Origin of the sequence: Methylosinus sp. Ce-a6, assembly GCF_009811655.1 — a bacterium.
In the GTDB taxonomy this organism is placed as follows: Bacteria; Pseudomonadota; Alphaproteobacteria; order Rhizobiales; family Beijerinckiaceae; genus Methylosinus.
Map to the genome: position 1 here is coordinate 114,997 of NZ_BGJX01000006.1, position 57,671 is coordinate 172,667.

General features: G+C 65.8%; 46 protein-coding genes (2 of these 46 only partly in view). 31 read left to right on the forward strand and 15 right to left on the reverse strand.

The genetic code is table 11. The features are described from left to right. Positions 1-1,132 carry the 5' portion of a SagB/ThcOx family dehydrogenase gene (locus Mspo_RS06125; protein WP_244613187.1) on the reverse strand. 485 nt of this gene lie to the left of the window's left edge, so the window shows 1,132 of its 1,617 coding nt (coding positions 1-1,132); its start codon is at positions 1,130-1,132; its stop codon lies beyond the left edge, outside the window. 210 nt (positions 1,133-1,342) lie between these two features. On the opposite strand from Mspo_RS06125, the gene Mspo_RS06130 reads away from it, so the two are divergent. The 5 genes from Mspo_RS06130 (at position 1,343) to acnA (ending at position 7,641) form a co-directional block, all read left to right on the forward strand. Continuing rightward, positions 1,343-1,660 (forward strand): hypothetical protein, encoded by a 318-nt coding sequence (locus tag Mspo_RS06130; RefSeq protein ID WP_159727875.1) that lies wholly within the window; start codon positions 1,343-1,345, stop codon positions 1,658-1,660. A gap of 86 nt (positions 1,661-1,746) precedes the next feature. Continuing rightward, complete coding sequence (locus Mspo_RS06135) at positions 1,747-2,163, forward strand: ester cyclase (protein ID WP_159727877.1); 417 nt, start codon at positions 1,747-1,749, stop codon at positions 2,161-2,163. Further along, positions 2,160-2,780 (forward strand): TetR/AcrR family transcriptional regulator, encoded by a 621-nt coding sequence (locus Mspo_RS06140; RefSeq protein WP_244613188.1) that lies wholly within the window; start codon positions 2,160-2,162, stop codon positions 2,778-2,780. The genes Mspo_RS06135 and Mspo_RS06140 overlap by 4 nt, the downstream gene beginning before the upstream one ends. Positions 2,781-3,103: 323 nt before the next feature. After that, positions 3,104-4,681, forward strand: a complete 1,578-nt coding sequence (locus Mspo_RS06145) for a 2-isopropylmalate synthase (RefSeq protein WP_159727879.1) — start codon at positions 3,104-3,106, stop codon at positions 4,679-4,681. Between the two features lie 233 nt (positions 4,682-4,914). Next, positions 4,915-7,641 carry an aconitate hydratase AcnA gene (gene acnA, locus Mspo_RS06150; protein WP_159727881.1) on the forward strand — a complete coding sequence of 909 codons (2,727 nt, stop codon included), beginning with the start codon at positions 4,915-4,917 and terminating at the stop codon, positions 7,639-7,641. 515 nt (positions 7,642-8,156) lie between these two features. Here the strand turns inward: acnA and Mspo_RS06155 are convergent. Further along, on the reverse strand, positions 8,157-9,719 hold the full coding sequence (locus Mspo_RS06155) for an NAD(P)/FAD-dependent oxidoreductase (protein WP_159727883.1): 1,563 nt from the start codon (positions 9,717-9,719) through the stop codon (positions 8,157-8,159). A gap of 217 nt (positions 9,720-9,936) precedes the next feature. Here Mspo_RS06155 and Mspo_RS06160 point away from each other — a divergent pair, with 217 nt between their 5' ends. The 21 genes from Mspo_RS06160 to Mspo_RS06250 all read left to right on the forward strand — a co-directional run bounded on the left by Mspo_RS06160 (position 9,937) and on the right by Mspo_RS06250 (position 30,633). Continuing rightward, on the forward strand, positions 9,937-10,869 hold the full coding sequence (locus tag Mspo_RS06160) for a hypothetical protein (RefSeq protein WP_159727885.1): 933 nt from the start codon (positions 9,937-9,939) through the stop codon (positions 10,867-10,869). Between the two features lie 147 nt (positions 10,870-11,016). Then, entirely contained in the window at positions 11,017-11,433 is a 417-nt protein-coding gene (msrB, locus tag Mspo_RS06165; protein ID WP_159727887.1) for a peptide-methionine (R)-S-oxide reductase MsrB, read from the forward strand. 661 nt (positions 11,434-12,094) lie between these two features. Continuing rightward, positions 12,095-13,819: a formate--tetrahydrofolate ligase gene (locus Mspo_RS06170; protein ID WP_159727889.1), complete on the forward strand. Its 1,725-nt coding sequence runs from the start codon at positions 12,095-12,097 to the stop codon at positions 13,817-13,819. A gap of 189 nt (positions 13,820-14,008) precedes the next feature. Continuing rightward, positions 14,009-15,202 carry an aminotransferase class V-fold PLP-dependent enzyme gene (locus Mspo_RS06175; protein ID WP_159727891.1) on the forward strand — a complete coding sequence of 398 codons (1,194 nt, stop codon included), beginning with the start codon at positions 14,009-14,011 and terminating at the stop codon, positions 15,200-15,202. A 119-nt stretch (positions 15,203-15,321) separates the two neighbouring features. After that, positions 15,322-16,263 carry a D-2-hydroxyacid dehydrogenase gene (locus Mspo_RS06180; RefSeq protein WP_159727893.1) on the forward strand — a complete coding sequence of 314 codons (942 nt, stop codon included), beginning with the start codon at positions 15,322-15,324 and terminating at the stop codon, positions 16,261-16,263. A gap of 81 nt (positions 16,264-16,344) precedes the next feature. Continuing rightward, positions 16,345-16,479, forward strand: coding sequence for a hypothetical protein (locus Mspo_RS20075; protein WP_256366347.1), 135 nt, complete (start codon positions 16,345-16,347; stop codon positions 16,477-16,479). After that, on the forward strand, positions 16,476-17,336 hold the full coding sequence (locus Mspo_RS06185) for an NADP-dependent methylenetetrahydromethanopterin/methylenetetrahydrofolate dehydrogenase (RefSeq protein ID WP_159727895.1): 861 nt from the start codon (positions 16,476-16,478) through the stop codon (positions 17,334-17,336). Before Mspo_RS20075 ends, Mspo_RS06185 begins: the two co-directional genes overlap by 4 nt. A 19-nt stretch (positions 17,337-17,355) precedes the next feature. Beyond that, positions 17,356-17,985, forward strand: a complete 630-nt coding sequence (gene fchA / locus Mspo_RS06190; protein WP_159727897.1) for a methenyltetrahydrofolate cyclohydrolase — start codon at positions 17,356-17,358, stop codon at positions 17,983-17,985. A gap of 48 nt (positions 17,986-18,033) precedes the next feature. Then, positions 18,034-19,203 (forward strand): malate--CoA ligase subunit beta, encoded by a 1,170-nt coding sequence (locus Mspo_RS06195; RefSeq protein ID WP_159727899.1) that lies wholly within the window; start codon positions 18,034-18,036, stop codon positions 19,201-19,203. 22 nt (positions 19,204-19,225) lie between these two features. Further along, positions 19,226-20,113: a succinate--CoA ligase subunit alpha gene (gene sucD, locus Mspo_RS06200; RefSeq protein WP_159727901.1), complete on the forward strand. Its 888-nt coding sequence runs from the start codon at positions 19,226-19,228 to the stop codon at positions 20,111-20,113. Positions 20,114-20,201: 88 nt separating this feature from the next. Next, positions 20,202-22,952, forward strand: a complete 2,751-nt coding sequence (locus Mspo_RS06205) for a phosphoenolpyruvate carboxylase (protein ID WP_159727903.1) — start codon at positions 20,202-20,204, stop codon at positions 22,950-22,952. Between the two features lie 27 nt (positions 22,953-22,979). Beyond that, on the forward strand, positions 22,980-23,954 hold the full coding sequence (locus Mspo_RS06210; RefSeq protein WP_159727905.1) for a CoA ester lyase: 975 nt from the start codon (positions 22,980-22,982) through the stop codon (positions 23,952-23,954). A gap of 189 nt (positions 23,955-24,143) precedes the next feature. After that, positions 24,144-24,587 carry an endonuclease domain-containing protein gene (locus Mspo_RS06215; protein WP_159727907.1) on the forward strand — a complete coding sequence of 148 codons (444 nt, stop codon included), beginning with the start codon at positions 24,144-24,146 and terminating at the stop codon, positions 24,585-24,587. A gap of 235 nt (positions 24,588-24,822) precedes the next feature. Next, on the forward strand, positions 24,823-26,100 hold the full coding sequence (locus Mspo_RS06220) for a glycerate kinase (protein ID WP_159727909.1): 1,278 nt from the start codon (positions 24,823-24,825) through the stop codon (positions 26,098-26,100). Between the two features lie 49 nt (positions 26,101-26,149). Continuing rightward, a complete protein-coding gene (locus Mspo_RS06225; protein WP_159727911.1) occupies positions 26,150-26,323 on the forward strand; it encodes a hypothetical protein in 174 nt (57 codons plus the stop codon). A 10-nt stretch (positions 26,324-26,333) separates the two neighbouring features. Continuing rightward, a complete protein-coding gene (locus Mspo_RS06230; protein WP_159727913.1) occupies positions 26,334-27,092 on the forward strand; it encodes a metal ABC transporter ATP-binding protein in 759 nt (252 codons plus the stop codon). Continuing rightward, the gene (locus tag Mspo_RS06235) at positions 27,082-27,951 is read left to right on the forward strand and encodes a metal ABC transporter permease (RefSeq protein WP_159727915.1); all 870 of its coding nucleotides are present in this window, start codon (positions 27,082-27,084) and stop codon (positions 27,949-27,951) included. Before Mspo_RS06230 ends, Mspo_RS06235 begins: the two co-directional genes overlap by 11 nt. A gap of 3 nt (positions 27,952-27,954) precedes the next feature. Beyond that, the gene (locus tag Mspo_RS06240; protein WP_159727917.1) at positions 27,955-28,869 is read left to right on the forward strand and encodes a metal ABC transporter substrate-binding protein; all 915 of its coding nucleotides are present in this window, start codon (positions 27,955-27,957) and stop codon (positions 28,867-28,869) included. A gap of 207 nt (positions 28,870-29,076) precedes the next feature. Continuing rightward, a complete protein-coding gene (locus tag Mspo_RS19850; RefSeq protein ID WP_244613191.1) occupies positions 29,077-29,223 on the forward strand; it encodes a hypothetical protein in 147 nt (48 codons plus the stop codon). Beyond that, entirely contained in the window at positions 29,220-29,513 is a 294-nt protein-coding gene (locus Mspo_RS19855) for a hypothetical protein (protein ID WP_244613193.1), read from the forward strand. Before Mspo_RS19850 ends, Mspo_RS19855 begins: the two co-directional genes overlap by 4 nt. Before the next feature lie 10 nt (positions 29,514-29,523). Beyond that, entirely contained in the window at positions 29,524-30,633 is a 1,110-nt protein-coding gene (locus tag Mspo_RS06250) for a GTP-binding protein (RefSeq protein ID WP_159727919.1), read from the forward strand. A gap of 123 nt (positions 30,634-30,756) precedes the next feature. Here the strand turns inward: Mspo_RS06250 and Mspo_RS06255 are convergent, their stop codons facing one another. The 4 genes from Mspo_RS06255 to Mspo_RS06270 form a co-directional block, all read right to left on the reverse strand. Continuing rightward, positions 30,757-32,133: a class II 3-deoxy-7-phosphoheptulonate synthase gene (locus Mspo_RS06255; protein WP_201281641.1), complete on the reverse strand. Its 1,377-nt coding sequence runs from the start codon at positions 32,131-32,133 to the stop codon at positions 30,757-30,759. 152 nt (positions 32,134-32,285) lie between these two features. Beyond that, positions 32,286-33,542, reverse strand: a complete 1,257-nt coding sequence (locus Mspo_RS06260) for a polyhydroxyalkanoate depolymerase (RefSeq protein WP_159727923.1) — start codon at positions 33,540-33,542, stop codon at positions 32,286-32,288. Between the two features lie 146 nt (positions 33,543-33,688). Then, on the reverse strand, positions 33,689-34,663 hold the full coding sequence (gene cbiB / locus Mspo_RS06265; RefSeq protein ID WP_159727925.1) for an adenosylcobinamide-phosphate synthase CbiB: 975 nt from the start codon (positions 34,661-34,663) through the stop codon (positions 33,689-33,691). A gap of 3 nt (positions 34,664-34,666) precedes the next feature. Beyond that, entirely contained in the window at positions 34,667-35,215 is a 549-nt protein-coding gene (locus tag Mspo_RS06270) for a YbhB/YbcL family Raf kinase inhibitor-like protein (protein WP_159727927.1), read from the reverse strand. Between the two features lie 106 nt (positions 35,216-35,321). On the opposite strand from Mspo_RS06270, the gene Mspo_RS06275 reads away from it, so the two are divergent. Continuing rightward, a complete protein-coding gene (locus Mspo_RS06275) occupies positions 35,322-36,449 on the forward strand; it encodes a cobalt-precorrin-5B (C(1))-methyltransferase (RefSeq protein ID WP_159727995.1) in 1,128 nt (375 codons plus the stop codon). Between the two features lie 10 nt (positions 36,450-36,459). Then, complete coding sequence (locus Mspo_RS06280) at positions 36,460-37,905, forward strand: MDR family MFS transporter (RefSeq protein ID WP_159727929.1); 1,446 nt, start codon at positions 36,460-36,462, stop codon at positions 37,903-37,905. Positions 37,906-37,912: 7 nt separating this feature from the next. On the opposite strand, the gene Mspo_RS06285 is transcribed toward Mspo_RS06280, so the two are convergent. The 5 genes from Mspo_RS06285 to Mspo_RS06305 form a co-directional block, all read right to left on the reverse strand. Next, positions 37,913-38,542, reverse strand: coding sequence for a hypothetical protein (locus Mspo_RS06285; protein ID WP_159727931.1), 630 nt, complete (start codon positions 38,540-38,542; stop codon positions 37,913-37,915). 215 nt (positions 38,543-38,757) lie between these two features. Next, a complete protein-coding gene (locus Mspo_RS06290) occupies positions 38,758-39,591 on the reverse strand; it encodes a molybdenum storage protein subunit alpha (protein WP_159727933.1) in 834 nt (277 codons plus the stop codon). Between the two features lie 11 nt (positions 39,592-39,602). Beyond that, a complete protein-coding gene (locus Mspo_RS06295) occupies positions 39,603-40,415 on the reverse strand; it encodes a uridine kinase (protein ID WP_159727935.1) in 813 nt (270 codons plus the stop codon). 581 nt (positions 40,416-40,996) lie between these two features. Further along, the gene (locus Mspo_RS06300) at positions 40,997-41,380 is read right to left on the reverse strand and encodes a hypothetical protein (RefSeq protein WP_159727937.1); all 384 of its coding nucleotides are present in this window, start codon (positions 41,378-41,380) and stop codon (positions 40,997-40,999) included. Positions 41,381-41,574: 194 nt separating this feature from the next. Continuing rightward, a complete protein-coding gene (locus Mspo_RS06305; RefSeq protein ID WP_159727939.1) occupies positions 41,575-42,708 on the reverse strand; it encodes a DUF4424 family protein in 1,134 nt (377 codons plus the stop codon). A 170-nt stretch (positions 42,709-42,878) separates the two neighbouring features. Between Mspo_RS06305 and Mspo_RS06310 the strand changes: the two genes are divergently transcribed. Then, a complete protein-coding gene (locus Mspo_RS06310) occupies positions 42,879-43,376 on the forward strand; it encodes a PAAR domain-containing protein (protein ID WP_159727940.1) in 498 nt (165 codons plus the stop codon). 9 nt (positions 43,377-43,385) lie between these two features. Here the strand turns inward: Mspo_RS06310 and Mspo_RS06315 are convergent, their stop codons facing one another. Next, positions 43,386-44,042 (reverse strand): DUF4384 domain-containing protein, encoded by a 657-nt coding sequence (locus Mspo_RS06315; protein ID WP_159727942.1) that lies wholly within the window; start codon positions 44,040-44,042, stop codon positions 43,386-43,388. 16 nt (positions 44,043-44,058) lie between these two features. Further along, on the reverse strand, positions 44,059-44,979 hold the full coding sequence (locus Mspo_RS06320; protein ID WP_159727944.1) for a hypothetical protein: 921 nt from the start codon (positions 44,977-44,979) through the stop codon (positions 44,059-44,061). 409 nt (positions 44,980-45,388) lie between these two features. Here Mspo_RS06320 and Mspo_RS06325 point away from each other — a divergent pair, with 409 nt between their 5' ends. Both Mspo_RS06325 and Mspo_RS06330 read left to right on the forward strand, forming a co-directional pair. Next, complete coding sequence (locus Mspo_RS06325; protein ID WP_159727946.1) at positions 45,389-47,020, forward strand: FMN-binding glutamate synthase family protein; 1,632 nt, start codon at positions 45,389-45,391, stop codon at positions 47,018-47,020. A 421-nt stretch (positions 47,021-47,441) separates the two neighbouring features. Then, positions 47,442-48,905 (forward strand): methyltransferase domain-containing protein, encoded by a 1,464-nt coding sequence (locus Mspo_RS06330; protein ID WP_159727948.1) that lies wholly within the window; start codon positions 47,442-47,444, stop codon positions 48,903-48,905. A 292-nt stretch (positions 48,906-49,197) separates the two neighbouring features. Here the strand turns inward: Mspo_RS06330 and rpoC are convergent, their stop codons facing one another. Next, positions 49,198-53,388 (reverse strand): DNA-directed RNA polymerase subunit beta', encoded by a 4,191-nt coding sequence (gene rpoC, locus Mspo_RS06335; protein WP_159727950.1) that lies wholly within the window; start codon positions 53,386-53,388, stop codon positions 49,198-49,200. 232 nt (positions 53,389-53,620) lie between these two features. Continuing rightward, a protein-coding gene (gene rpoB / locus Mspo_RS06340; RefSeq protein WP_159727952.1) for a DNA-directed RNA polymerase subunit beta crosses the window boundary here: on the reverse strand, positions 53,621-57,671 show its 3' portion. 101 nt of this gene lie beyond the right edge of the window; 4,051 of the gene's 4,152 nt are visible here — the last part of the coding sequence; its start codon lies off the right edge, out of view; it ends in the stop codon at positions 53,621-53,623.

Consider the following 57,671-nt stretch of genomic DNA (forward strand, 5'->3'; position numbering starts at 1 on the left):
GCCCGGGCTCCAGTCCGTCGACGCGATGCACGAAGAGAATGAGCGTGACCGAGGTCGGCCAAGGGAAGGCCGAGAGCAGATTGGATTCGCCCGGCAGGGTGGAGGCGATGAGCGCCGCGAAAGCCTCGCGCGACATGGACGTCGTCCCGTCCATCTTCTGGGCGCTGCGGCGCTTGCGCACGGCGGCGCCGATGGAGACGCCTTCGAAGGACGGCGCCGGCCATTGCGCGCGCGTGGGCAGAGGCCGCGTCGGCTGGCGCGGCTTGCGGCAGAACTGGCCGGCGAGATCGATGACCGGCCAGCCGTCGTGATCCTCGCTCAGCCGATTGGCGCGGCCGCGAAACGCGCGCGGCGCGTCGATCAGCGGAAACAGGTCGATCTCGGGCGCGGGCGCGGCCGCGGCCGCGGTCGATATCCACATCAGAAGATCGGGATGCTCCGACTCGCGCCTGTGCCAGGCGTCGTCGCGATCGAGGCCGGCGAGCGCGGCGATTTCGGCGTCGGAGGGCTCGGCGAGCGCCTCTGCCCGCCAGCCGAGCGCGGCCGCGCCTTGAGCGACGGCGCCGATCGCATGGCCGGCGTCGAGCTGGCAATAGCGAAAGGCGCGCTCGCCATATTTCCACGCCTCGCGCCAGGCGATGGAGGAGAGCGCCAGAAGAAAGCCGCCCTCGGGGAGAATGCGCTCGGCCGTGTAGGCGGCCCGCTCCTCGAGCGCGTGCAGCATGGGCGCATAATGATAGAGACCGGCGCCTGTCCCGAGCCCCTCGACCGCGTCGAGCAGCACATAGCATTCGGTCGGGTGCAGATTGCCGGAGGAGGGATTGTTGCGCAGCGCCCAGGTCGAGCCCTCGTAGCTCTTCCAGGCGCTGACGCCGAAGGACAGCTCGAGAAACAGGCCCAGGGCCCGAAGATCGAGCGCCGCCGGCCGCGGCGCCGGGCCGGGGAAGGCCGGGGTCTCGTCGACGAGCGGCAGCGGCGTCTGCGTCACGCCCTCGAACAGGCGGAAAGGCGAGGGCTGCGAGGTCCAGTCGAGAAATCCCGGACCCATCGCATAGCGGTTCGGCGCATGTTTGGTGCGCCGATGATAGCCGCGAATATCCGTCGGCATCGTATCGCGATCGTCGGAACTCATCTCTTGCTCCCGCTCCCCGTCGCACGGCGGGGAAGGTATGGAATTTGATTGTCGGCCGCTCGGCCGGAGCCCGACCCGCGGTCCTTGGGATTCAAGGATCGTGCCTTGTTCGCTGCGCCGCAAAAAAATGATCGGCTCGCGCAAAATCAGTCTGATAGATAAATACAGCCGTATCGCTCTGGGAACGGCTCGGACAAAAGGAGCCTGCCAATGTCGCAAATCGTCGAAGTCGTCGCCGCCGAGCATCGGCATTTTGGCGCATTGGTGACGATTCGTGTGGGCGAGCAGCCGGCGCGCCGGCTGACGCCGAACGAGGCCGGCATCCTCTCCCGCGCGCTCGCGGCCGTGGCCAATGGCTCCAGCGCCGAGAAGCAGATTTTCATGAGCCCGATCGCCAGCGACCACGAGTTCGAGGCCAATGTGAGGGAAGGAGGCGTCAGCGTGTGCGCCCCGGGCGCGGCGGAGGTTTTTCTCGACTGGCCGCAAGTCCTGGCGCTCTCGCGCTCGCTCTCCGAGCTTGCGAGCTGAGGCCCCTTGATTCGAGATGTGAATAAAGTTATGAGATAAAAATCTCATAACAGATCAAAATTCGCATGACGACAAAGGAGGCGCCGATGACGCTCACCCGCGCGCAAATGGACCAGATGATCGACGCCCACTTCGGCTATGAGATGCGCGACGACGTCGAAGGCGTGCTCGCGACCCTCGCGCCGGACGTCGTTCATGACGTCGTCGGTTGGCCGGCCGGACCCAGCAATGGACGCGCCGCCGCACGCGCTTTCTACGAGAGCTTGTTCGCCGATTTGTCCGACGGCCAGGTCGAGAGCCGGCGTCGGCTCTATGGAGACGGCTTCGTCGTCGACGAATCGTTCTGGCGTGGACGCGCCGTCGGCCGGCCGTTCGGTTTGGACGGTCGTGGCCGGCCGCTGGAATTCCGCCTGCTGCATGTTCTCGAATTCACCGAGGCCGGCGCGATCGCGCGCGAGAATGTGTGGGTCGATCTCGCCGCGATTTTCGCCCAGCTCGCGTGAGCCCGCCATCGTCGAAGCCGGAAAAGGCCGAGCGCGCCAACCAGCGGCGTCGCGCCCGCAAGGATCTTCTGCAAGCGGCCGCCCGCCTCATGCGCCAGGGCCGCAAGCCGAGCTTCGAGGAGGTCGCCGAGGAGGCCTTGGTCTCGCGCGCCACCGCTTATCGCTATTTTCCCAACATCGAGTCCCTTTTGCTCGAGGCGGCGCTCGATCTGGCTGAGCCCGAGGCGACGGAGCTCTGCGGCGCGGACGCCCCCGAGGACGCCGTGGCGCGGCTCGAGCGGGTCGACGCCGCTTTGCACGAGATGATCCTCGCCAATGAGACGCCATTGCGGATCATGCTGGCGAATACTCTGGAGCGCGGCCCCGTCAACGCCGAGGACGGAACGCCGACACGCCAAAATCGGCGGACTCCGCTGATACAGGCGGCGCTCGCGCCAATGGCCGATCGGCTCGAGCCCGCGGCGCTCGAGCGTTTGACCCGGGCGCTCGCCCTCGTCATCGGCATAGAGGCGATGATCGTGTTCAAGGACGTGCTGCAGCTCCACGACGCCGAAGCTCGGGAGGTGAAGCGTTGGGCCATACGCGCGCTGGTGGAGGCAGCGCGCGCGGAGAAATGAGCGGGCCTCCGGGCCGCCCCCGGGCCGACGCGCCTTCGCGCCTTCTCGCGCTTGCAACCAGAGACGAAGGCGCGTATTTTCTCGGGCAGTTCAGCGAAGCGCCGACAGACCGAGGAACTGAGCTTTGGCGGCACTGGCCTCCATCACGAATGACGCGGCGCGCTCCTCGGCGCATGACGCCGCGCGTCTGCTTTCGAGCCTGCTGCTTCTTAGTCGCCCCTGAACGCCCCCAGGGCCGCCTGGCCCAGGCATTCAGGGGACTGCGACGAAAGACGACATGAGAGAGCCCGCGCGCCGGGCCGAGCAGTTCAGGACGACATATCATGACCGACAATAAGACAGACGCATCCGCCGCCCGCGACGCCGATCGCGTCGTCATTTTCGACACCACTCTGCGCGACGGCGAGCAGTCGCCCGGCGCCTCCATGACCTTCGAGGAGAAGCTCGAGGTCGCCGATATTCTGGACGAGCTCGGCGTCGATATCATCGAGGCCGGCTTTCCCATCGCCAGCCAAGGCGATTTCGATTCGGTTTTCGAGATCGCCAAGCGCGTGAAGAACGCCACCATCGCCGGCCTCGCCCGCGCGAGCGCCAAGGACATAGACCGTTGCGCCGAGGCGCTGCGCCACGCCCGCAACGCGCGCATCCACACCTTCATCTCCACCTCGCCCGTCCATATGAAATACAAGCTCCAGATGGAGCCGGACAAAGTGCTGGAGATGATCGCGTCTTCCGTCTCGCGGGCGCGCAATCATGTCGCCGACGTCGAATGGTCGGCCGAGGACGGCACGCGCACGGAGCATGATTTCCTCTGCCGCTGCGTCGAGACGGCGATCAATGCCGGCGCGACGACGATCAATATTCCGGACACGGTAGGCTATTCGACGCCGCAGGAATATGAGGCGCTGTTCCGCATGGTGCGCGAGCGCGTGCCCAATTCCGACAAGGCGATCTTCTCGGTCCATTGCCACGACGATCTCGGCCTCGCGGTCGCCAATTCGCTGGCCGGCGTGCGCGGCGGCGCGCGGCAGATCGAATGCACCATCAACGGCATAGGCGAGCGCGCCGGCAATGCCGCGCTGGAAGAGGTGGTGATGGCGATGCGCACGCGCCCCGACGCGCTGCCCTATCACACCAATATCGACGCCAAGCTGCTGACCCGCGCCTCGAAGCTCGTCTCGGCGGTGACCTCTTTCCCGGTGCAATACAATAAGGCGATCGTCGGCCGTAACGCCTTCGCGCATGAGAGCGGCATCCATCAGGACGGCATGCTCAAAAATGCGCATACCTATGAAATCATGACGCCGGAGAGCGTCGGCGTGTCCAAGACCTCGCTGGTCATGGGCAAGCACTCCGGCCGCCACGCTTTCAAGGAGAAGCTGAAGGAGCTGGGCTACGACCTCGGCGAGAATGCGCTGGAGGACGCCTTCAGGCGCTTCAAGGATTTGGCCGACCGAAAGAAGCTCGTCTATGACGAGGACATCGTCGCTCTGGTCGACGACGAGATCGTGACCGCCAATGACCATATCAAGGTCGCGGCGCTCACCGTCATCGCCGGCACGGGCGGACCGCAGACGGCGGCTCTGACTCTGGACATAGACGGCGAGAAGAAGACGCATCAGGCGACCGGCAACGGTCCCGTCGACGCCATCTTCAACGCCATAAAGGCGCTCGCCCCGCATGAGGCGGCGCTGGAGCTGTTTCAGGTCCATGCGGTGACGCAAGGCACCGACGCCCAAGCGGAAGTCTCCGTGCGCCTCTCGGAGAACGGCAAATCCGTCACCGGCCGCGGCGCCGATCCGGACACGCTGGTCGCCTCGGCGCGCGCCTATGTCGCGGCGCTCAACAGACTGATCGTCAAGCGCGCCAAGACCAAGCCCGAGGCGATGAAGGCGGGGTGAGGCCGCGCCCGTTCATCTTATTGGAGGGGCGCGGCGACGCGTCCCTCGTTTCGTTTTGCGGGCTAGCCCGAAACTCTCTACAAGATGCGCGGAAGGCGCGATGCGCCGTCATTGCGAGGAGCGAAGCGACGAAGCAATCCAGAGCCGCGGCTCCACGGCTCTGGATTGCTTCGCTTCGCTCGCAATGACGCCTCCTCTCGTCCCCGCCCGTCCCCAAGCGAAGGAAGCGCGAAATGCCGTCACTCGACAGTTTCAAAGCCCTCGAGACGCTGAAGGTCGGAGACGATACTTATCGTTATTTCTCGCTGAAGGCGGCCGAGGCCAATGGGCTCGAGGGCGTCTCGCGCCTGCCCTATTCGCTGCGCGTGCTGCTCGAAAATCTCCTGCGCAACGAGGACGGCCGCTCCGTCACGAAGGACCATATCGCGGGCTTCTCGAAATGGCTGACCGAGAAGGGCAAGGCCGAGCGTGAGATCGCCTTCCGCCCGGCGCGCGTCTTGATGCAGGATTTCACCGGCGTGCCGGCCGTCGTCGATCTCGCAGCCATGCGCGACGCCATGGTCGCATTGGGCGGCGATCCGCAGAAGATCAATCCGCTCGTGCCCGTCGATCTCGTCATCGACCATTCGGTCATCGTCGACGAATTCGGCACGAAGAAAGCGCTCGAGGCCAATGTCGAGCTCGAATATGAGCGCAATGGCGAGCGCTATCGCTTTTTGAAATGGGGCCAGTCCTCCTTCGACAATTTCCGCGTCGTGCCGCCGGGGACCGGCATCTGCCATCAGGTCAATCTCGAATATCTCGCCCAGACCGTCTGGACGAAGAAGGAGAAGACCAAGGCCAATGGCAAGAAGGAGACGATCGAATACGCTTATCCCGACACGCTCGTCGGCACCGATTCGCACACCACGATGGTGAACGGCCTCGCCGTGCTCGGCTGGGGCGTCGGCGGCATAGAAGCGGAAGCCGCCATGCTCGGCCAGCCGCTCTCCATGCTCATTCCCGAGGTCATCGGCTTCGAGCTGACGGCCGAGCCGAAACAGGGCGTCACCGCCACCGATATCGTGCTCACCGTCACGCAAATGCTGCGCAAAAAGGGCGTCGTCGGCAAATTCGTGGAGTTCTTCGGCAAGGGGCTCGAGCACTTGTCGCTCGCCGATCGCGCCACAATCGCCAATATGGCGCCCGAATATGGCGCGACCTGCGGCTTCTTCCCCGTCGACGCCGAGACGCTGGACTATTTGAAAATGTCCGGCCGCTCCAATTCGCGCATCGATCTCGTCGAGGCCTACGCCAAGGCGCAAGGCATTTTCCGCACGGCGGATGCGCCCGATCCGGAATTCACAGACACCATCTCGCTCGATCTTTCGACCGTCGTCCCCTCGCTCGCCGGGCCGAAGCGCCCCGAGGGCCGCGTCGCGCTCGAGGATGTGGGAACCGCTTTCGCGGGCGCGCTCGCGACCGAATATAAGAAGCCGGGCGATGTGACGCAGCGCTTCTCGGTCGAGGGCGCGAATTACGATCTCGGCCATGGCGACGTCGTCATCGCGGCGATCACCTCCTGCACCAACACCTCCAATCCGAGCGTGCTGATCGGGGCCGGCCTGCTCGCCGCCAACGCTTATGAGCGCGGCCTCAAGACCAAGCCCTGGGTGAAGACCTCGCTCGCGCCGGGAAGCCGCGTCGTCGCCGAATATCTCGACAAGGCCGGCCTGCAGAAGGATCTCGACAAGCTCGGCTTCAATCTGGTCGGCTTCGGCTGCACGACCTGCATCGGCAATTCCGGCCCGCTGCCGGCGCCCGTCTCCAAGACGATCAACGACAATGACATTGTCGCGGCGGCGGTGCTCTCGGGCAATCGCAATTTCGAGGGCCGCGTCAATCCGGATGTGCAGGCCAATTATCTCGCTTCGCCGCCGCTCGTCGTCGCATTCGCGCTGGCCGGCTCGGTGGCCAAGGATTTGACCACGGAGCCGCTCGGGACCGACAAGCAGGGCGAGCCGGTGTTCCTGCGCGACATCTGGCCGAGCAACGCCGATATCCAGAAATATATCCGCAAGAATGTCACGCGCTCGCTGTTCCGCGACACCTATGCGGATGTCTTCGAGGGCGACAAGCATTGGCGCAAGGTCGACGCCCCCTCGGGCGAGACCTATAAATGGACGGGCGGCTCCACCTATGTGCGCAATCCGCCCTATTTCGAGGGGCTGACGAAGGAGCCGAAGCCCGTCGCCGATATAATCGACGCGCGTATTCTCGCGCTCTTCGGCGACAAGATCACCACCGATCACATCTCGCCGGCGGGCTCGATCAAGGCGGCCTCCCCCGCCGGGCGCTGGCTGATGGAGCGCCAGGTGGCGCCCGCCGACTTCAACCAATATGGCACCCGGCGCGGCAATCACGAGGTGATGATGCGCGGGACTTTCGCCAATATCCGCATCAAGAACCACATATTGCGCGACGAGGCCGGCAATGCGCCGGAGGGCGGCAATACCAGGCATTTTCCCGACGGCGAGACGCTCTCCATCTTCGACGCCGCGGTGAAATATGCCGAGGAGGGCGCGCCGCTGGTCGTCCTCGCCGGGGCCGAATATGGCAATGGCTCCTCGCGCGACTGGGCGGCGAAGGGGACCATGCTGCTCGGCGTGCGCGCCGTCATCGCGCAGAGCTTCGAGCGCATCCATCGCTCCAATCTCGTCGGCATGGGGATTTTGCCGCTCACCTTCGAGGCGGGGACGAGCTGGGCTTCGCTCGGCCTCACCGGCGCGGAGACGGTGACGATCCGCGGCCTCGCCGGCGACACGCTGACGCCGCGCCAGACGCTTCACGCCGAGATCGCCTATCCGGACGGCAGGCTCGTGAGCGTCCCGCTGCTCGCGCGCATCGATACGCTCGACGAGCTCGAATATTTCAAGAACGGCGGCATTCTGCCTTACGTGCTGCGCCAGCTCGCCGACTGACGCGCTTTGTCCTAATGCGCTAGACCACTCTCCGACCCTTTTGGATCGGAGAGCCGTCTGATACGATTTCCGGCTGATTACGTCATAAACACGGGCGTCATCGCGAGCCGAAGGCGAAGTGATCCAGCGCCGTGGGGCGGCTCCTGGATCGCTTCGTCGCTGCGCTCCTCGCGATTGACGCGCGAACAGATCGACCGGAAATCGTATGATTTTCCTTTTGGAGCGAATTCTGCTCGCTCGAACGATTCCCGTTCGAGCGAGAAGCGCTCTAGAGCGTTTCCAGCCGAAGTGGACGCCGGTTCGGCGTCGGAAACGCGTGAAAACAAAAGCCTAGAGTCTTTCCGTGTTTCAATGAAACACGGAAAGACTCTAGTGGCCTGCGTCAATGAAAGTGAAGACGCTCGAGCCCCCTCCCCAACCCTCCCCCGCTGCGCGGGAGAGGGAGCAGATTCGGCGCTTCATCAAAGGTTTGCGAGACGTTTCCGCCCCATCTCCCGCGCAGCGAGGGAGGGGGCCTATTTCGCTCCCGCGAGATCGAGGGCCGCGAGCTTCGCCGCCTCGGCGCCCGAGAGCATGGCGCCGTTGAAGCCGTGCTCGCCGCCGAAAGCGGAGGAGAGATAGAGGCCGGGCAGCGGCGTTTTCGGCGTGCGCGGAAAACCCGCCTCTATGGGCGTCGTAGGCGGCGTGGCGGCGAAACCATAGACGGCGCCGGCCGGCGTGTTCAGATAGCCGCGCATGGAATTGGCGGTGAGCAGCGTGCGCTCCTGCACCAAAGCGGAGACGCCCGGATAATCGCGCTCGAGCCGCGCCAGCAGCGCATCGAGCCAGAGCTCGCGGCGCGCGCGCGCGGCGTCGCGCTCGACGCCCTCCCAATTGCCGACGCGGTCGAGGCCGAGCACGCTGAGCAGCACCGGCGGCGTCTCCCATAGCCCTGAATCGATCGCGCCGAAATTGGCGACGCCGAGCGGCGGCAGATCGCCCTCGGGGGCGCGGCCGAGCAGGCCGGCCGCGTCATACTGGTCGAAGCTCGTCATCCCGTCCGGCAGCAGAATGGACGAATAATCTTCGAAGCCGACCGCGGTCGGCGGCGCGCTCAATCCGTAGTGCGCGCAGAAGAGGGAGGTGGAGAGCGCGCGCGCGGCGAACGCCGCCTCGAAGGCCGAGCGCGCCGGGGCGGGCAGAAGATCGGCGACGACATCGGGACCGCAGCCGGCGAGAATGATTCGCGTCGCGACGCGCTCCTCGTCCTCCCCGCTCTTGCGGTTGACATGGCGCAGGGCGGTCGGGCGGCCATCGGCGTCGGTCTCGATCGCGCTCGCCGCGCGGCCGAGCCGCACCGAGCCGCCGGCCTTGGTGATCGCCTTGGCGAGCTTGAGGCTCAACTGCCGCGAGCCGCCTTTGATATAGGCGCCGCCGCAGCCGATGTTCGAGCCCTGGGCGAGCGCGTAATAGACGAACCACATGCGGCGCGGATCGTCGCCGTAATAGAAGAGATTGGCGCCGAGCGCGCATTTGATCGCCTCATCGTCGCGAAATTCGCGCGCGAGGACATCGGCGAGGGAGGAGGTCCAATCGGCCGCCGCCGGCGCGCAGGAGGCGAGCCGCTCCGCCGATTTGCCGATCGGGGCGCTTTCGCCGGAGAGGTTCCACAGCGCGTCCTGGATCGCGTCGAGCGATCCGAGAAAGCGCTCGATGGTTTTTCCATGGGCGGGGAAGCGCTCGGCGAGCGCGCTCGCGGCGGCGTCGAAACCCGCGGGCAGCGTGAAAGGCTCGCCGAGCGGGCCGCCGCGCGCCGTGTAGAGCGGGCCGGTCGAAATCCATTCGATTTCGTCCAGAATGCCGAGCTCGTCGAGAATACGGCGCTTCGGGTCGCGCGGATTGCGCGGGTCGGACGTCTGGTGGAGCGAGGCTTCGACGGTCAGTCCGCCGACCTTATAGACGGAGGCCGCCCCGCCGAGGCTGAAATTGCGCTCGAGCAGCAGCACGCCATAGCCTTGTTTCGCCAGCAAGGCGCCGGCGGTGAGGCCGCCGAGGCCGGAGCCGATCACCACTGCGTCGAACCGCTTTGCGTCGGACATGCGACGGTCCTTGGTAAGGTGGATCACGCTCTAATCAGGCAAAAAGCCGAATCTCAAGGCTTCTGCTCGCCTTCCGGGGTAGCCAGGAAGAAGCGGTCTAACGACGTGCTCCTAAACCAATCTCGGTGTTCGGCCATCTGCTTGACAAGCCTGTAAACCGTCCCCCATAAGCGACATTAGCTTCAAATAAGAAGGCAGCAATACGTCAAGGTGCAATATGGTCAAAATAATAGACTGTGCCATCGCCTTCAACGAGACCGACTTGTTCGAAATTAGGATTGAAGAACTACACGAAGTCGTCGACGCGTTTGTGGTAGTGGAAACAAATAAAACTCACCGTGGCGCTCAAAAACCGCTACTATTTAACGGCATTACGGATATGTTCCCGGCGCTGAGTGGTCGGGTACACAGCTATGCTGTAGATGATTTTCCGAACGTTTTTGGACAGCGCGGCGAGCTGTACTCGATACTCGAACACTTTCAACGCAACTGCATCATGCGTCCGTTATCGACGATGGACCTCGATCCAAATGACATAATTCTGATTTCAGATATCGACGAAATTCCAAGTGCGAGCGCAGTAACGAAACTTCGAAGTCTAATGCCGAGCAAGCGTGTTGTAATTTTCGAGCAGATCATGAAGAAGTTTTTCTTAAATAACGCGTCTCAGCGCCACGCCAACAATGTTCTTTGGCGGGGAACTGTAGCCTGCTTGTACGGCGATTTGAAAGCGGTGACTCCGCAGGCTGTCCGGCTTGGAGATCCCTATTGGGCGCGCTCCGCGTGCGTTTCGAATGAAAACTGTCCCGAACTCCGCCCATATGAGACGCTAATTCGCGAGGCCGGCTGGCATTTCTCCAGCACCGGCGGCCAGACAGCCCTAGACATCAAGCACGCCACTGTTGCCGAGGGAAGCGGCTCATCACGCTCTGGAGACTTTCACGATAGGTTTGGTCGCCACAATCACAAGCTCGAAAGAGAGCAGCGCTCTGAGCAATATCATGCGTTTTTGGCTGAGTATGCACCTGAGCTGATCGACATTGATTTCAGTGACCGGCGAGCTATTCAGAACCTTGACATCCCTAACTGTATCAAGACCGCTCCAGAAAAATATGAGCACCTCTTTTATGCGAAGCATCCTTGCTTCTGATCGGTGATCCGCTTGAGATAAGTCGATTTCCCCGTATGAAAACCTATCGCGGAGCTGTCGCTTGCGTCGGCTCCAGTGAGCCTCCCGCTGCGTTGGCTTCATGTTACATTGTGATTCCCACGACGCCAGTCGCCGAGGAGAACAACCATGGCCGACCCCCGTCCGAATTTCGATCAATTCCCCGTCACCCGCACCGAAGAAGAATGGCGCGCGCGCCTCACTCCGGAGCAATACGCCGTCATGCGCGAGCATGGCACCGAGCCGCCGGGCAGCTGCGCGCTCGAAAATGAGAAGCGTCCGGGCGTCTTCGCCTGCGCGGGATGCGATCAGCCGCTCTTCGCGACGCGCCAGAAATTCTCGAGCGGCACCGGCTGGCCCAGCTTCTTCGATCCCCTCGACGGCGCCATCGCCACTTCCGTCGACCACTCCTACGGCATGATCCGCACCGAGGTGCATTGCAGCCGCTGCGGCTCCCATCTCGGCCATGTGTTTCCCGACGGCCCGCCGCCGACCGGCCTTCGCTATTGCATCAATGGCGTGGCGCTGACTTTTTTTCCGAAGTGACGAGCGGGCGGGCGGCGTCCCATTCCTCGAGCGACCCGCCCCTCCCCCGCTCGAAGGGGTACGGGTGGGCGATTTCCGCGTCGCCCTGCTGTCACGGCCACGACTTTCGGGTCGTCGGCAATGGGACGCGCGAATGCGACATGCGCTCAGACAGATGATTTATATTTGGAAATAGGAGGAATTCGCTCGCCCCCCCGATATCTCGCCAGCGACATGGCGCTATCGTAACGGATAGGCCGAGGGTGGGATGAAGCCCCCGGCTGTTCGAATATGCGGATGCGAGACGAGACGTCTCCAAACGAAGAGGAGAGCGTCACATTGCCCTGATTTCCGCGGAAACTGCGGGCGATTGCGGTCGATAATTTCGCTTGACGAGGAAATTCGATCTCTCCATAGCCACGGGGCTGCGGATTTCAGATCGGCGTTTTGCGGGCGTGGAGACGACGTCGCGCGGGACCGGAGTCCGCCAGCCGTGGTTCTTGCTGAAACGATCGGAAGGTTCTAGTTTCGCGAGACAATGACGGCGAAGACCGTTCCGCGGTCTTGGCCCGACGGCCATTGGCTGCGCGCGCGGGATTTCGCCTGCGTGGAGCGACGCCATTCGGCCCGGATAAATCTTCGAGGGCGGGCGAAACGCTTTCTGCGAGGGAGAGAAATTGTAATGTCCGATACGTCCATCCCGGCCAGCGGGAAAGGCAACCAGCATCTTTCTCCCAAATCCGATATCGAGATCTCCCAAGCGGCGTCCATGCGTCCGATCGTCGACGTCGCCCGCGAGAAGCTCGGCATCCCCGCCGAACATGTGTTGCCTTACGGACATTACAAGGCGAAAATCTCCCTCGACTATCTCTCCTCGCTGAAGGACCGGCCCGACGGCAAGCTCGTCCTCGTCACCGCCATCACGCCGACGCCCGCCGGCGAAGGCAAGACGACGACGACGGTCGGCCTCGGCGACGCGCTCAACCACATCGGCAAGAAGGCCATCATGTGCCTTCGCGAGCCGAGCCTCGGCCCCTGCTTCGGCGTGAAGGGCGGCGCCGCCGGCGGCGGCTATGCACAAGTCGTGCCGATGGAGGACATCAACCTCCATTTCACCGGCGACTTCCACGCCATCGGCGCGGCCAATAATCTGCTCGCCGCGCTGATCGACAATCACGTCTATTGGGGCAATTCGCTCGGCGTCGATCCGCGCCGCATCTCCTGGCGCCGCGCGGTGGATATGAACGATCGCGCGCTGCGCTCGATCGTCTCCTCGCTCGGCGGCGTCGCCAATGGCTTCCCGCGCGAGGACGGCTTCGACATCACCGTCGCCTCCGAGGTGATGGCGATCTTCTGCCTCGCCACCAGCCTCGACGATCTGCAGCGCCGTCTCGGCGACATCATCGTCGCCCAGACGCGCGACAAGAAGAACATTCGCGCCTCGGAGCTGAAGGCGCAAGGGTCGATGGCCGCGCTGCTGAAGGACGCCATCGCGCCCAATCTCGTGCAGACGCTCGAGAACAACCCGGCCTTCATCCATGGCGGCCCCTTCGCCAATATCGCCCATGGCTGCAATTCGGTCATCGCCACCAAGGCGGCCCTGAAGCTCGCCGATTATGTGGTGACGGAGGCCGGCTTCGGCGCCGATCTCGGCGCGGAGAAATTCTTCGACATCAAATGCCGCAAGGCCGGCCTGAAACCCGATGTGACGGTGATCGTCGCGACCATTCGCGCGCTGAAGATGCATGGCGGCGTCGCCAAGGACGATCTCAAGGTCGAGAATGTCGCGGCGCTGGAAAAAGGCTTCGCCAATTTGAAGCGCCACATCGCCAATGTGCAGAAGTTCGGCGTGCCGGTGATCGTCTCGGTCAATCGCTTCAGCACCGATACGGCGGCGGAGATGGAGCTGCTGCAGAAGCTCACAGAGGCCGAGGGCGTCGATTGCGTGCTCGCCGATCATTGGGGCTCGGGCGGTCCGGGCGCGGCGGAGCTCGCCCATAAGGTCGTCTCGACCATCGAGGCCAAGCCCTCGCAGTTCAAGCCGCTCTACGCCGATGATCTGCCGCTCGTCGAAAAGGTGCGGACCATTGCGCGCGAGCTCTACGGCGCCGCCGACATCGCGCTCGATCCGTCGGTGAAGACGCGTTTCGCCGAGCTCGAGAAGGAAGGCTTCGGCCATCTGCCGGTGTGCATCGCCAAGACGCAATACAGCTTCTCGACCGACGCCAACGCCAAGGGGGCGCCCTCTGGTCATGTGATCCCGGTGCGCGAGCTCAGGCTTTCGGCGGGCGCCGAATTCGTCGTCGTCATCTGCGGCGACATCATGACCATGCCGGGCCTGCCGAAGGTTCCCGCCGCCAACAGCATCGAGGTCGGCGCGGATGGGCGGATCGCCGGCCTGTTCTAGAGCGCTTTCCGCTCGAACGGGTTTCGTTCGGGCGATCGGAATGCGCTCCAAGCGAAAAGCGAGAGTGGATTGCGATCCGATCGGATTGCAAACCGCTCGAGCCGCGGCCGCCGCGGGAAGAAGCAACGGGCGCGCGACGCCGCGTCCGGCCGACAACTCGAACCAATGAGCTCGAAGGGAGCCCAAGACATGTCGAATTCCAGAATTCCGGGCCGCAATTTTCTGTTCGTTCCGGGCCCGACCAATATTCCGGACCGTATTCTGCGCGCGATGCACGTCGTGTCGGAGGACCATCGCTCGCCGAAGTTCCCGGAGCTGACGCTGCCGCTGTTCACCCAGCTCAAGAAGGTGTTCAAGACCGAGACCGGCCAGACCTTCATCTTCCCGGCGTCCGGCACCGGGGGCTGGGAAGCGGCGATCACCAACACGCTGTCGCCCGGCGACAAGGTCATCGCCCAGCGCTTCGGCCAGTTCACGCATCTTTGGATCGACCTCGCCAAGCGCATCGGCCTCGATGTGATCGAGCAGGACGAGGAGTGGGGCGCGGGCAATAATCCGGACCGCATCGAAGAGACGCTGAAGGCCGACAAGAATCACGAGATCAAGGCCGTTTTCGCCACGCATAACGAGACGGCGACGGGCGTGACCTCCGACATCGGCGCGGTGCGCAAGGCGATCGACAACGCCAAGCATCCGGCGCTGCTGTTCGTCGACGGCGTGAGCTCGGTCGGCTCGCTGGACTTCAAGCAGGACGAGTGGGGCGTCGACGTCGCGGTCTCCGGCTCGCAGAAGGGCTTCATGCTGCCGGCCGGCCTCGCCATCATGAGCGTCAGCCAGAAGGCGCTGAAGGCCGGCGAGACGGCCAAGCTCCATCGCGCCTATTTCGACTTCCAGGATCATGTGAAGGCGAACGCCACCGGCTATTTCCCCTACACGCCGGCGCTGCCGCTGCTCTACGGCCTGCGCGAGTCGCTGAACGTGCTGTTCGAGGAAGGCCTCGACCAGGTCTATGCGCGCCATCATCATCTCGCCGAGGGCGTGCGCGCCGCGGTCGCGGCCTGGGGCCTGAAGCCCTGCGCCAAGGAGGCGAAGTGGAACTCCGACACGGTGACGGCGATCGTGGTGCCGGAAGGCTTCGACGCCGCCAAGGTGATCGACATCGCCTATCGCCGCTATAATCTCGCGCTCGGCGCCGGCCTCAACAAGGTCGCCGGCAAGGTGTTCCGCATCGGCCATCTCGGCGACCTCAACGAGCTGATGCTGCTCGGCGCCATCGCCGGCGCGGAAATGGCCATGCTCGACGTCGGCATTCCGGTCACGGCGGGCAGCGGCGTCGCGGCGGCGCAGGCCGTCTATCGCGCCAATCCGCTGCTGCAGGTCTGATGCTTCGCGGCCTCGCCCTCGAGGAGGGCGAGGCCGTTCCGACAGAATGATCCGCGACGGTTTGCCGTCGCCAAATATCGAGCCGAATCGGCCGAGCGACTTCGGGGGAAGAAGCAAACATGTCGCACAAAATCGTCTTTCTCGATCGCGAGACGCTCGACGCCAATCTCCGCAAGCCGAATTTTCCGCACGACTATACCGAATACGCCCAGAGCTCCCCGGCCGATGTGGTCGAACGTCTGAAGGGCGCGACCATCGCCATCACCAACAAAGTGCCGCTGCGCGAGGACACGCTGAAGCAGCTTCCCGATCTGAAGCTGATCGCTGTGGCCGCCACCGGCACGGATGTGATCGACAAGGCCTATACGACGGCCAAGGGAATCACCGTCTCCAACATCCGCAATTACGCCTTCAACACGCTGCCCGAGCATGTGATCGCGCTCATCTTCGCGCTGCGCCGCAATCTCGTGAATTACGTCGATTCCGTGCGCCGCGGCCGTTGGCAGGAGGCGAACCAGTTCTGCTATTTCGACTATCCGATCTACGACATCGCCGGCTCGACGCTCGGCATCATCGGCTATGGCGCGCTCGGCAAGTCGATCGCGACGCGCGCCGAGGCGCTGGGCATGAAGATACTCATCAATGATGTCGTTCCGGGGCCGAACATCGTCGATATTCCGACGATCCTGCGCGAGGCGGATGTCGTCACGCTCAATCTGCCGCTGACGCCGCAGACGAAGAATCTCATCGGCGCCAAAGAGCTCGCCTCGATGAAGAAGACGGCGATCCTCGTCAACACCGCGCGCGGCGGCATCGTCGACGAGCAGGCGCTCGCCGATGCGCTGCGCAATGGCGTCATCGCCGGCGCCGGCTTCGACGTGCTGACGGTCGAACCACCCAAGCAGGGCAATATTCTGCTCGACCCGACGATTCCCAATCTCATCGTCACGCCGCATGTCGCCTGGGCCTCGAAAGAGGCGATGCAGGTGCTCGCCGACCAGCTCATCGACAATATCGACGCTTTCGTCGCCGGCGCGCCGCGCAATCTCGTGACGGCGTAAACGCAGTTGCGGAACGTCTCGCGCCCGACCCGCGCGTCATGGCCGGGCTCGTCCCGGCCATCCACGCCGAGAGGCGCCGGAGTGAACGAGATGAAAGTTGAAACGCATCAGAACGCCTCGGGCGCCGCGCGCGATCTCGTGGCGTGGATGGCCGGGACGAACCCGGCCATGACGAGCCCGGCAATGACGGCCAGCCTTTCGCAGGACCTGCTATGACTCAAAAGCTGCTCTTCCTTCTCGACACCGATCCGGTCCCGAGCGTGTTCGACACGGTCGTCGCCTATGACGGCGGCGCGGATCACGTCATCGGCTACGCCAATGTGACGCCGGAGACTGTCGGCGCGCTCGTCGACGGCGCGATCTATACGCGCGGGCCGAAGGAGAAGCAGTTCACCGCGCTCTTCGTCGGCGGCGGCGATATGGTCGCGGGCGAGACGCTGTTCAAAGCGGTGCGCAAGCGCTTCTTCGCCAATTTCCGCGTCTCGGTGATGCTCGATTCCAACGGCTCCAACACGACGGCGGCCGCCGGCGTCGCTCTGCTCGCCAAGGCCAGGCCGCTCGCCGGCAAAAAGGCCGTCGTGCTCGCCGGCACCGGGCCGGTGGGCCTGCGCGCCGCCGCCTTCCTGCATTCGGAGGGCGCCGAAGTCGCTATCACCTCGCGCGTCAAGGCGCGCGCCGACGCCGCGGCCAAGGCGCTGCAGGATCGTTTCGGCTTCACGCCCACGGCGATCGAGGCGCCCGACAACGCCGCTCGCGCCGCGGCGGTCAAGGGAACGCACATCGTCTTTGCGGCCGGCGCGATCGGCGTGCAGCTGCTCGAGGAGAAGGATTGGCAGAACGATCCGACGATCGAGCTCATCGCCGATGTGAACGCGCAGCCGCCGCTCGGCGTCGGCGGCGTCGAGGCGACCGACAAGGCCAAGGAGCGCCACGGCAAGATCGTCATCGGCGCGCTCGGCGTCGGCGGGCTGAAGTTGAAGCTGCATCGCGCCTGCATCGGCCAGCTGTTCGAGGCCTCCGACAAGGTGTTCGACGCCGAGGAAATCTACGCCCAGGCCAAGGCGAACGCCTGATTTGTAAGGATCGACGAGAATGACCAAGGACGAAACGATCGGCAAATTTCTCGACGATCTCGCGAGCGAGCGCCCGACGCCCGGCGGCGGCGGCGCGGCGGCGGTGATGGGCGCGATCGGCGCGGCGCTGGTGTCGATGGTCGCCAATCTGACCATCGGCAAGAAGAATTACGAAGCCGTCGAGGAAGATCTGAAAGCCGCGCGCGCCGAGGCGGAGCGCGTCCGCGCCGAGCTCACCGCGGCGATCGAGGAAGATGTCGTCGCTTTCAATTCGGTGATGGGCGCTTACGGCCTGCCGCGCGCCACGGACGAAGAGAAGGCCGCGCGCACGGCGGCCATTCAGGCCGCGCTCAAGGACGCAACGCTCGCGCCGCTTCGCGCGGTGAATGCCTGCTTCGAGGTGATCCGCCTCTCGCAGGCCGCGGCCGACAAGGGCAATCTCAACGTCATCAGCGACGCGGGCGTCGCCGTTCTCGCGGCCAATGCCGGATTGCGGAGCGCCGCGCTCAACGTCTACATCAATGCAAAGGCGATCAAGGATCGCGAATTCGCCGAGTCGAGAATCGCCGAAGTCGAGTCTCTGCTGGCCGCGGCGGCCGAGAAGACGGAGGCCGTCTACAAGGTCGTGAGAGACAAGATCGGCTCGTGAGATTTCGCCGCGCAAAACGGCGACAAAAACTGCAAGGGGAGAGGGAACATGGACGTCCATGAGTATCAAGCCAAGGAATTATTGGCGAGCTGCGGCGTCGCCGTGCCCCCCGGCACCGTCGCTTTCAGCCCCGATCAGGCCGTTTACGCCGCCACCGAGCTCGGCGGCTCCCATTGGGTGGTGAAGGCGCAGATCCACGCCGGCGCGCGCGGCAAGGCAGGCGGCATCAAGCTGTGCCGCACCTATCACGAGGTTCAGCAGGCCGCGCGCGAATTGCTCGGCAAGCGTCTCGTCACCAAGCAGACCGGGCCGGAAGGCAAGCCCGTGCAGCGCGTCTATGTCGAGCTCGCCGATCCTTACGAGCGCGAGCTCTATCTCGGCTTCGTGCTCGATCGTAAGCTCGAGCGCGTGCGCGTCATCGCCTCGAAACATGGCGGAATGGAGATCGAGGAGATCGCCAAGACCGATCCGGACGCCATTCTCCAGGTCATCGTCGAGCCCGCCGTCGGCCTGCTGCCCTTCCAGGCGCGCGAGCTCGCCTTTCAGCTGGGCTTGAACCTGAAGCAGGTGTCGCGCGCGGTGCAGTCGATCCTCGGCGCCTATCGCGCTTTCCGCGACAATGACGCGACCATGCTGGAGATCAATCCGCTCGTCGTCACCAAGGACGACAAGGTGCTCGCGCTCGACGCCAAGATGTCCTTCGACGACAATGCGCTGTTCCGTCGCCGCAATATCGTCGACATGAACGATCCCTCGCAGTCCGACCCGCGCGAGGCGCAGGCGGCCGAGCATTCGCTGAATTACATCGGCCTCGACGGCGAGATCGGCTGCATCGTCAATGGCGCCGGCCTCGCCATGGCGACGATGGACATGATCAAGCACGCCGGAGGCAATCCCGCGAACTTCCTCGACGTCGGCGGCGGCGCTTCCGCCGAGCGTGTCGCGACGGCTTTCCGTCTCGTGCTCTCCGACAGCAATGTGAAAGTGGTGCTGGTCAATATCTTCGCCGGCATCAATCGCTGCGACTGGGTGGCGCAGGGCGTCATCGACGCGGTGAAGGCGACCAACATCACCGCGCCGCTCGTCGTGCGTCTCGCCGGCACCAATGTCGAGGCCGGCCGCAAGCTGCTCGACGAGAGCGGCATCAATGTCATCACCGCCGATTCGCTGGCCGACGCCGCCCAGAAGGCCGTCGCCGCTTGGCGCTCCGTGAAGTGAGCGGCGAGGCCGGGAGGAAACAATGAGCATTCTGATCGACGAAAAAACGCCCATCCTCGTCCAGGGCATCACCGGCGACAAGGGCAGCTTTCACGCCAAGGAGATGATCGACTACGGCAGCAATGTCGTCGCCGGCGTCACTCCGGGCAAGGGCGGCAAGACCATCCATGGCGTGCCGATCTTCGATACGGTGCGCGAGGCGGTGAAGCAGACCGGCGCGACGACGAGCATCACTTTCGTCGCTCCGCCCTTCGCGGCCGACGCCATCATGGAGGCGGCAGACGCCGGCATTCACCTCATCTGCTCCATCACCGACGGCATTCCGGCGCAGGACATGATGCGCGTGAAGCGCTATTTCCTGCGCTACCCGCGCGAGCGCCGGCCGATGATGGTCGGGCCGAACTGCGCCGGCATCATCAGCCCCGGCAAGGCCATGCTCGGCATCATGCCCGGCCACATCTACAAGCAGGGCAATGTCGGCCTCATCTCGCGCTCGGGCACGCTCGGCTATGAGGCGGCCTCGCAGCTGAAGGAGCTCGGGCTCGGCATCTCGACCTCGGTCGGCATAGGCGGGGATCCGATCAACGGCTCGTCCTTCCTCGATCATCTCGTGCTGTTCGATCAGGACCCCGAGACGGAAGCGGTGCTTATCATCGGCGAGATCGGCGGTCCGCAGGAGGCCGAGGCCGCGGCCTGGATCAAGGAGAATTTCTCCAAGCCCGTGGTCGGCTTCGTCGCCGGCCTCACCGCGCCCAAGGGCCGCCGCATGGGCCATGCCGGCGCGATCATCTCGGCGACCGGCGACAGCGCCGCGGAGAAGACCGAGATCATGAAGTCCTACGGCCTCACCGTCGCGCCGAGCCCAGCGGAGTTCGGCGCCGCCGTCGCCTCCGTGCTGAAGCGCGCGTGACAAGACGGCAGTCGGCAAATAGGCAGTCGGCAGTCGATTTGCCGACAGCCCGACGCCGACTGCCCTTCCCGTAGAGTCAGGAGCCCGCATGACCGCCGAACCAAAGGCCGCATTGCCCGAATCGCCCTCGTCCGCCGCTCCTTCGGCGTTGGCGACGCGATCGGTCAAGGAGGCGGCGGCCTTTCTGTTCGACCAGCTCGTCGGCGTGGTGAAGCGTCACCAGCCAGAGATCGCGCCGGTGCTGCGCGGCTTCGGCTCCTCCGCCGGCCTGCCGCCGGCGTCGATGGCGCGGGCGCTGCAGGCGCAGGGCATATGGTTCCAGCTTCTGTCGATCGCCGAGCAGGCCTCGGCCATGCGCCGGCGCCGCACGATCGAGCGCGCCAAGGGCCGCGACGAATTGCTCGGCTCCTTCGCCCATGTGCTCGCCGACGCCGCCAAGACCGGCGTCACCGCCGATGAGATTCGCGCGCAGCTCAAATCGCTGCGCATACGTCCCGTCATCACCGCCCATCCGACCGAGGCCAAGCGCGTCACCGTCCTCGAGAAGAACCGCAGGATCTATCTGCTGCTCAAGGACCTCGAATCCTCGCGCTGGACCGATCGCGAGCGCGCCGCCCGCATCGGCGCCGTCGGCGACCAGATCGAGCTCCTGTGGCTCACCGGCGAATTGCATCTCGAGAAGCCGACCGTCGAGCACGAGGTCGCCTGGGGCCTGCATTTCTTCGCCGAGAATCTCTTCGATCTCGCGCCGGAGATGCTCGCCGCCTTCGAGAGCGCGCTCGCCGCTCACTATCCCAATGAGCGCTTCGACGTGACGCCCTTCTTCCAATTCGGCTCCTGGATCGGCGGCGACCGCGACGGCAATCCTTTCGTCACCAATGCGGTGACGCGCGAGACGATGATCGTCAACGCGCTCGCGAGCCTCGACTATTATCGCCAGCGCGTGCTCGACCTCGCCCGCGTGCTGTCGATCAGCGAGAGTTCGGTGACGATTCCGGCCGAGTTCCGCGCCGCGCTGGAGGCGCAGCTCGCCGCGGTCGCGGACGCCGACAGGATCAGGACGCGCAATCAGGGCGAGGCCTTCCGTCAATATCTCTCCTGCGTGCTGCGCAAGCTCGACGAGACGATTCTCGCGACCAAGGGCGAGCCGAAAGGCCGGCCGCGCTACGCCAACGCCGACGAGCTCATTCACGATCTGCGCATTCTCGAGCAGGGTCTCACCGAGAGCCGCAGCGCCTCGCTCGCCGCCGATCTGGTGCGGCCGGCGCGCCGCGCCGTCGAGATTTTCCGCTTCAGCACCGTGCGTCTCGATCTGCGCGAGAATACGACGCGCACCAATAACGCCCTGCGCGACATTCATCGCGTCAAGACCGGCAAGGACGCGCCCGACGTCGATTCGCCCGAGTGGCGGGCCTGGCTCATCGCCGAGCTGGCGCAGCCGCGCAGCGGCGTTCCGCTCGCCGGCCTCTCGCCCGAGTCGCAGGACACGCTCGACATGTTCGCGCTCGTCGCGGATATGCGCTCGCGGCTCGATCGCGAGGCTTTCGGCAGCTTCATCCTCTCCATGACCCATTCGGTCGCCGATGTTCTCGGCGCCTATGTGCTGGCGAAGGAGGGCGGCCTCTATCTCGACGAAGCCGGCCTCGAGCTCTGCACCCTGCCCATCGTGCCGCTGTTCGAGACGATCCCCGATCTGCGCGCCGCGCCCGTCATCATGCGCGAGCTATTGCGCGTGCCCGTCGTGCGCCGCAGCACACGCTGGCAGGGCAATGTGCAAGAGGTGATGATCGGCTATTCCGACTCCAACAAGGACGGCGGTTTTCTCTCGTCGAACTGGGAGCTCGCGAAAGCGCAATCGAAGCTCACGCGCCTCGGCGAGGAACTCGGCGTCGCCATCGCCTTCTTCCACGGCCGCGGCGGCTCGGTCAGCCGCGGCGGCGCGCCGACCGGCCACGCCATCGCCGCGCAGCCGGCGGGCTCGATTCGCGGCCGCTTCCGCGTCACCGAGCAGGGCGAGGTCGTCTCCTTCAAATACGCCAATCGCGGCACGGCGGCCTATCAGCTGGAGCTGCTGGCGAGCAGCGTCTTCGCCCATGCGTTGAAATCCGAGCGCGAGGACGCGCTGGTGCCGCGCGCGGAATTCGACGACGCGCTCGAGGCTTTGTCCGGCGCGTCGCTCGCGGCTTACGGCAAATTCATCGCCGATCCCGATCTCGTCGCCTATTTCCAGGCGGCGAGCCCGCTCGAGGAAATCTCGCTGCTCAATATCGGCTCGCGGCCGGCGCGGCGTTTCGGCGCGCGCAGCCTCGCCGATCTGCGCGCCATCCCCTGGGTCTTCGCCTGGGCGCAGAATCGCCATGCGATCACCGGCTGGTACGGCGTCGGCTCCGGCCTTTCGAGCTTCATCGAGGTGCGCGGGGAGCGCGGGCTGCAGCTCCTGCATCGCATGTTCGAGGATTCGCGGCTCTTCCGCCTCATCCTCGACGAGGTGGAGAAGACGCTCGCGCTCGTCGATCTCGGCATTGCGCGGCAATACGCTTCGCTCGTCGCCGACGAGGCCGTGCGCAAGAAGATCTTCTCGGCGATCGAGGCCGAATATCACCTCACCTGCGAGAGCGTGCTGCGCATCACCGGCTCCGGCGAGATCGGCGCGCGCTTCACCGATTATCAGGCGCGGCTCGCGCATCGCCTCGCCACGATCAACGAAGTCAACCGCGAGCAGGTGGAATTGCTGCGCCAGTTCCGCACCACGGAAGAAGAGGCGCTGAAGGAGGAATACAAGTCGGCTCTGCTGCTGTCGATCAGCTGCATCGCCGCCGGCCTCGGCGCCACCGGATAAACTCTTACAGAGGGAAAGGAAGTAGTCATGAGCTTCACTTTGATCGAGCAGGCGACGCCGCGTCTCCATCGCTCCGAGCTCGCCGTTCCGGGCTCCGCCCCCGGCATGTTCGAGAAGGCCGCGGCCTCCAAGTCCGACCAGGTCTTCCTCGACCTCGAGGACGCCGTCGCTCCGGACGACAAGGAGCAGGCGCGCAAGAACATCATCCAGGGCCTCAACGACATCGATTGGGGCAATAAGACGATGACGCTGCGCATCAACGGCCTCGATACGCATTACGCCTATCGGGACGTCGTCGATGTCGTCGAGAACTGCCCGCGTCTCGACGTGATCCTCATTCCGAAGGTCGGCGTTCCGCAGGACGTCTACGCCATCGACATGCTGGTCACGCAGATCGAGCAATATAAAAAGCGCACCAAGCGCATCGGCTTCGAGCTTCTGATCGAGACCGCGCTCGGCATGGCCAATGTCGAGGCGATCGCTCAGGCGTCGAAGCGCAATGAGGCGCTCTCCTTCGGCGTCGCCGATTACGCCGCTTCGACCCGCGCCCGCACCACCGTCATCGGCGGCGTGAACCCGGATTACGGCGTTCTCTCGGACAAGGACGCCGAGGGCAATCGCCAATATTTCTGGGCCGATCAGTGGCATGCGGCGCAGACGCGCTTCCTCGTCGCCGCGCGCGCCTATGGCCTGCGTCCCATCGACGGTCCCTTCGGCGACTTCGGCGATCCGGACGGCTATATCGCCGCCGCCAAGCGCGCGGCTGTGCTGGGCTTCGAGGGCAAATGGGCGATCCATCCCTCGCAGATCGATCTCGCGAACCAGGTCTTCACGCCTTCCGAGGCGGAAGTGAAGAAGGCCCGCCGCATTCTCGAGGCGATGGAGCAGGCGGCCAAGGAAGGCCGCGGCGCCGTGTCGCTCGACGGCCGCCTGATCGACATCGCCAGCATCCGCATGGCGCAGGCGCTGATCGACAAGGCGAACCAGATCGGCGCCGCGTAAAGGCGGGGCAATCGGCCCGACCCTCATCCGACCCCCATTTCACGGGGCCACCTCCTCCCGCTCTGCGGGAGGAGGGAGAACCGCGAGGGCGAGCGAGTGCTGCGATCGTTAGAAGCATCGCCGGGTTGGCATTTTTCTCCCACTCGTGGGAGAAGGTGGCCCGGCGAAGCCGGGTCGGATGAGGGTCGCATGCCGACGCGAGTCTCGAAGTCGAAGACTGCTTTCGCGAGAAGGCTTCGACGTGAGATGACGAATGCCGAGGAAATCCTCTGGCGTTCGCTCCGCGGCTCGGCGCTCGATGGATTGAAATTCCGGCGGCAGGTCCCGATCGGGAATTATGTCGCGGACTTTCTCTGTGTCGAGCAGAGGCTGATCGTCGAGCTCGACGGCCGGCCGCATGAAGATGAAGCCCGACGCCGTCATGACGCGATCCGCGATCGCTGGCTGCGAGATCGCGGCTATTTCGTGCTCCGCCTCGACAACGACCTCGTGATCGGCGGCGGAAACATTCCGTTGGAGCGCATCCGCGAAGCCGTCAAAGCGATCTCGGAGCGGCGCGAGCCCTCATCCGACCCCGCTTCGCGGGGCCACCTTCTCCCGCAAGCGGGAGAAGGGAGAACGTCGAGATCGTAGATTTTTCGCGGGATGTTCGACGCGCCCCTTCCTTCTCCCGCAGGGAGAAGGTGGCCCTCGCGTCAGCGAGGTCGGATGAGGGTCGGCGAAGCGATCCGGATTCCGTTGGAAACTCTTCGCAACGCGGCTAGAACGATTCGCGGATCGGCGCGAGCCCTCATCCGACCCCGCTTCGCGGGGCCACCTTCTCCCACTCGTGGGAGAAGGGAGAACGGCGAGATTCAGGGATTAGTCAATGTCCGAAGACCACCGCACGCTTCTCCGCGCCATGTTCGACGCCGCCGTCGGCGCGGCGCATCCTTCCGTCTGCCTGCCGCCCTTCCTCGAGAAGATCGCGCCGCCCAAAGGCCGGACCATCGTCGTCGGCGCGGGCAAGGCGGCGGCCGCCATGGCCGCGGCGGTGGAAAAGCATTGGCCGCATCCGCTCGAGGGTCTCGTCGTCACCCGCTATGAGCATGGCGCCCCCACCTCGAAGATCGAGGTGATCGAGGCCTCCCATCCGGTGCCGGACGCCGCCGGCCGCGCCGCCGCGGGCCGCATCCTGCAGAAGGTCCAGGGCCTCACCGAGGACGATCTCGTGCTCGCGCTCATTTCCGGCGGCGGCTCGGCGCTGATGGCGCTGCCGGCCGAGGGCGTCACGCTCGAAGAAAAGCAGGCCGTCAACAAGGCGCTGCTCAAGTGCGGCGCGAACATTTCCGAGATGAATTGCGTGCGCAAGCACCTCTCCGCCATCAAGGGCGGCCGCCTCGCCCGCGCCGCGGCGCCGGCCAAGGTCGTCGCGCTCATGATCTCCGACGTGCCGAACGATGATCTCTCGGTCATCGCCTCCGGCCCCACCGTGCCGGACCGGACGACGCGCGAGGACGCGCTCGCCGTCATCGCCAAATATAAGATCGACGCGCCGGCCGCCGTGCTCGCGCATCTGGCGAAACCCGATTGCGAGACGCCCAAGCCCGGCGACGAGATTTTCGATCGCGTCGAAAATATTCTCATCGCGACGCCCCAGGTTTCGCTGGACGCCGCCGCCGAGGTCGCCCGCAAGGCCGGATTCGCGCCCTTGATCCTCGGCGATCTCGAGGGCGAGTCGCGCGACGTTGCGCTGGTCCACGCCGGCATAGCGCGGCAGATCGCCCGCCATGCGCAGCCGATCGCCCCGCCCGTCGCCATCATCTCCGGCGGCGAGACCACCGTCACCGTGCGCGGCAACGGCAAGGGCGGCCGCGACGCCGAATTCCTGCTGGCGCTGACGCTGGCGCTCGAGGGCTTCGGCGGCGTCTCGGCGATCGCCTGCGACACCGACGGCATAGACGGCAGCGAGGACAACGCCGGCGCCATTATGACGGCGGATTCGTTCGAGCGCGCCGCAAAGCTCGGCGTCGACCTCAAGGCGCTCTTCGCCAATAACGACGCCTATACCGCCTTCGAGAAGCTCGGCGATCTCCTCGTCACCGGAGCGACACGCACCAATGTGAACGACTTTCGCGTCATCCTCGTGCCCGGCCGGGCGGGCTGAGGGGTTTGCGAGCTTGCCCGCGGCGGCCGTTATAATATAACATTCGGAAATGAACCGACCGCAATCGGCGACTTTCCACAAGCCCGTGACCGCCGCGCCTTCTCGTCGGAAGGCGTTCGACGACCGCCTCTCGCTGCTGCGACTGTCGGCGGTCGAACGGCTTTTCGGCGCGGCGGGCGTGATGGCGCTGCTCTGGGCCGCCGTCTATTGGGCGCTGAACTGAGGCGCGACGCATGGGCTCGGCTTCGATCCGCCTCGAGAATGTGACGCTCGGCTATGAGCGCCGGCCCGCGGTGCATCATCTTTCCGGCGTCGTCGAGCCCGGCGCGGCGCTCGCCGTCTGCGGGCCCAATGGCGCCGGCAAATCCACTTTGCTGAAAGGCCTCGCCGGCCTGCTCGCGCCGATCGGCGGCCGCATCTGCTGGAACGCGCTCTCGCCGCGCGATATCGCCTATCTGCCGCAATCGGCCGAGATCGATCACGCCTTTCCGATCGATGTGCTGGATTTCGTCGCCATGGGCGCGATGCGCCGCATCGGCCTGTTCGGCCGCGTCGGTCGCAACGAGCGGGCGCGCGTCGCCGCGGCCATCGCTTCGGTCGGTCTCGAAGGCTTCGAGACCCGCCAGATCGGCACGCTCTCCGGCGGCCAGATGCAGCGCGCCCTGTTCGCGCGGCTGCTGGTCGAGGATTGCCCGGTCATTCTGCTCGACGAGCCTTTCGGCGCGATCGACGCCAGGACGATCGATGATCTCATAAAGATCATCGCCCGCTGGCGCGAGGAGGGCCGCACCGTCGTCGCCGTTCTGCATGAGCTCGATCTCGCCCGCCGCGCCTTTCCGCAGACGCTGCTGCTGGCGCGCGAGCCCATTTTCTGGGGCGCGACGCGCGAGGCCCTGTCTGAGGCGCGCCTCGCCGAGGCGAGCCGCATGGTCGAGGCTTTCGATCGCGACGCGGAGGAGTGCCAGCGCGACGAGGCCCCTCATGCTGCATGAGGTCTTCATCGCGCCCTTTCTCGACTATGAATTCATGCGCCGCGCGCTCGTCGGCGCGCTGGCGCTGGCGATCTCCGGCAGTCCGCTCGGCGTCTTCCTGATCCTGCGGCGCATGTCGCTCGCCGGCGACGCGCTCTCGCACGCCGTCCTGCCGGGCGCGGCGCTCGGCTATCTCGCCTGCGGCCTCTCGCTGCCGGCCATGACCTTCGGCGGGCTCGCCGCGGGCCTCGCCGTCGCCGTCGCCTCGAGCGCGGCGGCGCGCTGGACGGCGCTGCGCGAGGACGCCTCGCTCGCCGCCTTCTATCTCGTCTCGCTCGCGCTCGGCGTCGCCCTCGTCTCCCTCAAGGGCTCCAATGTCGATCTGCTGCATGTGCTCTTCGGCTCCGTGCTCGCGCTCGACGACGCCACGCTGATCTTCCTCGCGGCGATCGCCAGCTTCACGCTGGCGGCGCTCGCTCTCGCCTATCGGGCGCTGGCGCTGGACACGCTCGATCCTCTCTTCGCGCGGCGCGCGAGCCGGCTCGGCGAGTGGATCCCTTTCGCCTTTCTGGCGCTCGTGGTGCTCAATCTGGTCGCCGGCTTCCACGCGCTCGGCACGCTGATGGCGGTCGGAATCATCATGCTGCCGGCGGCCTCGGCGCGGCTGTGGACGCGCGACCTCACCGCCGCGCTGCCGCTCGCCGCGGCCATCGGCGCAGCCTCGTCCTATCTCGGCCTCGTCCTGTCTTTCCGCTTCGGCCTCGCCGCCGGCCCGGTCATCATCCTCGTTGCGGGCGGCGCCTATTTTTTCTCGCTCGTTTTCGGACGGACGGGGGGTATCATTCGGCTGCGCAGGCCGGAACGCCATTTGGAGGGGTGACGCATGGATAGCTCGCCTTCCCGGCCCCGTCCTCTGTCGAGGCGCGGGCTGCTCGTCGCCGCGCTCACGCTCCTCGCCCCGCCGGTCTTCGCGCAGCCCGCGCCGGCGGCGCCGCGGCTCCCCGTCGTCGCGAGCTTCTCCATTCTCGGCGATCTCGTCCGCTCCGTGGGCGGCGACCGCGTCGATGTCGCGACCATCGTCGGAGCGGATGGCGACGCCCATGTCTATCAGCCGACCCCGCAAGACGGGCGCCGTCTCGCCGCGGCGAATATCGTCTTCGTCAACGGTCTCGGTTTCGAAGGCTGGATCGACCGACTCGTCTCCGCCTCCAAGACCAAGGCGCGCATCCTGGTCGCGAGCCGAGCCGTCACGCCCCGCAAGGAGGGCGAGGGGATCGATCCGCACGCCTGGCAGGACGTCGCCAATGTCAAAATCTATATCGCCAACATAAGAGACGCGCTCGTCGAGGCCGATCCGGACGGCGCCGAGCGCTATAAGGCCAACGCCGCGGCTTATCTCCACGCGCTCGGCGCGCTCGACGCCGAGATCGTCGCGGCGATCGGCGCGATTCCGCGCGCGCGTCGCCGCATCGTCTCCACGCATGACGCTTTCGGCTATTTTTCGGCGCGCTATGGCGTCGACTTCATCGCGCCGCAGGGCGTCTCCACCGATGCGGAGGCGAGCGCGCGCGACCTCGCCCGCATCGTCGATGCGGTGAAGTCGCATAAGGTCGCGGCCGTCTTCCTCGAGAATGTCGTCGATCCCCGCCTCGCGCGGCGCATAGCGGCGGAGACGGGGGCGAAGGTCGGCGGCACGCTCTATTCGGACGCGCTCTCCGCGCCGGACGGGCCGGCGTCGACCTATATCCGGCTGATGCGCCACAATGTGACGGAGCTGACGAACGCGCTCGCGCCGTGAGAGGCCCCTCGCCCTTCCGACGGCTTTCCGCCGGATTTTCGGCTATACTGGCCGAAGTCGCGCCGACGACGGCGCGCCGCGGAGCCTTGCCCCATGCGATTTCATGTCTCTATCGGCGCAGCTTTTTGCGTATTCTGTCTCTCTGTGCTCTCGGCCGCAGCGGATGATATCCCACATCGCAAGGCCGGGCTCTGGCGGATCGAGCACATGTCGCAGGGCGTTCCCTCGCCGCTCGGCGCGATGGAAATGTGCGTCGACGAGAAGACCGACGACATCATGCGCCAGCGCTTCGGCGACCGGGAGCAGAAATGCGAGAAGACGAGCTTCGGCGCGAGGGCGACAAATATCGCATGAGCGCCGTCTGCGAAATGGAGCAGACGGTGGCGACGACGGAAGGGACCTTCACCGGCGACTTCAATTCCGCCTATCGCGCCGAGATCCACGTCGCCTTCGACCCGCCGCTGCATGCGCGCGCCTCCTCCGACATAATAATGGAAGCGAAATGGCTCGGCCCCTGCAAGCCGGGCCAGAAACCGGGCGACATGGACGCGCCGGGGCTGAAGGCGGTCGGTGGGCCGGGCGGACAGATGAACATTCGAGAGCTCATGAAGATGCGCGACCAGCTCCGCAAGGGCGCGCAATAGGAGTTACGCCTTGACCGACAAGATTCCCGTCACCGTCCTGACCGGCTATCTCGGCGCCGGCAAGACGACGCTGCTGAACCGCATCCTCACCGAAGAGCACGGCCGGCGCTACGCCGTCATCGTCAATGAATTCGGTGAGATCGGCATAGACAATGACCTCGTCGTCGGCGCGGACGAGGAAATCTTCGAGATGAACAACGGCTGCATCTGCTGCACCGTGCGCGGCGATCTCATCCGCATCATCGAAGGCCTGCTGAAACGTCGCGGCAAATTCGACGCCATCATCGTGGAGACGACGGGCGTCGCCGATCCCGCGCCGGTGGCGCAGACCTTCTTCGTCGACGCCGATGTGAAGGAGGCCGCTCGGCTCGACGCGGTGGTCACGCTCGCCGACGCGAAATTCCTGGCCGAGCGTCTCGCCGACGCGCCGGAGGCGAAGAGTCAGATCGCCTTCGCCGATGTCATCGTGCTGAACAAGACCGATCTGGTCACGAGCGAGGAACTCGCCGAGGTGGAGGGGCGCATTCGCGCGATCAACCCCTATGCGACACTGCATCGCGCTGTGAAGGCGGAGGTGCCGATAGAGGCGGTGCTGGAGCGCAACGCCTTCGATCTCGATCGCATCCTCGAGATCGAGCCGCGTTTCCTCGAGATCGAGGAGCATGACCACCACGATCACGACCATCATCACGGGCATGATCACGAGTGCGGGCCGGACTGCGGCCACGATCATCACCATGAGCATGACCATCACGATCACGCGCATCATCACGACGACCACGGCCATGGCGGCGGGCTGAAGCATTATCACGACGAGGAGATGGGCTCGGTCTCGCTTCTTCACGAGGGCGAGCTCGATCCCGATCTCTTCGTGCCGTGGCTGAATGAATTCGTTCAGCGCGAAGGTCCGGACATTCTGCGCTGCAAGGGCATCGTCGCCTTCACGGATGAGCCGAAGCGATTCGTCTTCCAGGGCGTGCATATGATCCTGGACGGCGACCTGCAGCGCGAATGGCGCGCCGATGAGAAGCGCAGCGCGCGCCTCGTCTTCATCGGCCGCAAGCTGAAGGAGGAGGCGATCCGCGAGAGCTTCGAAAGGGAAGTGCTTCGGCGGGCGTAGGAGGCCGTCAGTGCGAGGAGCGTAAGCGACGAAGCAATCCAGAGCCGCCCCACGGCTCTGGATTGCTTCGCTGCGCTCGCAATGACCTCTCGCGAGTGGTGAGGGGAGCGCCCTCCACCCGTGCTATTCCGCCGCTTCCTTGTCCTGACGCGCGAGGCGCTCGGCCTTCAGCAATTCCGCCACCAGGAAGGCGACCTCGATCGCCTGCTCGGCGTTGAGGCGCGGATCGCAGGTCGTGTCGTAGCGCATATGCAGCTCGTGCTCGGAGAGCTCGCGCGCGCCGCCGATGCATTCGGTGACGTTCTGCCCGGTCATCTCGAGGTGAATGCCGCCGGCATAGGTTCCTTCGGCGCGGTGGACGTCGAAGAAATTGCGGATCTCCGCCATCACGCGGTCGAAAGGCCGAGTCTTGCGGCCGCCGGCGCTGATCGTGTTGCCGTGCATCGGATCGCAGCACCAGACGACATTGCGCCCCTCGCGCGCGACGGCGCGCAGGATCGGCGGCAGCGCCTCGGCCGCCTTGTCGGCGCCGAAGCGGCAGATGAGCGTCAGCCGCCCGGCCTCGTTCTGCGGATCGAGCTTGTCGATGAGGCGCAGCAGCGCGTCCGGCTTCAGGCTCGGCCCGCATTTGAGGCCGATCGGATTCTGCACGCCGCGGAGATATTCGATATGCGCGCCGTCCTCCTGGCGCGTGCGGTCGCCGATCCAGAGGAAATGGCCGGAGGTCGCGAAATAGCCGCCCTCAAGCGAATCGACGCGCGTCAGCGCCTGCTCATAGCCGAGCAGCAACGCCTCGTGCGAGGTGTAGAAATCCGTCTGCCTGAGCTCCGGATGATGCTCCGGATCGAGGCCGATGGCGCGCATGAAGCCGAGCGTCTCGCTGATATGGTCGGCGAGCTGCGAATAGCGATCGGAGAGCGGGCTGTTACGCACGAAGCCCAGCATCCAGCGATGGGCGTTGACGAGATTGGCGAAGCCGCCGGTCGCAAAAGCGCGGATGAGATTGAGCGTCGCGGCCGATTGCCGATAGGCCATCATCTGCCGCTGCGGATCGGGCGTGCGCGCCTGCGCCGTGAATTCAATGTCGTTGACGATGTCGCCGCGATAGCTCGGCAGCTCGACGTCGCCCTGCTTCTCGAAAGGCGCGGAGCGCGGCTTGGCGAATTGGCCGGCGATGCGGCCGACCTTCACCACGGGCGAGGCCGCGGCGTAAGTGAGCACCACCGCCATCTGCAGGAAGACACGGAAGAAATCGCGAATGTTATCGGCCGAATGCTCGCTGAAGCTCTCGGCGCAATCGCCGCCCTGCAACAGAAAGGCGCGGCCGGCCGCGACCTCGCCGAGCGCGCGCTTCAGGCTGCGCGCCTCGCCCGCGAAGACGAGGGGCGGAAATCCGGCGAGCTGCCGCTCGACTTCCGCGAGCGCCGCCTGGTCCTGATAGACGGGCGTCTGCTCGATCGGCTTCGCTCTCCAGCTTCCCGGCGTCCAATTCTCCACGATCGTCTCGCTCCTGCTTCCCGCGCGGCCGCTTCCCTGCCCGCGCCAGCTATACAGGACCGGGACGGGGGACGCGACATTTTTGCCGCCTGCGCGCCGGCCGACCTCGAGCGCGGCCGTCGGACTCGCAGACGGGGAGCGGCGAGAGACGCGCTTTACGCGGTCTCCACTCGGGCGAAGAAGTCGCAGATGCGCGGGACGATGTCGCGGCGGAAGCGCGAGCCGTTGAACACGCCGTAATGGCCGACGCCCTCCTGCAGATAATGCTGCTTGCGGGCGTCGGGGATGTTCAGGCAGAGCTCCTGCGCGGCGAAGGTCTGGCCGACGCCGGAAATATCGTCCTTCTCGCCCTCCACCGTCAGCAGAGCGGTGCGACTTATGGCCGAAAGATCGATGATCTCGCCGCGATGGCGCAATAGCCCGCGCGGAATCTCGTGGCGGATGAACACCTTCTCCACGGTCTCCAGATAAAATTCCGCGTCGAGGTCCATCACGGCGAGATATTCGTCGTAGAAATCGCGATGCTTTTCGGCCGAGTCGCCGTCGCCCTCGACGAGATGGTTGAACATTTCGAGATGAGCGGCGACATGCCGCTCGAGATTCATCGCCATGAAGCCCGAGAGCTGCAGGAAGCCCGGATACACCTTGCGCCCGAGCCCGGCGTGGGGAAAGGGCACGGAGTGGATGCAATTGCGATGGAACCAGTCGACGCCGCGCTCCACCGCGAGGCGGTTGACCGCCGTCGGGCTGCGGCGCGGATCGATGGGTCCGCCCATCAGCACCATCGAATCCGGCGCGTCGACGCCGCCCTCGCCATCCAGCGCCGCGACCGCGCAGATGAGCGGCACGGAGGCCTGACAGACGCCGAGCGTATGCAGAGGCGTCCCGTCATGGCGCTTGGAGAGCAGGCGCAGCGCGTCGATCAGATAGTCGATGTAGTCGTCGAGGCCGAAGACGCCCTTCTCGATCGGCACGGAGCGGGCGTCGCTCCAATCGGTGATGTAGACGTCGTGGCTCGGCAGGAAAGCCTCGACCGTGCCGCGCAACAGCGTCGCATAATGGCCGGACATCGGCGCGACGATGAGCAGCTTCGACTGCTTCGGCGCCTCGCCCTGAAACTGGCGCCGGAAATGCATGAGCCTGCAGAAGGGACGGTCCTCGACGATCTCCTCGACGATGGGCGTGGCGACGCCGTCGATCTGCGTCTGCGAGAAGCCGAAAGCCGGCTTGCCGTAACGACGCGTCATGCGCTCGAAGAGCTCGGCCGCCGCAGCGACCCCGCGGCCCACGGAGGTGTGCGAGAACGGATTGAACGGGTTCTTGAATGTCGTGAGAGTGGCGTCCGACATCGCCCTCGCCGGGGCGAACGCCAGATGCATCATCTCGTACAACTGGTAAGACAGCCGGTCCATTTCGCCACGCTCCCATTCATGCGCCGCGCCCGCTCGTCGCGGGTTCTTTTGCTGCGCACAAAGAAAGAAACTATAGCATAGTCAAGCTGGAATGAAATGAATTCTGGCAATGAATTGCGCTAGGCGCCGAAATTTTTCTCTTATGCCTATTTATTCAGCAGCAGGGCCGCGCTCGCAAACAGACCGATCAACATGGCCGTCGCGGCCCAAAAAATTCTAAGAGCGCGACGAATGTCGACCGGCGCGGCGTCGCAACGGCCCGCGCCGAGCCAGGCGCCGTCCACCTCCAGCATCCTATAGGCCCGCGGACCGCCCAGCCTCAAGCCGAGCGCGCCGGCCATCGCCGCCTCCGGCCAGCCGGCGTTGGGCGAAGCATGTGCGCCCGCGTCGCGGCGGCAGGTCGAGATCGCGGCTGCGAAGGAGGCTCCCGTCAGAGCCGCGCCCGCGGCGAGAAGGACCGCCGAGAGGCGCGCGGCCGGGAGATTGAGGAGATCGTCCAGTCGGGCGCTCGCCCAGCCGAACGCTTCGTGTCGCATCGTCCTGTGGCCTATCATGCTGTCGGCCGTGTTTACAGCCTTGTATATGAGCGCTCCGGGCAGGCCGAACAAGATCGTCGCGAGCGCCGGGGCGACGACGCCATCCGAGAAATTCTCGGCGAGACTTTCGATCGCCGCTCGGCTCACGCCGGCCTCGTCGAGCCGCGAGACGTCGCGGCCGACGATGCGCGCGACGCTGGCGCGGCCGCGCTCCAAAGAGCCGTCGAGCTCGTCCGCGACATTCTTCACATGCGCATAGAGGCTGCGCTGCGCATAGAGGCTCGAGGTCAGCACGGCGAGCGGCAGGAGGCCGAAAGGCAGCGCGAGGCAGACCCGCTGCAACAGCAGGCCCGCGCCGAAAGCCACGGAAACGACGATCATGATCGCGCCGACGCCGGCGAGACGGCGCAGCAGCTCCGGCGCGCCGTCGCGATTGAGCAGGCGGTCGAGCGCCGCGATCAGCGCGCCGATCCAGGCGACCGGATGGCCGATCGCGGCGAAGAGCGGGGGCGGATAGCCGACCGCCGCCTCGATCGCGAGGCCGAGCGCGGCGAGCGCCAGATGATCCGCCAGAGCGTCGAGCAAAAGTCAGCGGCCGTAGAGGCCGGTGAGGCTCGCCTTGGCGAGGACGTTCTGATTGACGATGAAGCCGACGAGCGAGGCCGTCGCGCCATCGGGCGCCTCCACCTTCTCGACGCCGAGCGCATAGACGGTGAAGACATAGCGATGCGGCGGATCGCCGACCGGCGGGCACGGTCCGCCCCAGTGGGAAAAGCCATAGTCGCTGCGGATCTGCTTCGCGCCCGTTGGCAGGCCGGCGCCGTCCGCCGTTCCGGCGCCCTGCTTCAAAGAGCGCGCGGAGGGCGGAATATCGACGACGAGCCAATGCCAGAAGCCGGCGCCGCCGGTCGGCGCGTCCGGATCATGGCAAAAGAGCGCGAAGCTCTTCGTGCCCGCCGGCGGCTCGCTCCAATTCAGCTCCGGCGAGACATTGTCGCCCGTCCCGCCGAAGTCGTTGAAAACGAATTTGCGGTCGATGGTCGCGCCATCGGCGATATCGGGGCTCGCGAGCGCGAAACCGCCGCCCGCAGCCTCCGCCGGCGCGAGGACGATCTGGAATTCGAGAAGATTGCGCATTTTGGCCCCCCTGTCTCGCGGATGACGACGGCGTGGTTCGCCCGCCGTCTTCTAGTCCAACTCGCGCGCAGTGTCGCGAGGGGACAATGCGGTTTATGTGTCGGCCATGACAGATGCGCCGAACAAACCGCCGCTGCGCCGCGGCTGGACCACGGGCGCCTGCGCCACGGCGGCGGCGCGGGCGGCTTTTTCCGCGCTCGTCACAGGCCGCGAGCCGCCCGATCCCGTCGAGATCGGCCTGCCGGGCGGCCGCCGCGTCGCCTTCGCCCTCGCCGAATTCACGCGGCGGGAAGACTATGCCGAGGCCGGCGTGGTGAAGGACGCCGGCGACGATCCGGACGTCACCCATGGCGCGCTGATCCGCGCGCGGGTGCGGCGGGCGGCGGCGGGCGCCGGGGTGACCTTCGCGGCCGGCCCCGGCGTCGGCATGGTGACGCGTCCCGGCCTGCCGCTGCCGCCCGGCGAGCCGGCCATAAATCCGGTCCCCCGCGCCATGATGCGCCAAGCGATCGCAGAGGCCGCCGCCGAGCTCGGCGCGACGCCGGACGCCACAATCGAAATTTCCGTCGACAAGGGGGAGGAGCTCGCCCGCTCGACGCTCAACGGACGGCTCGGCATAATCGGCGGGCTCTCCATTCTCGGCACGACGGGTATCGTCGTGCCCTATTCCTGCTCCGCCTGGATCGACGCCATCCATCGGGGCGTGGACGTCGCCCGCGCCTGCGGCCTCGCGCATATCGCCGCGACCACCGGATCCACCTCGGAAGAGGCCGTGCGCGAGCTCTACGGCCTGCCGGAGGCGGCGCTGATCGAAATGGGGGATTTCGCCGGCGGGCTGCTGAAATATCTACGCGCGCATCCGGTTCCGCTCGTGACGATCGCCGGCGGCTTCGCCAAGCTGACCAAGCTCGCGCAAGGGCGCCTCGATCTCCATTCCGGCCGCTCTTCCGTCGATCTCGCCGATCTCGCGACCACCGCGCGCGACGCGGGCGCGCCGGAGGCGGTCTGCGAGGCGATCCGGAACGCCAATAGCGCGCTCGAGGCGCTGGCGAGCGCGCGCGCCGTCGGACTGGACCTTGCTTCGCCGATCGCGCGCCGTGCGTGGGACGCCGCCGCCGGCGTTCTCGCAAATGCGGCGACCAGGCTCGAGATCATCGTCGTCGGCCGCGACGGCGCCATACTCGCGCGCTCTTCCTGCCGGCCGGCGATTCGAGCAGAGGACGAAGCCGAGTGAGAGTGAACAAGTGAACAAGCCCGCTTTCGGATTTTCACGCACGGATCTCACCCGCGGCGAAATTCTGACGATCATGGTCGGGCTCGGCCTCGCCATGCTGCTCTCGGCGCTCGACCAGACGATCGTCGCCACCGCGCTGCCGACGATCGGCCAGGACTTGGACGATTTCGCCCATCTGCCCTGGATCGTCACCGCCTATCTCATCGCCGCCACCACGGTGACGCCGCTCTATGGCAAGCTCGCCGATATTCACGGCGTGCGGGTGATGCTGCTCATCGGCATATTCACTTTCGTGCTCGGCTCGATCTTCTGCGCGCTGTCGCCGAGCCTCACGGCGCTAGCCGTCGCCCGCGCCGTGCAGGGCATGGGCGGGGGCGGGCTCATCGCGCTGGCGCAGACGATCATCGCTGATCTCGTCAGCGTGCGCGAGCGCGGCCGCGCGCTCAGCTATTTGTCCATCGTCTTCGCCGGCGCCAGCGTCGGCGGCCCGATCCTCGGCGGCGTGTTCGCCGAATATCTGCATTGGTCGCTGATCTTCTGGATCAATCTGCCGCTCGGCCTCGCCGCTTTCTTCATGACCTATTTCAAGCTGGGGCGGCTGCCGCTACGCCGCCATCCGCATCGCGTCGATCTCTTCGGCGCGGCGCTGCTGGTCATCGCCTCGATCGCCTCGCTGCTGGCGCTCTCCTGGGGCGGCGTGCGCTATCCCTGGAGCTCGACGCCCATTCTCGCTCTGCTCGCCGCGGCGCTCGCCGGCTGGACGGTCTTCGCCTGGCGCAACAAGACGGCCGAGGAGCCGCTCATTCCGCTCGCCGTGCTCGCCGACGCGGTCATTCGCAACGCCATTCTCGCCGGCGGCTTCGGCCTCGGGACCTTCGTCGCGCTGACCATGTTCATGCCGATCTATTTCGAGGGCGCGCTGCGCCTTTCGGCCGATGAGTCCGGCTTCGCGCTGATCCCGCTCACAGTGGCGACGGTGACGGGCGCCGCGATCTCCGGAAGGCTGCTCAGCCGCGTGCGTCACTACAAGGCCGCGCCGCTCGCCGCGCTCGCCGCGGCCTTCGTCTCTCTGCTCGCTGCGCGGCAATTCCTCGCCGATCTGCCGCTCGCGGCGCTGGACGCGCTGCTGGCGATCGTCGGCCTCGGCGTCGGAGCCATGCTGCCGGTGACGACCGTCTGCGTGCAGAGCGCGGCGCCGGGGCATGATCTCGGCACGGCGACGGCGGTGATGCAATTCTCGCGGCAGCTCGGCGCCGCGCTGATCGTCGCGGTCTTCGGCGCGATCGTGATCGGCGCCGGCCATGGCGCGCTCGTGGCGCAAGCGGCGACCGGCGCCGATGTCGAGGCGTTGCGCGAGACCTTTCGCGCCGCCTTTCTCGTCGGCGCATTCTTCATCGCACTGTGCTTCTTCTTTCTCGCGCGGATGGAAGAGAGGAATTTGCACGGCGAGGGATGAGGCCTCCTCACCCGTCATGCGTATATTGCGCGCCGAGCAGCATCCCCGAAAAGCCGCCGGGCGCGCTCGCCGGATAGGCCGGATGCAGCGCCACGGAGAGTCGCAGCGCGGCCCATTCCGCGAGCCCCACCGTCGGGATCGCGACGTCGCCGCGCTGATATTGCGCCAGCAGCGTCCGCGCCACTAGCTCCGCTTGCGCGTAAATGCCGGGGCCCGCCCAGCGCGGCTTGGGCAGGCCGGTCATGCGGCAATAGAGCGCCGAGCAGACATAGGCCGAGGCCTCCTCCGCATTGCCGTCGATCCCCGTGCGCAGCAGATCATAGGCGCAATGCAGGCTTTCATGCACGACGAAGCTGCCGTCGAGACGCCCCACAGTCGAGCGCACCTCGAGCGTATTTGCCGCCACCGCCGTCCCATCGGCGCGGGTGCGCGCGACGTCGTTATATTGCGCGGCGACTCCGGCCGCGAGATCGGTGGGGACGGCGACATGTACCGCGCCGGCGCGAATCGCGCGCGAGACGCGATGAAAGGTCTGCGGCGCGATCGTCACATTGCTCCCCGCGATCGGAAATCGAAACCGTATGCGCGCGACGGTGGAGCCTTCGAGAATCGCGATGACGTGAGATCTCAGCGACATATTGTCCCCCTTCTCGAATGACGAGCTGAACAATTCGGGCCGCCGGCTGAAACTCACGAAAGTCGGGAGACCGATGCCGCCAATTTGACAGCGCGCGGCCATCGGGGCTGTGCGGCGGCGCACTTCGTAAAGGCTCTCGCGGAGCCGTTTCCAAGAGAGAGAGGGAGAGGGACGCGGACCGAGAGGCGCGGTTCCGCCCCTCGGCCCTGATTTTTTCAGCTGTTCCGCCGCGCGGCGGTGTGGATGAGCGTGCCCACATGCTCGCCGCGCAGAGCGGCGGTGAGCCGGCCGGGGACGAGGCCGTTCACGATCTGAACATGCTCGATGTGACGCGCCGTCGCCATCACCTCGAGCATTGCGCGGTCGAAAGGCAGCGTTCCCTTGTGCTCGGCGAGCTCGGCGGCGCTCGTCTCGCGGATGAGCTGCGCCTTGTCGCCGTCGGAGCCGTTGGGATCGCAGCTATAGACGCCGTCCACATCCTCGACGATGGTGAGGCCGGCCGCCCCATAGGCGTCGGCGAGCAGGAAGGCGCCCGTGTCGGCGCGATGCGGCGGAATGCGCGAGCCGGGGAGCTCATGGTGGTGATAGGGCGGAAAGGCGCTCCCCACCAGGGCGCGGGTCGCGCTCAGATGGACCGCGAGCTGATTGGCGATCGTGGGATGCTCGATATAGGAGACGCCCTCCGGCGCGAGCAGCGACGCGAGAATATGACCGTTCTGCCCGGCCTCGCTCGCGGCGAGCGGCGCGAGCGAGCCGACCGGCAGGCCGAGATCGAGGCCGACGCCGTAGAGGTGGCGCGCGCGCACGCCGGCGCCGGTGAGGAAGAGCAGGCGATGCTCGGGCATCAGCCTTCTGATCTCCTCCACCAGCGGCAGGATCGCCTCGGCGCCGCGATCCATGATCGAGCGGCCGCCGATCTTCACCACCTGCAGCCAGGGCAGGACGCGAATCGGCCGCTTGCCGGCGACGGGGCGGGTGAGCTCGGAGTCGAGAAGCGTCTGCCGCGCGAGCGGAGACGCGACATGCTTGATGTTGTAATCATGAGTCATGGTCGTAGGTCTCAGCTCGCGGTAATGATAGTGCCGACATGCTCTCCGCAAAGAGCGCGGGTCAGATTGCCGGGGACGAGGCCATTGACGACCTGCACCTCCTTGATGTGACGCGCCGCCTTCATGAGATCGAGCAGCGGGAATTCGAGAATCGAATCCTGGAGACCGCGATCCTTCATCTCGTCGACAGAAATCTTCGGGATGAATTTCGCGTTCTTGTCGGTCTTGGGATTGGCGGTGAAAAGGCCCTGCTCGTCCTTGACGAAGATCATCGCCTTACAGCCGAATTGCTCGGCGACGAGGAAACAGCCGGCGTCGGTGCGATAGGGCGGAATGACGCCCTCGGCCGCCGGACGCATCCAGAGATTATAGGGCGGCATGCCGCTGAACACGACGGCGTTCACCTCCTCGAGATAGAGCGGCGCCGCCGAGAGGCCGGCGTTGCCGACGGCGGAAATTCCGTGCTTGGCGAGAAGCTGCCCGAGCATCGCCGCATTCTGATCGGCGACCGAGGCGCCGAGCTGCGAGAGCACGCCCGCCGGCAGGCCGACTCCCGCCGCGATGGAATAGAGATGCCGCGCGCGCGTGCCCGCGCCCGTGCCGATCAGCATCTGATGCTGCTTGCGCGCGTTCACGATCTCGTCCACCAGCGGATAGACCGCCGAGCGGCCGCGGTCGATGATGCTCTGACCGCCGATCTTTATGACTGACGCATCCGGGAGGATGCGAAAATCCTCAGCCTTGTCGGTCGCCGCCAGAAGGTCCGCGTCGGTGAGCGACCGCTGCATGAGGATCGCCTCGAGCTCCGCTGTCGTATGGGCCATATAAACGCCTTTCGTCGTTTCGCCTTATGTCATCGCTTACGAGTGTTCAGGTAGAACTCGCCGGGCCGGCTCGCAATATGCGAAAACAGTGCGCCGCCGCCGGGAAAGACGTGAAAGACGCTCTTCTTTTGCCTCGCGGGAAAAAACGCCGAAGAACGCGGCGCCGCATGGTCGGCGTGGTCGACGCGACAAGGTCGCGCGATGCTTGCCTTTGCGCCTGCGGCGCGAGTTCGGTCACAGGACCTTCATTGCGCCGCCATCGCGCCGAGATTGGCCGCCGATCGTTTCCCTTCCGGCGCCTGCGCGGAGCGCGCCTCGCCCGCGTCCAAATGGGTACGGCCGTTTTCATGTTTTCGGCGTTCGGCGCTGTCGCCGAGGATCTCTTCCGAGGCGCTCGGAAGCCCCCGGTTCGAAACGCGGACGAAAAAAGCCGCGCCTCTAGAGCGTTTCCAGCCGAAGTGGACGCCCGTTCGGCGTTGGAAGCGCGTCAAAACGAAAGCCTAGAGTCTTTCGGTGTTTCGATGAAACACGGAAAGACTCTAGAGGCGCGGCCGCACGGAGGGTCGAAGGAAGGTTTCGGCTCAGAAGCCCACGCCCACCAGCACGAAGCGGGGGCAGGTGATCACTTCGCAGCGCCGCGGGGCGGGACGCAGCGCCTCCTCCGGCGCGGGCAGGATCGGCGCGCGCGCCACGATGCGGCGCGGCGGACTCGATCGAAGCGCGAGCGCGCCCGGCCGCTGAGCGATGTGGCGGGCCTTCTGATGAATGGCCGGCCGTGTGGCGAGCGAGCGGTCCACGATGGGAGGAAGCGGAGCCGCCTCGACGACCGGAACGGGCTTGGAGGCGCCGACCTCGAGCTGGGCGACGGAGACGCGAGTCAAATCCGCGGGCGTGGCGGCGGGCCATTCGAGCGCCTGGGCGGAAAAGGAAACGCAAGTCGCGAATATCGCCGCAGCAAGCCGCATGGCGTCATCCTTTCGTCTTTGAAGTCGTCGCCTCGGGCGATCCCACCCGGACCATCGAAATCCGATAAATCAGCACGTGCGCGCGAAACCACGCCGACATTACGATGCCGGAAACCCTTGCGAAAGCGTTCACACGCTTCAATGTCGGCCACATTAGACGATTTTGGCCGCCTTGGCCAGCGCGGGCCGCCCGCTCAATCCTCGGGGCCGAGCAAAAGCACGCGCAAGACGCCGGAGGGTCGGAAATCGGCGGCGCGCATCTCGAAGGCGGTGGGCGAGAGTTTCTTCAGATCGGCGAGACAGAAGCTCACGAGCCGCGTCGGCTTTCCCTTGTCCACGACGAGGCGGAACTGGCGCGCCGGCGTCGAGGGCGCGCCGGCGCTGAGATCGAAAGAAATGCGCCGCTCCCGGAGATCGGCGACATTGGCCTCCGGAAAAATACGAATCGCCGGCTGTTTTCTCGCGGCGTCGGTCGCGACGGGCTCCGGCGCGGCGCCGTCAGTGGGAGGAGCGACCGCCTCCTGCGCCGCCGCGCGACGCGCCGCGGCGGCGGAGACCATCTTGTCCACGCCGGCCAGAAAGCTGCGATCGAGGCAGTAATCGGCGCGGCGGCGGTCCACCTCCTGCGCGAGCTGCTTGGACGAGCGCAGCGGCTCGCGCAGCACGGTGTCGCGAGCGACGCCGACGCTCGAGCGGAAGCGAAACTCCACGAGCGCGCTCTGGCCGGGCGCGAGCTCCAGCGCGCGCGACGCCGAGGCGCGAACCGACCAGCGCGGCGAATAGATCGGGTTTCCCGCCTGGTCGGTCCCGTTCTCGATGATGATTCCGTCCTTTGCGAGCCTCGCCCGCGCATCCGCCGGCAGGGCGGCAAGCCTGTCGTGAAAGAAGCCGACCGGAACGAGCGGAAGTCCGCCGCGCCGCAGCGCCGCGGTCACGTCCTTGCCGTCGACGACGGCGCTCTGCGTGACGGAGAGCGGAGCGGGCTTTTGATCGATCGTGGCGGCGAGGCCGATGTAATTCGTCGGATCCGAGCCCGGAATGGACCAGAGCGCGTCGGGATCGGAAAAGTCGATCTCGGGAAGCGGAAAGATCAGCGTCGTGCGCACAGGCGCCGATGTCGGATTGGCGATCCGATATTTGAGCGAAATATTCTGTGGCCCGAGCGCGAGCTCCATCGACTCGACGCCGAGCCCCGCCGCCTCGAGGCTCGCGAGCTCCGGCCCGCGATGGAGGAGCTCCTGCAGCGTTTCCTCCGCTCGCGCCGGGCAGGAGCCCAGCGCAAAGACCGCCGCCGCCAATCCGACGCTGCGCAGGAAGAATGAACGCATCGACGAAAGCCTTTCATTGCGCGTCGTCGCGCCGCCGCGACGCCCGAAATGCGGGGAGAATATCGTCTCTTGCGCGAAAGCGATATGGGCGCGCGCACAGCGCGGTTGACCTCGACGGGCTATCGAATAGGCTGACAGTCCTTATTCGAAATCATTGGAGGAGCGGACATATGGGACGGCCGGCTGCGCGCGTGAGCGATCCCGTGGCCCATCCGCTGCCGCCGGTGCTGACGCCCGGCCCCGGCAGCTTCAACGTCTTCATCGGCAAATTGCCGGCCTGGCGCGGCGTCGGCGGCGCGGCTGCGGCGGCCATTCAATCCGCGAAAGCCATATCCGACGCGGCGATCCAGACCGCGGAGGCGGCGACGCTCGCCGCCGCCGGCACGCCGGGCGCCCCCGCCGCCAAGGCCGCCGAGGAGGCGACCAAGGCCGCGGCGGCCGCCAGCATGGGCTCGATGATCAGCGGAGCCGCCGGCGGCGCCGATATTCATATGTGCGCGACGCCGCTGCCGATCCCGCCGCATGGGCCGGGCGTGGTGGTGGACGGCTCCACCAGCGTCTTCATCAACGGCCTGCCCGCCTGCCGGCAGGGCGACACGATCGTCGAGGCCGTCGGCCCGCCGAACAAGATCGCCATGGGCTGCCCGACGGTGTTCATCGGCGGCTGACGAGACGCTTCACTTGATTCCATAGAATTTCGTCGCGAACGCCCATTTCGGCGCGCGCGCCGAAGGCTCGCCCTCCGCCGGCAGAATTTGCAGCATGCGCGTCGAATCCTTCACGAAATCGGCGGCCTTGGTCTGCCCGGCGAGCGCCGCCGGCACATCCGGCAGATCGACGATCTGCAGCGGCGCGTCGCTCAATATCGCGACCACCATGCCGACGCCCGTCGGCGGCGAGGCGACGAAGCGATAGGCGGACCTGCCGCCCGCGTCCGGCAGCGTCATCGACTGGCCGGCCTTCAAAAAATTGGCTTTCTCATCGACTCCGGCGGGATCGGCGAGCGTCACCATATTGGGAAATATCTGCGAGAGCTTTCCCTGCGCGTCGACGTCGACCAATATGACATAGCCGGCTTTCTCCGCCGTCACGCGGAAGCTCATCGGCGCGCCGAGCGCGAATTCGTCCTGCGGCAGCACATCGACGCGCACGCCGGACGCGCTTTTGGCCGGCTCCTTGGGAATGGCCGGCGCCGGCGTCGGCGGGGCCGGCGTCTCGGTCGGCGGCTCGTCCAGAACGCGCACCGAACGCGTGGCGTCCCGCGGCTCGGCGCGCGCCGAAAGAGCGCCGCTCGACAGGAAGCAGAGAAGCGCAAGACCAAGACGCGCGATCATCGCTTTCGCCTCCTCCTCAACGAATGGTGAAAATGCCGACAGTGCCGAGCTGGACGTCGCCGCCGGCGAACTGGGTCAATATGTCGACGACCTTGGCGGGATTGCGCAGCCGATCGAGCTGGCGCAGCGCCTGCTCGAGCTGCGGCAGTCCGCGCGTCGAGGCGACTGCGACGATCTGATCGGCGCCGAAGGGTTCGCCCGCGAGGAAATTCAGCCGGTATTCCGACGATTGCACGACGCGCGGGTCCGAGGCGAGCGGATAGAGCAATTGCAGCACGCCGTCGCCGGTGAGATCGAACAGCAGGAGATTGCGGCCGGCGACGCCGCCGATGACGATCTCGACGCGCTCGCCCTTGCGATGCAGCCCCTCGGGCGAAACGCGGATCGGCAGCGGCCCCTTGCCGGCGACGAGCTTCAGCCAGCGCACCGTCGCCGCGCGGTCGATGACGACATCGAGCTCATGGGCGTCGATGTTGTGCGCCAGCACGTCGCCGCCGGCGAGCGCGTCGCGCGTCGCCGCGTCCCAGATGATATCCGCCGCGGTCTCCGCGCCGACTAATACGAAAGGCGCATGTGCGCCCACGCCCGTCCCACGCTCCGCGGGCGCGCCGCGCACGGCGAGGCGGATCGGCTCCTTGGGCCTCGGCGGCAGAGCGACGGGCTTTGCCGGAGGCAGGCTTTGTCCCGGCGTGATCGCCATGGATTTGGGAGTCAGCGGCGTGATGCTGAGGCCGCCGCCTGAAGGCGCGGCGACATCCTCCTCTTCCCCGGCCGGCGGCGCGCCGACCGCCTGCACGCCGACGCCGCGGCCGAGATCGCGCGTCTCCTGCGCAGCGGCGAGAGGGGAGAATGCGAGCAGGACGATCGCCAGCGCCGCGCCGGCGCGCCTATTCGCGCGGCCCGGAAAAGCGGCCGAAGTGGCGGGAAAAGCGATCATGCGCGCGACGGATCTCGAAAGACGCAAAAGGCCGGAGCAAGCGCGCCGAGACTATCATTCGCGCCGCAGCGCCGGCAAGCGCGGGCGGCCGGCGAGGACAGGGCGATCGGTTGAACGATGAACCTCGCAGCTTGGGCGATTCCATCCCTCTCGAGGGGGAGGTCGAGCGCCGAAGGCGCTCGGGAGGGGTGACGCCCCGAGACTCGGGGGCTCACCCCATCCCGGACGGTTTCACCGTCGGACCCTCCCCGTGAAGGAAAGGGTGAGCCCCGCCGCCTCGTAGAGCGTGAGCGTTGTAAAAAGAAATAGGAAGCATTCGTCCCGCCGCCGCAGAAAAGCCGTCGATCGGCGCTCTAGGCGCGGCGTGCGCGTCACATTGCGCGAGGAGATTGCGCGAGGAGATTTCGACATGCTGCGCCTGCTCATTCTCTCTTTCACGCCGCGCTTCGTCGCGCTCACGCTCTGCGTCGCGGGCTTTCTCGCCTGCGCTTTCGCGGCGAAAGGCGAGTGGTCGAGCCCCTTCTTCCTCGCGACGCTCGCCTTCGGCGCCCTCTCCACGCTCGGCGCGCATGATCTCTTTCAGCGCGAACATGCGATTTTGCGCTCTTATCCCATCTCCGCCCATCTGCGCTTTCTGCTCGAGAATGTGCGGCCGGAGCTTCGGCAATATTTCTTCGAGGACAATAAGGACGGCCGCCCGTTCAGCCGCGACAAGCGCGCCGTCGTCTATCAGCGCGCCAAGATGAACATAGACAAGCGCCCTTTCGGCACCGAGATCGACGTCTATGAGGAGGGCTTCGAATGGCTGCGCCACTCCATAGCGGCGCGGCCCATCTCACACGAGCATTTCCGCACGCGCGTCGGCGCAGGCTGCGCGCGCCCTTACGACATTTCGCTGCTGAATATTTCGGCGATGAGCTTCGGCGCCTTGAGCGGCGCCGCCATTCGCGCGCTCAATCTCGGCGCGCGCAAGGGCGAGTTCGCGCAGGACACGGGCGAGGGCGGCTTCAGCCCCTATCACGCGGAGAGCGGCGGCGACATCGTCTGGCAGATCGCCTCCGGCTATTTCGGCTGCCGCACGCTCGCGGGCGCTTTCGATCCGGAGAAATTCGCGACGATCGCCGGCAATGAGCAGATCAAGATGATCGAGGTGAAATTGAGCCAGGGCGCCAAGCCCGGCCATGGCGGCGTGTTGCCGGCGGCGAAAGTGAGCGCGGAGATCGCGCGCATTCGCGGCGTGCCGATGGGCGAGGATTGCGTGTCGCCGGCGGCGCATTCGGCCTTTTCGACGCCGATCGAATTCTTGCAATTTCTGGCGCGGCTGCGCGCGCTCTCCGGCGGCAAGCCCGTCGGCTTCAAGCTCTGCGTCGGCCAGCCCTGGGAATTTCTCGCCATTTGCAAGGCGATGCTGGAGACGGGCCTTCATCCCGACTTCATCGTCGTCGACGGCAAGGAGGGCGGCACCGGCTCGGCGCCGCTCGAATTCATGGATCATATCGGCATGCCGATGCGCGACGGCCTCGCTTTCGTGCATCATGCGCTGATCGGCGTCGGCCTGCGCGACGCCATCCGCATCGGCGCTTCCGGCAAGATCGCCACCGCCTTCGACATGGCGCGGACGCTCGCGCTCGGCGCGGATTGGTGCAATAGCGCGCGCGGCTTCATGTTCGCGCTCGGCTGCATTCAATCGCTGTCCTGCCATACGGATCGCTGCCCGACCGGCGTCGCCACGCAGGATCCGACGCGCGCCCGTGCGCTCGTGGCGCCGGACAAGGCGGAGCGCGTGCGCAATTTCCATCGCGCGACGCTCATCGCCCTCGCCGAGCTCGCCGCCGCGGCCGGCCTCGACCATCCGAGCCAATTCGAGCCGGAGCATTTCTGCCGCCGCATTTCCCCGCATGAGGCGGCGACTTTCGCCGATCTCTATCCCGCTCCGGCGCCGGGCGCTTTTCTCGCCGGCGAGATGGACGCGCGTTTCGCCGCCGCATGGCGCCGCGCGCGGCCCGAGTCGTTTCGGCCGGCGCCGCTCGCGACGGCCTGAGCCGCCTCGAAGTGCGCACGCCTCACCCTCCCCTTCAGGGGGAGGGTCGCCGCGCGGCGGCGGGGTGGGGTCACGCCCGCGACTCGGCGCGCCCCCTTCCCGCTCGCCTTCGGCGATCGATCTCCCCCCTCGAGGGGGAGGTGGAGACGACCGGTTTCTATGTGAATGCTTCGCATTCCGCATGGTCGTCAATGGGAGGAGCGGGGCGACGAAGCAATCCTTCAGCCGCCCCACGGCGCTGGATTGCTTCGCTCCCAATGACGGACGGAGCGGTCATCGCTTCTTCGAGCGAAGCGATCACACGAAAACGATATCGCTCGATCGCCGAGCGCCTTGCCACGGCGTGCGAATTCATCGAGGATCGCCGCATAAGAAACGAAGTTCGATCGTCGCCCCGAGCGCCTCGATTGCGAGCATTCACATGACCAATGTCTATGACGAGCAAGACTATCCTTACGCCGTCCGCCATTGGACGCATCCGACGCAGCTCGGCGCCCTGTCGCGATTGATGGGGCGCGCCGCCGCGCCCTTTGAGGATTGCCGCGTGCTCGAGATCGGCGCCGGCGACGGCGTCAATCTCGCGAGCATGGCCATAGGCGCGCCGCGCGCGCAATTCGTCGGCGTCGATCTTTCAGAGCGCGCCGTCGCCGCGGGCCGCGAGCTGATCGCGGCGGCGGGCGTCGCCAATGTGCGGCTCGAATGCGTCGATCTGCGCAATTTCGAAGCGGAGCCGCAGTCCTTCGACTATATCGTCGCGCATGGCGTCTACGCCTGGGCGCCGAAGGATGTGCAAGAGGCGCTGATGGCGCTGTGCGGGCGGCTCTTGTCGCCGCGCGGCGTCGCCATGATCAGCTATAATGCGCTGCCGGGATGCCGCTTGCGCCAGGGCGTGCGCGACATGCTGCTTTCCGCCGTCGCCGGAATTGAGGAGCCCGAGCGCAAGATCGCCGCGGCGCGGGCGGCGGCGGCTTTCCACGCCGAGCAATGGTCGGCGAGCGACAACGCCTTTCGCAAGGCGCTGGAGCTCGAGGCGCGCGATTTTCTCGGCCGGCCGGACGGGCTCATCTTTCATGACGAGCTCGGCGAAATCTACGATCCGCAGCTCTTTAGCGACGTCGTCGCGAAGGCGCGCGCGCAGGGGCTCGACTATCTCTGCGACAATGATCCCTCGCTCGTCGAACATGCGCTGTTCGAGAGCGAGCTGTGGAGCAAGGCGCTGCCCCTCACGGGCGGCGATCAGATCGCCTATGAGCAGACGCTCGATTTCGTCGAGACGCGGTTTTTTCGCCGCAGCCTGTTCTGCCGCGCCGGCGCGCCGCTCGAGCGACGCTTTTCGCCCGAGCGTCTCGCCGGCCTCTATCTCGAGGCGCCGCTCGAGCCTTTTATCGACGCGAGCGTCGCCGAGGGCGAATTCGCCTTCAAGACCGCGCGCCAGGGCGAGGTCTCGACGCGCGATCCCGCTTTCGGCGCGGCGATGCGGCGGCTCGGCGAGGCCTATCCGCGCGCGCTCGCCATAGACGAGATCGCCGCTGAGGCGCCTGCCCGCGCGGCGCTGCTGCGGCTCTATGTGGGCAATATGGCGCGGCTGGCGACGGAGCCTTTTCCCGTCGGCCGCGACTGCGGCGACAAGCCCTTCGCCAATCCGCTGGCGCGCGCCCAGGCGCGGCTCGGCCTCGGCTCGGTGACGAGCTATCGCCATTCGCAAGTGCAGCTCGAGGGCGACGACACGCGCCGTTTCCTCGATCTTCTCGACGGAACGCGAAGCGTCGACGAGCTCGTCCGCGCAATGTCCGAGAGCGCATCGGCGCGCGACGACACCGGCAAGCTCGTGGACGCCGCGCTTCGAACCTTCGCGCTCTGGGGATTGACGCGCGCGCCCGGCTGACCGGTTCCTTTTCGAAGGATCGTCATATGTGGACGGCCCCTGAAGGCGAGCGTTCTAGCTCTGAGCGCATGGCCGCTGGCCCGGATGGCGTGCGGCGGCCTCGGTCCCTTTCATCGCGGCGAGCTCGATGCTCCTGACGACGGGCGGGGGATTCTGCCGCGGCGTCACATAGCGACGAGCGGAGCGACGACGCGATCCGGGGGCCGCTCCATGGCTCGGGATCGCGTCGCTGCGCTCGCGATGGCGGGCGCGGGCGGACATCGTCCCGCGCTGCCATCCCCGAGCGAGCCCCTCATTCCGCCGCGGCGGGCGGCAGGCGCGGCGTCGTCGGGCGCGTCTCGGCTTCGGCGGCGCGCTGGGTGATGATGAGATCGTCGCGGCCGGAGGCGATGCCACGGAACTTCGACATGGCGGCGCCCGTGCCCGCCGGGATGAGCCGGCCGACGATCACATTCTCCTTCAGGCCGACGAGCGGATCGACCTTGCCGTTGACGGCCGCCTCGGTGAGCACGCGCGTGGTCTCCTGGAAGGAGGCCGCCGAGAAGAAGGAGCGCGTCTGCAGCGAGGCCTTGGTGATGCCGAGCAGCACAGGCGTGCCATGCGCCGGCTTCTTGCCCTCCTCGAGCGCCTTGGCGTTCGCCTCCTCGAGCTCGGTGAGATCGACCTGCTCGCCATCGAGGAAGCCGGTGTCGCCCGCATCGACGATATCGACCTTCTGCAACATCTGACGCACGATCACCTCGATGTGCTTGTCGTTGATGTTGACGCCCTGCAGCCGGTAGACCTCCTGGATCTCGTTGACGAGGTAGGCGGCGAGCTCCTCCACGCCCTTGATCGCCAGAATGTCGTGCGGCGCCGGATTGCCGTCGACGATATAGTCGCCCTTCTCCACGACGTCGCCGTCCTGGAGATGGATGTGCTTGCCCTTGGGGATCAGATATTCGACCGGCTCCGCGCCCTCCTCGTGCGGGACGATGGAGACGCGCTGCTTGTTCTTATAGTCGCGGCCGAACTGCACCGTGCCGGAGACCTCGGCGATGATCGCATGATCCTTCGGACGGCGCGCCTCGAAGAGCTCGGCGACGCGCGGCAGACCGCCGGTGATGTCGCGCGTCTTGGCGCTCTCCACGGAAATACGCGCGACAATGTCGCCCGCCTTGATCTGCCCGCCGGGCTCGACCGCGATGATCGAATCGACCGGCAGCGTGTAGCGTGCGTCGCCGCCGCGCTGGAGCTTCGCCACCTTTCCGTCGGCGCCCTTGATGACGATCGCCGGCTTCAAGCTCGCCGAACGCGTGTTGAGACGCCAGTCCATGACGACGCGCTTGGTGATGCCGGTCGATTCGTCCGCCGTCTCCGACACCGACTGGCCTTCGACGAGATCCTCGAAACCAATGGCGCCGTCCACCTCGCTGACGATGGGACGCGTATAGGGGTCCCATTCCGCGATGCGGTCGCCGCGCTTGATCTTGTCGCCCTCGTCGACCTTCAGCTTGGCGCCGTATTGGATGCGGTTGACGGCGCGCTCGACGCCGTCCGGCCCGACGATCACCGCGGCGACATTGCGCGCCATGACGATGAGATCGCCATCCGAGTTGCGCGCCACATGGCGGTTGCGGATATGGACCGAGCCTTCGAAATTCGACTCGATGAAGGACTGGTCCGCGAGCTGCGCCGCGCCGCCGATGTGGAAGGTGCGCATGGTGAGCTGCGTGCCCGGCTCGCCGATCGACTGCGCCGCGATGACGCCCACCGCCTCGCCCATGTTGACGGGCGTGCCGCGGGCGAGATCGCGCCCGTAGCATTTGGCGCAGACGCCGTTCTTGGCCTCGCAGGTCAAGACCGAGCGGATCTTCACCTCCTGAATGCCGGCGGCGTTGATAGGCTCGATATGCCACTCCTGGATCATCTCGCCATTCGGCACGATGACCCTGCCCTCCTGATCGCGCAGATCCTCCGCCGCCGTGCGGCCGAGAATGCGCGAGGCGAGCGAGGCGACGACCTGACCGGCGTCGATGATCGCCCGCATGCGGATGCCCTTCTCGGAGCCGCAGTCGGTGGTGGTGATGATCGAATCCTGCGCGACGTCGACGAGACGACGCGTGAGATAGCCAGAGTTCGCGGTCTTCAACGCCGTGTCCGACAGGCCCTTGCGCGAGCCGTGGGTCGAGTTGAAGTATTCGAGAACGGTGAGGCCCTCTTTGAAGTTCGAGATGATCGGGGTCTCGATGATCTCGCCCGAGGGCTTGGTCATGAGGCCGCGCATCGCCGCGAGCTGCTTCATCTGCGCGGGCGAGCCGCGCGCGCCCGAGTGGGACATCATATAGATCGAGTTGATCGGCAGATCGCGGCCGTGCTCGTCCTTGCGGACGGCCGAGATGCGCGCCATCATCTCCTCGGCGAGCTTCTCCGAGCATTTCATCCAGGCGTCGACGACCTTGTTGTATTTCTCGCCCTGGGTGATGAGGCCGTCGTTGTACTGCTGCTCATATTCCTTGGTCGCGTTGCGCGTCTCGGTGATGATGCGCTCCTTCGTCTCCGGCACGACCATGTCGTCCTTGCCGAAGGAGATGCCCGCCTTGAACGCCTCGCGGAAGCCGAGCGCCATGATGCGGTCGCAGAAGATGACCGTCTCCTTCTGACCGCAGTTGCGGTAGACGGTGTCGATCATGTTGGAGATTTCCTTCTTCGTCATCAGCTTGTTGGCTGCGTCGAAGGGAATCTTCGGATTGCGCGGCAAGAGCTGGCCGAGGATCAGACGGCCGGGCGTCGTGTCGAAGATCTTCGACACGCGATCGCCCTTGTCGTCATAGGTCCAGGCGCGGCCCTTGATCTTGGTCTGCAGCGTGATCGCCTTGGCGGCGAGCGCATGTTCGATCTCGCCCTGATCCGCGAAGACCATGCCCTGGCCGGGCTCGCCGTCGCGCTCGAGCGAGAGATAATAGAGGCCGAGAACGATGTCCTGCGACGGCACGATGATCGGCTGACCATTGGCCGGATGCAGAATGTTGTTCGTCGACATCATCAGCACGCGCGCCTCGAGCTGGGCCTCGAGCGACAGCGGCACGTGCACGGCCATCTGGTCGCCGTCGAAGTCGGCGTTGAAGGCCGCGCAGACGAGCGGATGCAGCTGGATCGCCTTGCCCTCGATCAGCACCGGCTCGAAGGCCTGAATGCCGAGGCGGTGCAGCGTCGGGGCGCGATTGAGCAGCACCGGATGCTCGCGGATCACCTCGTCGAGGATGTCCCAGACCTCCGGCTTCTCCTTCTCGACCAGCTTCTTGGCCTGCTTCACCGTGGCGGAGTGGCCCTTCGCGTCGAGACGCGAATAGATGAAGGGCTTGAACAGCTCGAGCGCCATCTTCTTCGGCAGGCCGCATTGATGCAGCTTGAGCTCCGGGCCGACGACGATGACGGAGCGGCCGGAATAGTCGACGCGCTTGCCGAGCAGATTCTGGCGGAAGCGGCCCTGCTTGCCCTTCAGCATGTCGGCGAGCGACTTCAAAGGTCTCTTATTGGCGCCGGTGATGACGCGGCCGCGGCGGCCATTGTCGAACAGCGCGTCGACGGCCTCCTGCAACATGCGCTTCTCGTTGCGGATGATGATGTCCGGCGCGCGCAGCTCGATCAGCCGCTTCAGACGATTGTTGCGGTTGATGACGCGGCGATAGAGATCATTGAGGTCGGAGGTCGCGAAGCGGCCGCCGTCGAGCGGGACCAGCGGGCGCAGATCCGGCGGAATGACGGGGACTTCCTTCAGGATCATCCATTCGGGGCGGTTGCCGGACTGGATGAAGGCCTCGATGATCTTCAGGCGCTTGGCGAGCTTCTTGGGCTTGAGCTCGGTCGTCGCCTCGGCGATCTCCTGGCGCAGCCGCGCGGCGATCCCCTCGAGGTCCATCGACTCGAGGATCTTGCGGATCGCCTCGGCGCCGATCATCGCCGTGAAGTGATCCTGCCCGTATTCGTCCTGGGCGCGCAGATATTCGTCCTCGGTGAGGAGCTGACGCTCCTTCAAGGGCGTGAGGCCCGGATCGATGACGATATAGCTCTCGAAATAGAGGATGCGCTCGAGGTCCTTCAGCGTCATGTCGAGCAGAAGGCCGATGCGCGAGGGCAGCGACTTCAGGAACCAGATGTGGGCGACGGGGGCGGCGAGCGAGATATGGCCCATGCGGTCGCGCCGCACGCGCGCCAGCGTGACCTCGACGCCGCATTTCTCGCAGATGACGCCCTTGTATTTCATGCGCTTGTACTTGCCGCACAAGCACTCGTAATCCTTGATGGGCCCGAAGATGCGCGCGCAGAACAGACCGTCGCGCTCCGGCTTGAAGGTGCGGTAGTTGATCGTCTCCGGCTTCTTGATCTCGCCGAACGACCAGGAGAGGATTTTCTCGGGGCTCGCGATCGAAATCTGAATCTGGTCGAACGCCTGCGGCTGGACGACCGGATTGAAGAGATTCATGACCTCTTGCTGATTCATGGTCTTCTCCTAGAGACGCAGGACGGATAGCGCTGTGCTCGCCATCTCTGTCCGTCGCGCCCATAAACTTCGGTGCGCACCCCTCTCCCGCTTGCGGGAGAGGTGGCCCGGCGGAGCCGGGTCGGGTGAGGGTCCTTTTCAGGCTCGCGCAAGTGGCGCCGGCCCTCATCCGACCCTCGCTGACGCGAGGGCCACCTTCTCCCGCCCTGCGGGAGAAGGAAGAGCGGCGGCTTTATTCCGCCGCCTCGGCGGTGGTGGTTTCCGCGGGCGGAGACTCCTCGTCCTCTTCCGGCGTCGCCGAGGTGAGCTCGACATTGAGCGCCAGCGAGCGCATCTCCTTGATGAGCACGTTGAAGCTCTCCGGAATGCCCGACTCGAAAGTGTCGTCGCCGCGCACGATCGACTCATAGACCTTGGTGCGGCCGGCGACGTCGTCCGATTTCACGGTCAGCATCTCCTGCAGCGTATAGGCCGCGCCATAGGCCTCGAGCGCCCACACCTCCATCTCGCCGAAACGCTGTCCGCCGAACTGGGCCTTGCCGCCCAGAGGCTGCTGCGTGACCAGCGAATAGGGGCCGATCGAGCGCGCATGGATCTTGTCGTCGACCAAATGATGCAGCTTCAGCATATAGATGTAGCCGACCGTCACCTTGCGGTCGAAGGCCTCGCCGGTGCGCCCGTCATAGAGCGTCACCTGACCGGAGGAGGCGAGCCCCGCCCGCGTCAGCATGTCGACGATGTCCTTCTCGCGCGCGCCGTCGAAGACCGGCGTCGCGATCGGCACGCCGCGGCGCAGATTCTTGCCGACCTCGACGAGCGTCGGCTCGTCGAGAGATTCGAGCGACTCGTTCGGCCCATAGATCTCGACGAGCTTCTCCTTGAGCGGCTTCGTATCCTTGCTGCGCATATAGGCGTCGACCGCGGCGCCCACCTGCTTGCCGAGGCCGGCGCAGGCCCAGCCCAGATGCGTCTCGAGAATCTGGCCGACATTCATGCGGCTCGGCACGCCGAGCGGGTTCAGCACGATATCGACCGGCTGCCCGTCCTCGAGGAAGGGCATGTCCTCCTGCGGCACGATGCGCGAGACCACGCCCTTGTTGCCGTGGCGGCCGGCCATTTTGTCGCCGGGCTGGATCTTGCGCTTCACCGCGACGAAGACCTTGACCATCTTCATCACGCCGGGCGGCAGCTCGTCGCCGCGCTGCAGCTTCTCGACCTTGTCGAGGAAGCGGTTCTCGAGACCCTTCTTCGACTCGTCATATTGCTTGCGCACGGCCTCGATGCCGGCCATCAGCACATCGTCCTCGACGACGAAGGTCCACCACTGCGAGCGCGGATATTCGTCGAGGATCGCTTGGCTGAGCGGCTGATCCTTCTTGAAGCTCTTCGGCCCCGCGATCGCGACCTTGCCGACCAGCATCTCGAAAAGGCGGGCGTAGGTGTTGCGGTCGAGGATGGCGAGCTCGTCGTCGCGGTCCTTGGCGAGACGCTCGATCTCCTCGCGCTCGATCGCCTGGGCGCGCTCGTCCTTCTCGACGCCATGGCGGTTGAACACGCGCACTTCGACGATCGTGCCCTGCACGCCCGGCGGCACGCGCAGGGAGGTGTCGCGCACATCCGAGGCCTTCTCGCCGAAGATGGCGCGCAGCAGCTTTTCTTCCGGCGTCATCGGGCTCTCGCCCTTGGGCGTGATCTTGCCGACGAGAATGTCGCCCGCCTGCACTTCCGCGCCGATATAGACGATGCCGGCCTCGTCGAGATTCTTCAGCGTCTCTTCCGAGACGTTGGGAATATCGCGGGTGATCTCCTCCGGGCCGAGCTTGGTGTCGCGCGCCATCACCTCGAATTCGTCGATATGGATCGAGGTGAAGACGTCGTCCTTGACGATGCGCTCGTTGAGAAGGATCGAGTCCTCGAAGTTGTAGCCGTTCCAGGGCATGAAGGCGACGAGCACATTGCGCCCGAGCGCCAGATCGCCGAGGTCGGTCGAGGGACCGTCGGCGATGATGTCGCCCTTCTTCACATAGTCGCCGACCTTCACCAGCGGCTTTTGATTGATGCAGGTCGACTGGTTGGAGCGCTGGAACTTCATCAGGCGGTAGATGTCGACGCCGGGCTTCGTCGGGTCCTGCTCCTCCGTCGCGCGAATGACGATACGCGTCGCGTCGATCTGATCGACGACGCCGGCGCGGCGCGCGGCGATGGCGGCGCCGGAGTCGGCGGCGACGATCGGCTCCATGCCCGTGCCGACGAGCGGCGCGTCGGCCTTCACCAGAGGCACCGCCTGGCGCTGCATGTTGGAGCCCATCAGCGCGCGGTTGGCGTCGTCATTCTCCAAGAAGGGAATGAGCGCCGCGGCGACCGAGACGAGCTGCTTTGGCGACACATCCATGGCGTCGACGCGCTCGCGCGGGACCAGCACGACGTCGCCGGCGTGACGACAAAGCACCAGATCCTCGGTGAGATTGCCTTCCGCGTCGACCGGGGCGTTGGCCTGGGCGACGTGATATTTCTGCTCCTCCATGGCGGAGAGATAGGCGACCTCGCTCGTCACCTTGCCGTCGCGCACGCGGCGATACGGACCTTCGATGAAGCCGTATTTGTTCACGCGCGCGAAGGTCGCCAGCGAGTTGATGAGGCCGATGTTCGGACCTTCCGGCGTCTCGATCGGGCAGATGCGGCCGTAATGCGTCGGATGCACGTCGCGCACCTCGAAGCCGGCGCGCTCGCGCGTCAGACCGCCCGGACCCAGCGCCGAGAGACGACGCTTATGGGTGATCTCCGACAGCGGATTGGTCTGGTCCATGAATTGCGAGAGCTGCGAGGAGCCGAAGAACTCGCGCACCGCCGCCGCCGCCGGCTTGGCGTTGATGAGGTCCTGCGGCATCACCGTGTCGATGTCGACCGAGGACATGCGCTCCTTGATGGCGCGCTCCATGCGCAGGAGGCCGAGACGATATTGGTTCTCCATCAGCTCGCCCACGCTGCGCACGCGGCGGTTGCCGAGATGGTCGATATCGTCGATCTCGCCGCGGCCGTCGCGCAGATCGACGAGCGCGCGCACCACGGCGACGATGTCCTCCTTGCGCAGCACGCGCATCGTGTCGGGCGCGTCGAGGTCGAGGCGCATGTTCATCTTCACGCGGCCGACGGCCGAGAGGTCGTAGCGCTCGGGATCGAAGAACAGCGAATAGAACATCGCCTCCGCCGTATCCATCGTCGGCGGCTCGCCCGGACGCATGACGCGATAGATGTCGAACAGCGCGTCCTCGCGCGAGGAGTTTTTGTCGATCGCCAGCGTGTTGCGGATATAGGGGCCGATGTTGATATGGTCGATGTCGAGCACGGGCAGCTCGTCGAAGCCCTTCTCGATGAGCAGCGGCAGCGTCTTCACCGTGATCTCGTCGCCGGCCTCGGCGAAGATTTCGCCTGTCGAGGGATCATAGAGATCCTGGGCGAGAAACTGCCCATAGAGGTCCTCGGACTGAACCTTGATCGCCTTCACGCCTTTTTCGGCGAGCTGGCGGGCGGCGCGGGCGGTGAGCTTCTTGCCGGCCTCGACGATCACCTCGCCGGAATCGGCGTCGACGATGTCGTTGACCGCCTTCACGCCCTTCAGCCGCTCCGGGTCGAAAGGCTGGCGCCAGCTGTCGCCGGCAGCCTTGTAGACGATGGTCTTGTAGAAAGTGGAGAGAATTTCCTCGCCGTCCATGCCGAGCGCAAAGAGCAGCGACGTCGCCGGAATTTTACGCCGGCGGTCGATGCGCGCATAGACGATGTCCTTGGCGTCGAATTCGATGTCGAGCCAGGAGCCACGATAGGGAATGATGCGGGCGGCGAACAAGAGCTTGCCGGAAGAATGGCTCTTGCCCTTGTCATGGTCGAAGAAGACGCCCGGCGAGCGGTGCATCTGCGAGACGATGACGCGTTCCGTGCCATTGACGATGAAGGTGCCGTTCGCCGTCATGAAGGGCATGTCGCCCATATAGACGTCCTGCTCCTTGATGTCCTTGACCGACTTCGCCTGCGTGTCGGGATCGACGTCGAACACGATGAGGCGCAGCGTCACCTTCAGCGGCGCGGCGAAGGTCATGCCGCGCTGGCGGCACTCGTCGACGTCATATTTCGGCGGCTCGAACTCGTAGCGGACGAATTCGAGCAGAGCGACCTGGGAGAAATCGGAGATCGGGAAGACGGATTTGAAGACCGACTGCAGACCCTCGTCGGGGCGCCCGCCCTGAGGCTCGCCGACGAGCAGGAACTGGTCGTAGGAGGCTTTCTGA

What these genes read in the sequence shown, in the direction of transcription:
- Mspo_RS06130 (WP_159727875.1), top strand. Translation starts at nt 1,343, where the DNA reads ATGTCGCAAATCGTCGAAGTCGTCGCCGCCGAGCATCGGCATTTTGGC.
- Mspo_RS06135 (WP_159727877.1), top strand. Translation starts at nt 1,747, where the DNA reads ATGACGCTCACCCGCGCGCAAATGGACCAGATGATCGACGCCCACTTC.
- Mspo_RS06145 (WP_159727879.1), top strand. Translation starts at nt 3,104, where the DNA reads ATGACCGACAATAAGACAGACGCATCCGCCGCCCGCGACGCCGATCGC.
- acnA (WP_159727881.1), top strand. Translation starts at nt 4,915, where the DNA reads ATGCCGTCACTCGACAGTTTCAAAGCCCTCGAGACGCTGAAGGTCGGA.
- Mspo_RS06155 (WP_159727883.1), bottom strand. Translation starts at nt 9,719, where the DNA reads ATGTCCGACGCAAAGCGGTTCGACGCAGTGGTGATCGGCTCCGGCCTC.
- Mspo_RS06160 (WP_159727885.1), top strand. Translation starts at nt 9,937, where the DNA reads ATGGTCAAAATAATAGACTGTGCCATCGCCTTCAACGAGACCGACTTG.
- msrB (WP_159727887.1), top strand. Translation starts at nt 11,017, where the DNA reads ATGGCCGACCCCCGTCCGAATTTCGATCAATTCCCCGTCACCCGCACC.
- Mspo_RS06170 (WP_159727889.1), top strand. Translation starts at nt 12,095, where the DNA reads ATGTCCGATACGTCCATCCCGGCCAGCGGGAAAGGCAACCAGCATCTT.
- Mspo_RS06175 (WP_159727891.1), top strand. Translation starts at nt 14,009, where the DNA reads ATGTCGAATTCCAGAATTCCGGGCCGCAATTTTCTGTTCGTTCCGGGC.
- Mspo_RS06180 (WP_159727893.1), top strand. Translation starts at nt 15,322, where the DNA reads ATGTCGCACAAAATCGTCTTTCTCGATCGCGAGACGCTCGACGCCAAT.
- Mspo_RS06185 (WP_159727895.1), top strand. Translation starts at nt 16,476, where the DNA reads ATGACTCAAAAGCTGCTCTTCCTTCTCGACACCGATCCGGTCCCGAGC.
- fchA (WP_159727897.1), top strand. Translation starts at nt 17,356, where the DNA reads ATGACCAAGGACGAAACGATCGGCAAATTTCTCGACGATCTCGCGAGC.
- Mspo_RS06195 (WP_159727899.1), top strand. Translation starts at nt 18,034, where the DNA reads ATGGACGTCCATGAGTATCAAGCCAAGGAATTATTGGCGAGCTGCGGC.
- sucD (WP_159727901.1), top strand. Translation starts at nt 19,226, where the DNA reads ATGAGCATTCTGATCGACGAAAAAACGCCCATCCTCGTCCAGGGCATC.
- Mspo_RS06205 (WP_159727903.1), top strand. Translation starts at nt 20,202, where the DNA reads ATGACCGCCGAACCAAAGGCCGCATTGCCCGAATCGCCCTCGTCCGCC.
- Mspo_RS06210 (WP_159727905.1), top strand. Translation starts at nt 22,980, where the DNA reads ATGAGCTTCACTTTGATCGAGCAGGCGACGCCGCGTCTCCATCGCTCC.
- Mspo_RS06215 (WP_159727907.1), top strand. Translation starts at nt 24,144, where the DNA reads ATGCCGACGCGAGTCTCGAAGTCGAAGACTGCTTTCGCGAGAAGGCTT.
- Mspo_RS06220 (WP_159727909.1), top strand. Translation starts at nt 24,823, where the DNA reads ATGTCCGAAGACCACCGCACGCTTCTCCGCGCCATGTTCGACGCCGCC.
- Mspo_RS06225 (WP_159727911.1), top strand. Translation starts at nt 26,150, where the DNA reads ATGAACCGACCGCAATCGGCGACTTTCCACAAGCCCGTGACCGCCGCG.
- Mspo_RS06230 (WP_159727913.1), top strand. Translation starts at nt 26,334, where the DNA reads ATGGGCTCGGCTTCGATCCGCCTCGAGAATGTGACGCTCGGCTATGAG.
- Mspo_RS06235 (WP_159727915.1), top strand. Translation starts at nt 27,082, where the DNA reads ATGCTGCATGAGGTCTTCATCGCGCCCTTTCTCGACTATGAATTCATG.
- Mspo_RS06240 (WP_159727917.1), top strand. Translation starts at nt 27,955, where the DNA reads ATGGATAGCTCGCCTTCCCGGCCCCGTCCTCTGTCGAGGCGCGGGCTG.
- Mspo_RS19850 (WP_244613191.1), top strand. Translation starts at nt 29,077, where the DNA reads ATGTCGCAGGGCGTTCCCTCGCCGCTCGGCGCGATGGAAATGTGCGTC.
- Mspo_RS19855 (WP_244613193.1), top strand. Translation starts at nt 29,220, where the DNA reads ATGAGCGCCGTCTGCGAAATGGAGCAGACGGTGGCGACGACGGAAGGG.
- Mspo_RS06260 (WP_159727923.1), bottom strand. Translation starts at nt 33,542, where the DNA reads ATGGACCGGCTGTCTTACCAGTTGTACGAGATGATGCATCTGGCGTTC.
- Mspo_RS06270 (WP_159727927.1), bottom strand. Translation starts at nt 35,215, where the DNA reads ATGCGCAATCTTCTCGAATTCCAGATCGTCCTCGCGCCGGCGGAGGCT.
- Mspo_RS06275 (WP_159727995.1), top strand. Translation starts at nt 35,322, where the DNA reads ATGACAGATGCGCCGAACAAACCGCCGCTGCGCCGCGGCTGGACCACG.
- Mspo_RS06285 (WP_159727931.1), bottom strand. Translation starts at nt 38,542, where the DNA reads ATGTCGCTGAGATCTCACGTCATCGCGATTCTCGAAGGCTCCACCGTC.
- Mspo_RS06290 (WP_159727933.1), bottom strand. Translation starts at nt 39,591, where the DNA reads ATGACTCATGATTACAACATCAAGCATGTCGCGTCTCCGCTCGCGCGG.
- Mspo_RS06295 (WP_159727935.1), bottom strand. Translation starts at nt 40,415, where the DNA reads ATGGCCCATACGACAGCGGAGCTCGAGGCGATCCTCATGCAGCGGTCG.
- Mspo_RS06300 (WP_159727937.1), bottom strand. Translation starts at nt 41,380, where the DNA reads ATGCGGCTTGCTGCGGCGATATTCGCGACTTGCGTTTCCTTTTCCGCC.
- Mspo_RS06305 (WP_159727939.1), bottom strand. Translation starts at nt 42,708, where the DNA reads ATGCGTTCATTCTTCCTGCGCAGCGTCGGATTGGCGGCGGCGGTCTTT.
- Mspo_RS06310 (WP_159727940.1), top strand. Translation starts at nt 42,879, where the DNA reads ATGGGACGGCCGGCTGCGCGCGTGAGCGATCCCGTGGCCCATCCGCTG.
- Mspo_RS06315 (WP_159727942.1), bottom strand. Translation starts at nt 44,042, where the DNA reads ATGATCGCGCGTCTTGGTCTTGCGCTTCTCTGCTTCCTGTCGAGCGGC.
- Mspo_RS06320 (WP_159727944.1), bottom strand. Translation starts at nt 44,979, where the DNA reads ATGATCGCTTTTCCCGCCACTTCGGCCGCTTTTCCGGGCCGCGCGAAT.
- Mspo_RS06325 (WP_159727946.1), top strand. Translation starts at nt 45,389, where the DNA reads ATGCTGCGCCTGCTCATTCTCTCTTTCACGCCGCGCTTCGTCGCGCTC.
- Mspo_RS06330 (WP_159727948.1), top strand. Translation starts at nt 47,442, where the DNA reads ATGACCAATGTCTATGACGAGCAAGACTATCCTTACGCCGTCCGCCAT.
- rpoC (WP_159727950.1), bottom strand. Translation starts at nt 53,388, where the DNA reads ATGAATCAGCAAGAGGTCATGAATCTCTTCAATCCGGTCGTCCAGCCG.